41 protein-coding genes, 1 tRNA gene and 1 riboswitch are annotated in these 43,661 nt (G+C 66.3%); of the genes, 26 read left to right on the top strand and 16 right to left on the bottom strand.

Features of this window, described 5'->3' with window-relative positions; translation table 11 throughout:
- Positions 1-86: 86 nt before the first annotated feature.
- The 4 genes from pncA to ACJ7C5_RS15200 form a co-directional block, all read right to left on the bottom strand.
- Positions 87-713 carry a bifunctional nicotinamidase/pyrazinamidase gene (gene pncA, locus ACJ7C5_RS15215; protein WP_180845007.1) on the bottom strand — a complete coding sequence of 209 codons (627 nt, stop codon included), beginning with the start codon at positions 711-713 and terminating at the stop codon, positions 87-89.
- A gap of 55 nt (positions 714-768) precedes the next feature.
- A complete protein-coding gene (locus ACJ7C5_RS15210) occupies positions 769-1,440 on the bottom strand; it encodes an epoxyqueuosine reductase QueH (RefSeq protein ID WP_008264648.1) in 672 nt (223 codons plus the stop codon).
- Positions 1,441-1,616: 176 nt separating this feature from the next.
- Positions 1,617-1,846: riboswitch (cobalamin riboswitch) on the bottom strand.
- 134 nt (positions 1,847-1,980) lie between these two features.
- Positions 1,981-3,390, bottom strand: a complete 1,410-nt coding sequence (locus ACJ7C5_RS15205) for a nicotinate phosphoribosyltransferase (RefSeq protein WP_412704357.1) — start codon at positions 3,388-3,390, stop codon at positions 1,981-1,983.
- Between the two features lie 64 nt (positions 3,391-3,454).
- Positions 3,455-4,504 carry a bifunctional nicotinamide-nucleotide adenylyltransferase/Nudix hydroxylase gene (locus ACJ7C5_RS15200; RefSeq protein ID WP_412704356.1) on the bottom strand — a complete coding sequence of 350 codons (1,050 nt, stop codon included), beginning with the start codon at positions 4,502-4,504 and terminating at the stop codon, positions 3,455-3,457.
- Between the two features lie 239 nt (positions 4,505-4,743).
- Between ACJ7C5_RS15200 and ACJ7C5_RS15195 the strand changes: the two genes are divergently transcribed.
- Positions 4,744-6,591, top strand: a complete 1,848-nt coding sequence (locus ACJ7C5_RS15195; RefSeq protein WP_412704355.1) for a hypothetical protein — start codon at positions 4,744-4,746, stop codon at positions 6,589-6,591.
- A gap of 73 nt (positions 6,592-6,664) precedes the next feature.
- Here the strand turns inward: ACJ7C5_RS15195 and ACJ7C5_RS15190 are convergent, their stop codons facing one another.
- Together ACJ7C5_RS15190 and ACJ7C5_RS15185 are read right to left on the bottom strand one after the other, a co-directional pair.
- On the bottom strand, positions 6,665-7,618 hold the full coding sequence (locus ACJ7C5_RS15190; protein WP_412704354.1) for a DUF1028 domain-containing protein: 954 nt from the start codon (positions 7,616-7,618) through the stop codon (positions 6,665-6,667).
- 307 nt (positions 7,619-7,925) lie between these two features.
- On the bottom strand, positions 7,926-9,293 hold the full coding sequence (locus ACJ7C5_RS15185) for a helix-turn-helix domain-containing protein (RefSeq protein ID WP_097048204.1): 1,368 nt from the start codon (positions 9,291-9,293) through the stop codon (positions 7,926-7,928).
- A 115-nt stretch (positions 9,294-9,408) separates the two neighbouring features.
- Here ACJ7C5_RS15185 and ACJ7C5_RS15180 point away from each other — a divergent pair, with 115 nt between their 5' ends.
- The 5 genes from ACJ7C5_RS15180 to mmsB are packed head-to-tail and all read left to right on the top strand — an operon-like array spanning position 9,409 to position 14,948.
- Complete coding sequence (locus tag ACJ7C5_RS15180; protein ID WP_412704353.1) at positions 9,409-10,914, top strand: CoA-acylating methylmalonate-semialdehyde dehydrogenase; 1,506 nt, start codon at positions 9,409-9,411, stop codon at positions 10,912-10,914.
- 14 nt (positions 10,915-10,928) lie between these two features.
- Positions 10,929-12,095 (top strand): acyl-CoA dehydrogenase family protein, encoded by a 1,167-nt coding sequence (locus ACJ7C5_RS15175; RefSeq protein ID WP_412704352.1) that lies wholly within the window; start codon positions 10,929-10,931, stop codon positions 12,093-12,095.
- Complete coding sequence (locus ACJ7C5_RS15170) at positions 12,092-12,889, top strand: enoyl-CoA hydratase (protein WP_087921197.1); 798 nt, start codon at positions 12,092-12,094, stop codon at positions 12,887-12,889. Before ACJ7C5_RS15175 ends, ACJ7C5_RS15170 begins: the two co-directional genes overlap by 4 nt.
- Positions 12,886-14,061, top strand: coding sequence for an enoyl-CoA hydratase/isomerase family protein (locus ACJ7C5_RS15165; protein ID WP_412704351.1), 1,176 nt, complete (start codon positions 12,886-12,888; stop codon positions 14,059-14,061). The genes ACJ7C5_RS15170 and ACJ7C5_RS15165 overlap by 4 nt, the downstream gene beginning before the upstream one ends.
- Positions 14,058-14,948 (top strand): 3-hydroxyisobutyrate dehydrogenase, encoded by an 891-nt coding sequence (gene mmsB, locus ACJ7C5_RS15160; RefSeq protein WP_004136647.1) that lies wholly within the window; start codon positions 14,058-14,060, stop codon positions 14,946-14,948. Before ACJ7C5_RS15165 ends, mmsB begins: the two co-directional genes overlap by 4 nt.
- 217 nt (positions 14,949-15,165) lie before the next feature.
- Here the strand turns inward: mmsB and ACJ7C5_RS15155 are convergent, their stop codons facing one another.
- Together ACJ7C5_RS15155 and ACJ7C5_RS15150 are read right to left on the bottom strand one after the other, a co-directional pair.
- Positions 15,166-15,591: an organic hydroperoxide resistance protein gene (locus tag ACJ7C5_RS15155; protein WP_004153735.1), complete on the bottom strand. Its 426-nt coding sequence runs from the start codon at positions 15,589-15,591 to the stop codon at positions 15,166-15,168.
- A 111-nt stretch (positions 15,592-15,702) separates the two neighbouring features.
- Positions 15,703-16,659: a cation diffusion facilitator family transporter gene (locus ACJ7C5_RS15150; protein ID WP_097048208.1), complete on the bottom strand. Its 957-nt coding sequence runs from the start codon at positions 16,657-16,659 to the stop codon at positions 15,703-15,705.
- 232 nt (positions 16,660-16,891) lie between these two features.
- Here ACJ7C5_RS15150 and ACJ7C5_RS15145 point away from each other — a divergent pair, with 232 nt between their 5' ends.
- Entirely contained in the window at positions 16,892-18,346 is a 1,455-nt protein-coding gene (locus ACJ7C5_RS15145) for a SulP family inorganic anion transporter (RefSeq protein WP_412704350.1), read from the top strand.
- Between the two features lie 40 nt (positions 18,347-18,386).
- Here ACJ7C5_RS15145 and ACJ7C5_RS15140 read toward each other — a convergent pair whose 3' ends face one another.
- Positions 18,387-18,980: a DUF4304 domain-containing protein gene (locus tag ACJ7C5_RS15140; RefSeq protein ID WP_412704349.1), complete on the bottom strand. Its 594-nt coding sequence runs from the start codon at positions 18,978-18,980 to the stop codon at positions 18,387-18,389.
- A 285-nt stretch (positions 18,981-19,265) separates the two neighbouring features.
- Between ACJ7C5_RS15140 and ACJ7C5_RS15135 the strand changes: the two genes are divergently transcribed.
- A complete protein-coding gene (locus ACJ7C5_RS15135; protein ID WP_412704348.1) occupies positions 19,266-19,688 on the top strand; it encodes a hypothetical protein in 423 nt (140 codons plus the stop codon).
- 308 nt (positions 19,689-19,996) lie between these two features.
- On the opposite strand, the gene ACJ7C5_RS15130 is transcribed toward ACJ7C5_RS15135, so the two are convergent.
- The gene (locus tag ACJ7C5_RS15130) at positions 19,997-21,778 is read right to left on the bottom strand and encodes a peptidoglycan-binding protein (RefSeq protein ID WP_412704347.1); all 1,782 of its coding nucleotides are present in this window, start codon (positions 21,776-21,778) and stop codon (positions 19,997-19,999) included.
- Between the two features lie 42 nt (positions 21,779-21,820).
- Positions 21,821-22,225 (bottom strand): lysozyme inhibitor LprI family protein, encoded by a 405-nt coding sequence (locus ACJ7C5_RS15125; RefSeq protein ID WP_295553145.1) that lies wholly within the window; start codon positions 22,223-22,225, stop codon positions 21,821-21,823.
- A gap of 240 nt (positions 22,226-22,465) precedes the next feature.
- Between ACJ7C5_RS15125 and dusA the strand changes: the two genes are divergently transcribed.
- The 4 genes from dusA (at position 22,466) to ACJ7C5_RS15105 (ending at position 26,265) form a co-directional block, all read left to right on the top strand.
- Positions 22,466-23,470: a tRNA dihydrouridine(20/20a) synthase DusA gene (dusA, locus tag ACJ7C5_RS15120; RefSeq protein WP_412704346.1), complete on the top strand. Its 1,005-nt coding sequence runs from the start codon at positions 22,466-22,468 to the stop codon at positions 23,468-23,470.
- Between the two features lie 213 nt (positions 23,471-23,683).
- On the top strand, positions 23,684-24,058 hold the full coding sequence (locus tag ACJ7C5_RS15115) for a hypothetical protein (protein WP_088023429.1): 375 nt from the start codon (positions 23,684-23,686) through the stop codon (positions 24,056-24,058).
- 73 nt (positions 24,059-24,131) lie between these two features.
- Entirely contained in the window at positions 24,132-24,815 is a 684-nt protein-coding gene (locus ACJ7C5_RS15110; protein ID WP_004136763.1) for a response regulator transcription factor, read from the top strand.
- A 25-nt stretch (positions 24,816-24,840) separates the two neighbouring features.
- Complete coding sequence (locus ACJ7C5_RS15105; protein ID WP_088023432.1) at positions 24,841-26,265, top strand: ATP-binding protein; 1,425 nt, start codon at positions 24,841-24,843, stop codon at positions 26,263-26,265.
- Between the two features lie 192 nt (positions 26,266-26,457).
- Here the strand turns inward: ACJ7C5_RS15105 and ACJ7C5_RS15100 are convergent, their stop codons facing one another.
- Together ACJ7C5_RS15100 and ACJ7C5_RS15095 are read right to left on the bottom strand one after the other, a co-directional pair.
- Complete coding sequence (locus ACJ7C5_RS15100) at positions 26,458-27,249, bottom strand: M90 family metallopeptidase (protein WP_412704345.1); 792 nt, start codon at positions 27,247-27,249, stop codon at positions 26,458-26,460.
- Positions 27,216-27,500 (bottom strand): hypothetical protein, encoded by a 285-nt coding sequence (locus ACJ7C5_RS15095; RefSeq protein WP_088023438.1) that lies wholly within the window; start codon positions 27,498-27,500, stop codon positions 27,216-27,218. The genes ACJ7C5_RS15100 and ACJ7C5_RS15095 overlap by 34 nt, the downstream gene beginning before the upstream one ends.
- 144 nt (positions 27,501-27,644) lie before the next feature.
- Here ACJ7C5_RS15095 and birA point away from each other — a divergent pair, with 144 nt between their 5' ends.
- From birA to ACJ7C5_RS15065, 6 genes are all read left to right on the top strand, one after another.
- Positions 27,645-28,613, top strand: coding sequence for a bifunctional biotin--[acetyl-CoA-carboxylase] ligase/biotin operon repressor BirA (birA, locus tag ACJ7C5_RS15090; protein WP_412704344.1), 969 nt, complete (start codon positions 27,645-27,647; stop codon positions 28,611-28,613).
- A complete protein-coding gene (locus ACJ7C5_RS15085) occupies positions 28,610-29,341 on the top strand; it encodes a type III pantothenate kinase (protein WP_412704343.1) in 732 nt (243 codons plus the stop codon). The genes birA and ACJ7C5_RS15085 overlap by 4 nt, the downstream gene beginning before the upstream one ends.
- A 9-nt stretch (positions 29,342-29,350) precedes the next feature.
- On the top strand, positions 29,351-30,199 hold the full coding sequence (locus tag ACJ7C5_RS15080; protein WP_412704342.1) for an SPOR domain-containing protein: 849 nt from the start codon (positions 29,351-29,353) through the stop codon (positions 30,197-30,199).
- A 40-nt stretch (positions 30,200-30,239) separates the two neighbouring features.
- Positions 30,240-30,315, top strand: a tRNA-Thr gene (locus ACJ7C5_RS15075).
- Between the two features lie 236 nt (positions 30,316-30,551).
- On the top strand, positions 30,552-30,983 hold the full coding sequence (locus tag ACJ7C5_RS15070; RefSeq protein WP_412704341.1) for a hypothetical protein: 432 nt from the start codon (positions 30,552-30,554) through the stop codon (positions 30,981-30,983).
- A 631-nt stretch (positions 30,984-31,614) separates the two neighbouring features.
- Entirely contained in the window at positions 31,615-32,454 is an 840-nt protein-coding gene (locus ACJ7C5_RS15065; protein ID WP_412704340.1) for a hypothetical protein, read from the top strand.
- A 62-nt stretch (positions 32,455-32,516) separates the two neighbouring features.
- On the opposite strand, the gene ACJ7C5_RS15060 is transcribed toward ACJ7C5_RS15065, so the two are convergent.
- On the bottom strand, positions 32,517-32,921 hold the full coding sequence (locus ACJ7C5_RS15060; protein ID WP_412704339.1) for a hypothetical protein: 405 nt from the start codon (positions 32,919-32,921) through the stop codon (positions 32,517-32,519).
- A gap of 593 nt (positions 32,922-33,514) precedes the next feature.
- On the opposite strand from ACJ7C5_RS15060, the gene ACJ7C5_RS15055 reads away from it, so the two are divergent.
- Positions 33,515-34,279 (top strand): DUF3011 domain-containing protein, encoded by a 765-nt coding sequence (locus ACJ7C5_RS15055; protein ID WP_412704338.1) that lies wholly within the window; start codon positions 33,515-33,517, stop codon positions 34,277-34,279.
- 689 nt (positions 34,280-34,968) lie between these two features.
- Here ACJ7C5_RS15055 and ACJ7C5_RS15050 read toward each other — a convergent pair.
- Entirely contained in the window at positions 34,969-35,844 is an 876-nt protein-coding gene (locus tag ACJ7C5_RS15050; protein WP_412704337.1) for a hypothetical protein, read from the bottom strand.
- 396 nt (positions 35,845-36,240) lie between these two features.
- Here ACJ7C5_RS15050 and rocF point away from each other — a divergent pair, with 396 nt between their 5' ends.
- From rocF to ACJ7C5_RS15035, 3 genes are all read left to right on the top strand, one after another.
- Positions 36,241-37,161, top strand: coding sequence for an arginase (rocF, locus tag ACJ7C5_RS15045; protein WP_094001609.1), 921 nt, complete (start codon positions 36,241-36,243; stop codon positions 37,159-37,161).
- A gap of 162 nt (positions 37,162-37,323) precedes the next feature.
- The gene (locus tag ACJ7C5_RS15040; RefSeq protein ID WP_008266021.1) at positions 37,324-37,461 is read left to right on the top strand and encodes an entericidin A/B family lipoprotein; all 138 of its coding nucleotides are present in this window, start codon (positions 37,324-37,326) and stop codon (positions 37,459-37,461) included.
- A gap of 206 nt (positions 37,462-37,667) precedes the next feature.
- Positions 37,668-37,889 (top strand): CsbD family protein, encoded by a 222-nt coding sequence (locus ACJ7C5_RS15035; protein ID WP_004137109.1) that lies wholly within the window; start codon positions 37,668-37,670, stop codon positions 37,887-37,889.
- A gap of 74 nt (positions 37,890-37,963) precedes the next feature.
- Here the strand turns inward: ACJ7C5_RS15035 and ACJ7C5_RS15030 are convergent, their stop codons facing one another.
- Positions 37,964-38,764 carry a hypothetical protein gene (locus tag ACJ7C5_RS15030; RefSeq protein WP_412704336.1) on the bottom strand — a complete coding sequence of 267 codons (801 nt, stop codon included), beginning with the start codon at positions 38,762-38,764 and terminating at the stop codon, positions 37,964-37,966.
- A gap of 108 nt (positions 38,765-38,872) precedes the next feature.
- Here ACJ7C5_RS15030 and ACJ7C5_RS15025 point away from each other — a divergent pair, with 108 nt between their 5' ends.
- From ACJ7C5_RS15025 to ACJ7C5_RS15010, 4 genes are all read left to right on the top strand, one after another.
- Positions 38,873-40,165, top strand: coding sequence for a tryptophan--tRNA ligase (locus ACJ7C5_RS15025; RefSeq protein ID WP_412704335.1), 1,293 nt, complete (start codon positions 38,873-38,875; stop codon positions 40,163-40,165).
- A gap of 7 nt (positions 40,166-40,172) precedes the next feature.
- Positions 40,173-40,631 (top strand): hypothetical protein, encoded by a 459-nt coding sequence (locus ACJ7C5_RS15020; RefSeq protein ID WP_412704334.1) that lies wholly within the window; start codon positions 40,173-40,175, stop codon positions 40,629-40,631.
- A gap of 240 nt (positions 40,632-40,871) precedes the next feature.
- Positions 40,872-41,804, top strand: coding sequence for an MBL fold metallo-hydrolase (locus tag ACJ7C5_RS15015; protein ID WP_412704333.1), 933 nt, complete (start codon positions 40,872-40,874; stop codon positions 41,802-41,804).
- 105 nt (positions 41,805-41,909) lie between these two features.
- Positions 41,910-43,562, top strand: coding sequence for a M28 family metallopeptidase (locus ACJ7C5_RS15010; RefSeq protein WP_412704382.1), 1,653 nt, complete (start codon positions 41,910-41,912; stop codon positions 43,560-43,562).
- Positions 43,563-43,661 lie beyond the last annotated feature (99 nt).

Genomic DNA, 43,661 nt, shown 5'->3' with positions numbered 1-43,661 from the left:
GGGGTTTTGGGGTTGGGCGGGCGGGGGGGCCCCCACTTCTTCCCCCCGGGGGGGCCCCCCCCCCCCCCCGCCACTACCGCTCTGGGTCAGACGATCGCAATCCCCGCCTTGCCCAGCGCCTCACGCACCATCGCGTCGTTGGCGTCGGTCACCGGCTTGGTCAGCTCCCACAGGAACTTCACCCGGAAGCCAGATTTCACCGCATCCTGCGCGCTCCACAGCACGCAGTAGTCGCGGGCCAGGCCGCACACGTGCACTTCGCGGATGCGACGTTCGTGCAGCCAGCCGGCCAGGCCGGTGGCCGGGCGCTCGCCATCAGGGCCGTGGTTCTCGCGGAAGGCGCTGTACGAATCCACCTGTTGGCGCGTGCCCTTGCGCAGGATCAGGTCGGCCACCGTCCAGTCCACGCCCGGGTGCAGGGCGGCACCGGCGCTGCCCTGCACGCAATGGTCCGGCCACAGCGTCTGCGGCTGCGCGTGCAGCAGGATGGTCTCGAACGGGCGCTGGCCGGGGTGCTGGCTGGCAAACGAGGCATGGTCGGCCGGGTGCCAGTCCTGGGTCGCCACCACGGTGCGGTAGCGGCGCTGTGCCAGCAGATCGGCAATCGGTGCTACCAACGCATCGCCCTGGTCGCAGGCCAGCGCACCGCCGGGCATGAAGTCCGGCTGCAGGTCGATCACCAGCAGGGCGACGTCGGCGGGCAGGGCGGTCATGGCAGGTCCGGTACAACAGAAGGGGCGACCAGCGTGGCCGCCCCATGCCTGCACGTCAATCGCCCTGCGGCGTCTCAGCGTCCTGCCCGTAGTACAGCAGGCCGATCTTGATCCGTTCGCGGCCGTTCTCGCGGCGGTGACGGTTGGCGTCGCGCAGCGAGTACACGCAGCCGCAGTACTCCTGCTGGTAGAACTGCTCGCGCTTGCTGATCTCGATCATGCGGCTGGCGCCGCCGCCCTTGCGCCAGTTGTAGTCCCAGTACTGCAGGCCTTCATAGCGCGACGCGGCACGGATGCCGCAGTCGTTGATCTGCGCCATGTTCTTCCAGCGCGAGATGCCCAGCGACGAACTGATGGTGTCGTAGCCATGCTCGTGCGCATACAGCGCGGTGCGCTCGAAGCGCATGTCGAAGCACATCGTGCAGCGGATGCCGCGTTCGGGCTCGTTTTCCATGCCGCGCGCACGGCTGAACCAGTTGTCGGTGTCGTAGTCGCAGTCGATGAACGGGATGTCGTGCTGTTCGGCGAAGCGGATGTTCTCCTGCTTGCGCAGCTCGTATTCCTTCACCGGATGGATGTTGGGGTTGTAGAAGAAGATCGCGTAGTCGATCCCGGAGGCGGTGATCGCCTCCATCACTTCGCCGGAACAGGGCGCGCAGCACGAATGCAGCAGCAGGCGCTTGCCGTCGGCGGGCAGGGTCAGGGTGGGGCGTTGGAGCTCGGTCATCGTCAGGTACCGCATGGACCGCCGGCAACGGCGGTGGCCCATGCATCAGCGCGTGGGTGAACGGGTCTGGCCGGAAACCGTGAACAGGACGCGCGCGGCCACACCGCCTGCACGCGCAGGACGACGACGGCCCCGGCAACCTCCCCGCGGAGATTCCAGGTCGAGTCAGGGGACGGTCGTGTCCCCCGGCCGGGGCCGGTATTCGGGCTGATGGACACGGGCCGCAGCCCACCTACTACCCGCCGCTTCCCAGGCGTGAGCCCAGTGCTGTTGGCAGGATTCGTTTCCATTCACCGCTGCGGGGCAGCTCCGGAATGGGCGCGCGAGGCGCCTTCACCGGATTCCCGTTTAAATCCCTGCCCGCGCCGCAGCGATGAGAGGGATACCTTCGGCGTGTGCAAAGTGGACCTGTTGGTGGCGCGGGTCAAGGGGTACCGGGGTTGGAGCCCGGTGCGCTGCAACGGGATCCGACCCCAGCGGAAGGAAGGGGTCGGATCCCGCTGCCACGCAGCGGGCTCTGGCCCCGGTCGGGATGCAACTTCAACGCCCCGCCGCTGCCCGCGCGCGGATCTCATCCAGCCGCTGGTCGTGCAGCAGGCGGCCGTTCTCCCACACGGTCACCATCGCATCCTCGAAGCCGTCCGGCAGGGTGTCGTCGCCGTTGGCCGGCAGTGGCACCGTATGCAGGCTGCCGTCATCCAGGCGGCGCAGCAGGCGCATGCGGCCGCGCTTGCTGGCCTTGCCGGCGTCGGTGATCGGGTCCTTGTAGACATCGATCCACTCGCCGTCCACCCGTGCGGCCGAACACTTCAGCGCGAACTTCTGCGTATCGCGGTCCAGCCGCTGCAGCAGTGCACCACCCATGCCGAAGGCCACGTTGTCGGCGGCGTAGCCGTCGTCGGTAATGCGCTGCAGGATGGCCCGGATCGTGTCCGGGTTGATGCCATCGCCCTGGATCACCCGCACGTGGTTGAGCACGCGGTAGCCCTTTTTATTGAGGGTGTGGCCGAAGGCTTCATCCAGCCGGCGCAGGCTTTCGGCCACCACCTCCACCGGGTCGCCCGAGTCGGGACGGATGACCAGGGTGGCGCCCGAGGCGATCACTTCATCGCGCAGGGTGGTACCCCAGTGCTCGCTGATCGCGTGGTAGATGTCATAGCTGTCCGACACCACCGCTACGATCGCACCGGGCTTGCCGAACTGGCGCAGCATGTTGCGGTAGGCGTCCACCTCGCGCTCGCGGCCCCAGCTGGTGATGGTGCTGTGCTCGGCGGCGGGAATCGAATGGCCGGCCATCGGCGCGTGGTAGTGCGCGCGCGCCAGGCACAGCGCCGAGACCGTATCGGTGCCGAGGAAGTTGACCAGATGCGCGGCACCGCCCAGCGCGGCCGATTCCAGGCTCGATACACCGCGCGCGCCGAAGTCGTGCAGCTTGAACGGCAGCTGCCCCTGCGGGTCGTCACTGGTCTGCTGCAGGAACGCGGCAATGGTCTGCCGTGCATGCCAGCTGATGGTGGCCACGGTGACCGGGTACCACACGCGCAGCAACAGCGTTTCCAGGTACGAGGGCACCCAGAACGCGGCAGGATCGGTCGATTCAATGGTCATCAGCGCCTGGTGGGTGGGCACCACGCTGCCCTCGGGCACGGCGCGGATGCGCACCGGCAGGTGGCCGCCAAGCCGGTCGACGATATCGCGCCAGCCGGCTTCGTTGAACGGTTCGCCATGCGCGGCGAACAGCGCAGCGGCGTCGTCGATGTCGGCGTGGGTGACCGGCCGTGCCAGGGCGTCCTTGAGGATCGCCTGCAGGCCGAAGAACACCGTGCGATCGTGCAGGCCACCACGTGATTCCACGTAGAAGAAGGTGGCATCGGTACCCGGCGGGTACTGCAGCCAATGGCTGGCCTTGTAGCTGTCGGTGTTGAGGAGAAGATTATCGAGGTAGTGCATGACGGAAGCTCCTTCGCGTCGAGTAACACCGGCGGTCTATCCGCCAGTGGGGAGGCCGGGCAGGTCAGCCGCGGCCGAGGAAGTACTCCAGGATGTGCAGGTGGTCTTCGAACAGCTGCGGGCCCATGTCCAACGCTTCACTCACCGGTATCCAGCGCGCCTTGTCGGCATCGTCGCCACCGCGCACCGGCGGCAGGTCACCGGCCGGGAACTCGAAGTGGAAGCCGTGGGTGATGGTGCGGCCACGCTGGCTGCGGTCGGGGTGGTCGAACACCTGCTGGCCCTTCTGCGAGCCCTTCAGCACCGGCAGCGGAATCTTCAGCCGGGTTTCCTCGCGCAGTTCGCGCAGGCAGCTGTCGAGCAGGCTCTGTTCCTGGCCGACGAAGCCGCCGGGCAGCGCCCACAGCCCCTTGCCGGGTTCCGAACGGCGCCGCACCAGCAGCACGTGGCCCGAATGCACGACCACCGCATCGGTGGTGACGAAGGTGGGCGCGTAGGGCGCATCCTTCCACGCGGCTTTGTACTGTTCGATGAAGCGGTACTCGGCCACCAGCTGGCCATAGGCAGGCGCGCTTTTGCGGAACGCTTCGAGCATGTCGTACACCGGCGCCGGCACGTTGCCACGCAGCATCAACAGCGCGCCGTGGAAGTCGACGTCGCCGGCTTCGAACAGGTAGCGCCGCAGCTCGGTGGCCGACAGGGTGGCGGTGTGCTGCACGTCCACCAGCGGCCACTGCGGGAATTCCCGCAGGTAGTAGCTGGAGGCGTCCTTGTCCATGCCGATCAGGCCAACCTTCGCATCAGCGGCGGCGCCGTCGTTACGCAGCGCTTCGGCCACCTGTCGCTGCACGTTGGCGATCCACTGCGCTTCGTTGTACAGGTGGTCGCGCAGCGGGCGGATCAGCAGGCGGTCGGTGTGGCCATCGAGGGCGGCCTGGATCATCACGGCGCGTTCGGCCACGGTCCAGGGATTGCGCAGGCTGCGAGGGGTATCGGCAGAGCCGACCAGGAAGATCAGCTTGCGGGCCCGGCTCAGCGCCAGGCGGGCAACGGCGGCATGGCCGTTATGGAAGGGCTCGAATCGCCCGATGAAGACGAGATAATCGAATTCCATGAGAATCCCTCATGTCGTTGTGGCAGCCGCGGGTCTGTCCCTTGGCTTGCTGCAGATGCTACGCCGATGGCGGGGCGGGTCAAGCCTGCAGGCATGCCTTCCGCTGAACGCCGGAGATTCCTGCCCGGACTGCGCTGGTGTTCTCAGGCCCTGAGAAGCCTCTGCGCCATACTGGCACCCACGCGGCGGACGGCATGCTCGGGGGCAAGACAGTGGCGGACAAGTACTGCGATCTGGTCATGAAAGGCGGCATCACCAGCGGCATCGTGTACCCCAATGCGGTACTGGCGCTGGCGCGCGAGTATCGCTTCAAGAGCATCGGCGGCACCTCGGCGGGCGCCATCGCTGCGGCGGTGGCGGCCGCGGCTGCATGCGGTGATCGCCGCCAGCAGGCCGGCGAGCACCTGCCCGGCGATGCCGGCTACGGCGGGTTGTCGGCGGTATCGGCGCAGCTGTCGCGTCGCGGCTTCATCTACAGCCTGTTCCAGCCGGCACGGGGCGCGCGCGCCGCCTACCGGCTGCTGGTGGTGCTGACCGGCAATGCCGGCCTGCCGCACAAACTGCTGTGCCTGGCCATCGCGGTATTCGAGATCGCGCCGCTGGAAGTGCTGGTGTCGCTGGCGCTGCTGCTCGGCCTGGGCTGGTGGGGCGGCGGCTGGAGCGGCGTGGCCGCCACGCTGCTGCCATCACTGCTGTGCGCTTACGGCGCCGGCGTGGCCGGTGCCGCGCTGCGGGTGGCGCGGGTGGCGCGGCGCAATCTGCTGGGCCTGTGCAGTGGCCTTGGCCGCGACGCGCGCAAGCCAGCGTTGACCGAGTGGCTGCACGAGTGCCTGCAGCAGTTGTCAGGCAAACCGCTGGATGCACCGCTCACCTTCGCCGACCTGCACGATGCGCCGCGCTATGCCGGCGAGCCGGACAGCCCGCATGCGATCAGCCTGCAGATGATCACCACCTGCGTGTCGCACAACGAGCCACGCACACTGCCGCTGGGCGGCGCGCAGTTCTGGTTCCTGCGCGAGGAGTTCGAGCAGCTGTTCCCCGCCAGCGTGGTGCAGTGGCTGGTGACGCAGGCCGGCCTGCCGCTGGAGGTGGACGGGCGCCGGTACTACCACCTGCCGCAGGGCCCGAAGCTGCCGGTGCTGGTGGCCACGCGCATGAGCCTGAGCTTCCCGCTGCTGATCAGCGCGGTGCCGCTGCATGAGCCCTCGCGCCGCGAACGCCGCTGTGAACCGACCGCGCCAGCAGCCGACCAGGAGCACAACGTGGCCGACAGCATGGAAGGGCTGACCAGTGCCGGGCAGACCTGCGGCCCGGTGATCACCGCGTTCCGCATCTGCTGGTTCTCCGATGGTGGCATCAGCAGCAACTTCCCGATCCACCTGTTCGACGCCGCCCTGCCGCGCTGGCCAACCTTCGCCATCAATCTGGTCTACCCGCAGCATGCCGAAGACGTGAGCCACGGCAGCAGTGGCCGCCAAGCGCTGGAGCATGCCGTGTTCCTGCCCACCGAGAACCGCCACGGCTGGCAGCGCACCTACCAGTCGATCGCCACGCCGCTGGCCGCTGCGGAGCTGGGTCGTTTCCTGTTCGCGGTGGTGGCGACCATGCAGAACTGGCGCGACCTGCTGCAGGCGCGCGCGCCGGGCTACCGCGACCGCATCGTGCACGTCAGCCTGCAGGGCGACGAGGGCGGCATGAACCTGGACATGCCACAGGAGGTGCTGACCCGCATCGCCGACAAGGGCAGCCTTGCCGGTGCGCGCTTCTGTTCGTTCTCGTTCGAGAACCACTACTGGATCCGCTGGCGCAACCTGGCTTCGGCCTACCAGCGTTACACGCTGGAAGTGGCACGCACCGACGACCCGGCAGAGCAGGTGCTGGCCTACCGCGCGGCGTACTCGATGGTTGCCCGCGGTGAACCGGCACCGCCGTCATACAAGCTGGGCTCAGAAGACAAGCGGCTGGCCTCGCAGCAGCTGTGGGGGTTGATGGTCGAGCAGGGACGTACCTGGGAAGACCTCGGCCCGGACCTTACTGACGGCGCACCGCGTCCGTTGCCGCAGATGAAAGTGACGCCGATCTACTGATCTCCGCCGCAGCCGATTGAACTGTTCTGGTGGGTGCCGACCTTGGTCGGCACGATCTGACCCCTGCGGTGCCTCATCGCCACGACGCCACCACTGCATCACCCTGCAATGGCGCATACAAGGGCAATGCCAGCTCCTGTTTCACCCAGCCCGGATTGAGCGCACGCAGGCCTGCCAGGTACTCGCGGGCCAGCGCGATATCCCCTTGCCGCATCGCCAGGCGCGCAGCGCGCGCCCAGGTACGGTCCCAGCCATGGGCCAGCGACAACGAGGTCGCCAGTGCTGCACGCGCCCCTGCCACATCGCCTTTGTCCCAGCGCTGCTCGGCGCGGATGATCGCCTCGTTGGACAAGCGCATGTCGTACAGCTCGCGCAGCCTCGCGACCGCGCGTGGGTCAGCGTCCACGCGCAGATCGGTGTCCTGCCAGTCGCCTCCCGGCGTGCGCACCAGCAGCGCGGCCGACCACTGCCCACTGCGCTGGCCGCCTGCTGCCTGGCCGGCTTCCAGTGCCGCCAGCAGGCGCGCAGCCAATTCTCCGTGTGATGCGGTGAAGACGCGTTGCATCGTGGCCAGCACCTGCGGCCCAGCCAGACCATTGCCCTGCACGCTCAGCATGCCTTCGCCCTGCGCACCGGCCCAATCCGCCTGCTGCGCGGTAGCGCCGGTGTACTGCGCATTGCCGCCGCGCGCGCTGACCAGCCCCACCTGGCGCTCGGCAAGCGTGGTGCCATCGAAGTCGCCGTCTTCATCCAACAGCTGCTTCAGCACCTGCGCAGGCGTGCGACCCCTGGCCAGCAGTTCAAGGCCTTTGGAGCCATAGGTCGGGTTGGTCTCGAACTGGCTGGCGACCGCGCCCACCTTCGCCTGCGCCCACGGCACACCCACGCCGCCGACCGCCAGGTTATGCGTAGCCACCGCCACCCCGCAGTCGCCGGCCTCGTTGCAGGCCGCAATGGAAAAGGTCGCCCACGCCGGCGCGGCGACGGCAGCGAGCAGCAGGGCCAGGCAAGTGCGCAGCAGGAACATGGCCAACTCCGTGGGCAGGCATTGCAATGGGATGCAGCCTACGCACGAAAGGTTTAGTAGATCCACGCCATGCGTGGATGGAACCCCATCGAAATCGAATATTTCGAACATCGAAGAGCATCCACGCATGGCGCGGATCAAGCGTGTCGACCAAGGTCGACACCCACCAAGAGCAGCGTGCCGACCAACGGTCAGCACCCACCAACAGCAGCGGGAACCACCCCGCCATCCCACGGAATGCACGCTGTTGCTTTTGCTGTTGCCTTGGATTGAAGCAGGTGCAGGGCGCAGCCCTGCCGAACCACCCCTACCGCCCCGGCAACTGCGCGAACGCGCGCTGCATGCAGTCCTCGCGCGGACACACCCGGCACCCCGGCCCGATCGACACCGAGTTGCCCGGGCTCTGCACATCCAGCCCCAGTGAATACACCAGCCGCTCGGCATGCTGCAGATCGCAGCCCAGCGCCACCGCAAATGTCTTGCGCGGCTGGCCATGGCCCACCGGGCCACTGCTGACCTGCCGCGCCAGCCAGAAATGGCGCCGACCATCGGGCATGCGCGCTGTCTGGGTGAGGATGCGCCCGGGCTGGTTGAACGCCTCGTACACGATCCACAGCGGGCACGAACCGCCCACCTGCGAGAAATGGAAATCGGTGGCCGAATGGCGTTTGGACACATTGCCGGCGCGGTCCACGCGGATGAAGAAGAACGGCAGGCCGGGCGCACTGCGCCGCGCCAGCGTGCTCAGCCGATGGCAGACCGCTTCGAAGCCGACGCCGAACTGGTGCGCCAGCAGTTCGATGTCGTAGCTGCTGGCTTCGGCCGCACGCAGGAAGCGCATGTACGGCATCACCAGCGCGCCGGCAAAGTAATTCGACAGGCCGATGCGTGCCTGCGCGATGCGTGCCTCATCGGTGAAGCCGGCGCGCGCCACCACCGCATCGATCTGCGGCAGGTAGCCGTGAAGGGCCAGCTCGGCCGCCATCTGGAACGCCTGCTGGCCGGGCTCCAGGTAATCGGGCAGCCACAGCCGCCGCGCACCGGCATCGTATTGCCGCTTCTCGCGCCCGGCCTGCAGTGCGGCCACTTCCACCAGCACGCTATGGCGGTCGGCCAGCAGCTGGCGCAGCCGCGGTGCCACGTGCCCGGGCGACAGCCCCCACTCGGCGAACAGCTGCTCGGCCAGCTCGTCCAGCTCGGGAATGTGGTTGTGCATGCGGTTGAAGAATTCGCGGACCTGGTCGCCCGCCGGCAGTGTGCTGCCGGCGCCGGGCTCGCCCAGCTGGAATTCCAGCGCAGCGGCATGCTCGCGCAGCGCCAGGTGACGACGGTGCAGATCCAGCAGCGCGCGGCTGACCTGCGGCAGGTTGCCGGCCAGCGCGCGCAGCTCGGTCGCGCTGACTTCGGCCAGGCCGAGGTCGCGCAGAGTCTCGCCCAGCGCTTCCTGCAGCGCGGCGGGCTCATCGTCGTCGAACAGGGAAGAAACATCGCCCAACACCTCACCCAGCTTCTTCTGCACCGCTGGCGTGAGTGGGCGCTTGTTGCGCTCGATCTGGTTCAGGTAACTGGCCGACAGTCCCAGCGCCCGTGCCAGATCCGCCTGGCTGTAGCCGCGCTGCTCGCGCAGCCGCAGCAGGCGCAGGCCAAGTTGTCGCTGGGGGGCTGAATAATTCACAGAATTAACATGAATCGTCTGGCGTGTTGGCCAGATTAAGCGGATTCAGCCCGGAAATCGAGGTGGGTGCTGTGAATAATGCCAAGCATCTTTCGCACCCTGTGGGATTGTCGTCATGACTGTTGCAGCGCCCCGTATCCGCATGCTGATCGATGGCCAGTTCGTTGAATCGGCCACCTCCCACTGGCAGGACGTGATCAATCCGGCCACCCAGGACGTGCTGGCCAAGGTGCCGTTCGCCACCACCGGCGAAGTGGACGCCGCCGTCGCCGCCGCCAAGGAAGCCTTCAAGACCTGGCGCAAGACCCCGATCGGCACCCGTGCGCGCATCTTCCTGAAGTACCAGCAGCTGATCCGCGAAAACATGAGCGAGCTGGCCCACATCCTCACCGCCGAACAGGGCAAGACCCTGCCGGACGCCGAAGGCGATGTGTTCCGCGGCCTGGAAGTGGTCGAGCACGCCGCCGCCATCGGCAACCTGCAGCTGGGCGAGCTGGCCAACAACGTGGCCACCGGCGTCGACACCTACTCGATCATGCAGCCGCTGGGCGTGTGCGCCGGCATCACCCCGTTCAACTTCCCGGCGATGATCCCGCTGTGGATGTTCCCGATGGCCATTGCCACCGGCAACACCTTTATCCTCAAGCCGTCCGAGCAGGACCCGATGGTGACCATGCGCCTGGTCGAGCTTGCCCTGGAAGCCGGCATTCCGAAGGGCGTGCTGAACGTCGTCCATGGTGGCGAGGAAGTGGTCAACGCGATCTGCGACCACCCGGACATCAAGGCCGTTTCGTTCGTCGGTTCCACCCGCGTCGGCACCCACGTCTACAACCGTGCCTCGCTGGCCGGCAAGCGCGTGCAGTGCATGATGGGCGCCAAGAACCACGCCGTGGTGCTGCCGGACGCCAACAAGGAACAGACCCTCAACGCGATGGTCGGCGCCGCCTTCGGTGCCGCGGGCCAGCGCTGCATGGCCGCCTCCACCCTGGTGCTGGTGGGTGAAGCACGCAACTGGGTGCAGGATCTGGTCACCAAGGCCAAGACCCTGAAGGTCAGCGGCGGCACCGTCGCCGGCACCGACGTCGGTCCGGTCATTTCCTGCAGCGCCCGCGAGCGCGTGGAAGGCCTGATCGCCTCGGGTGTGGAGGAGGGCGCCAAGCTGGTGCTGGATGGCCGCAAGCCGCAGGTCGATGGTTTCGAGAAGGGCAACTTCGTCGGCCCGACCATCTTTGCCGGTGTCACCACCGACATGCGCATCTACCAGGAAGAAATCTTCGGGCCGGTGCTGGTCATCCTCGAAGCGGAGACGCTGGAAGAGGCCATCGCGATGGTCAACAGCAACCCGAACGGCAACGGCACCGCACTGTTCACCCAGTCCGGTGCGGCCGCGCGCAAGTTCCAGGAAGACATCGACGTCGGCCAGGTCGGCATCAACGTGCCGATCCCGGTGCCGGTGCCGCTGTTCTCGTTCACCGGTTCGCGCGCCTCCAAGCTGGGCGATCTGGGCCCGTACGGCAAGCAGGTGGTGCTGTTCTACACCCAGACCAAGACGGTCACCGCGCGCTGGTTCGATGACGAGACGCTCAGCCATGGCGTCAACACCACGATCAGCCTGAAGTAACGGCAGGAGCAGCCATGAGCCACTCGATGACGACGGAACTGGAAGAAGCGCAGCAAGCGTACCGCGAGGCGGCGCGCGACTTCGCACAGGCCGAACTGGCGCCACACGCCGCGCGATGGGATGCGGAGGGCATCTTTCCGCGCGAGGCGATCGCCAAGGCCGGTGAACTGGGCTTCTGCGGTCTGTACATGGACCCGGAAGTGGGCGGCAGCGGCCTGAGCCGACTGGACGCCGCCGTCGTCATCGAGGAGCTCGCCAACGTCGATCCGTCGACCGCGGCCTACATCAGCATCCACAACATGGCCTCTTGGATGGTGTCCAAGTGGGGTCAGCCGGCGCTGCGCGATGCGTGGGGAACCGATCTGTCCTCGGGCAGCAAGCTGGCCTCGTACTGCCTGACCGAACCGGGTGCAGGTTCCGATGCGGCTTCGCTGAAGACCACCGCCGTGCGCGACGGTGACGTCTATGTGCTGAACGGCTCGAAGGCCTTCATTTCCGGCGCCGGTGCCACCGAGCTGCTGGTGGTGATGGCGCGTACCGGTGGTGCCGGTGCCGGCGGCGTCAGCGCCATTGCGGTGCCGGCCGACCTGCCGGGCATCAGCTTCGGCCGCAAGGAAGAGAAGATGGGCTGGAACAGCCAGCCCACTCGTGGCATCACCTTCGAAAACGTCCGCGTGCCGGTCAGCCACCTTCTGGGAGAGGAAGGCGGCGGCTTCAAGCTGGCGATGAAGGGGCTGGACGGCGGCCGCATCAACATTGCCGCCTGCTCGCTGGGCGCTGCGCAGGGTGCGCTGGACGCTGCACGCCGCTACATGGGCGAGCGCCGCCAGTTCGGCAAGGCACTGGCCGAGTTCCAGGCACTGCAGTTCAAGCTGGCCGACATGGTCACCCAGCTGGTGGCCGCCCGGCAGATGGTGCACACCGCTGCGCGCAAGCTCGATGCCGGTGCCAGCGACGCCAACGTGTGGTGTGCGATGGCCAAGCGCTTCGCCACCGATGCCGGCTTCAACATCTGCAACGAAGCGCTGCAGATCCACGGGGGCTACGGCTACATCCGCGAATACCCGATCGAGCGCCTGCTGCGTGACTGCCGCGTGCACCAGATCCTGGAAGGCACCAACGAGATCATGCGGGTGATCGTTGCCCGTCACCTGCTCAACACCGAAGAGGAACTGCGATGAAGGATTGGCGTACCCAGGAGCACGTGGGCCTGAAGGTGGAGGTGGATGGCCACACCGCCGTGGTCACCCTGAACAACCCGCCGGCGCATACCTGGACCGTGCACAGCCTGTCGGCGCTGCGCGACCTGGTGGGCGCGCTCAACGCAGACCGCGACATCTACGCGCTGGTGATCACCGGCGACGGCGAGAAGTTCTTCTCCGCCGGTGCCGACCTCAACCAGTTCGCCTCGGGCGACAAGGCCGCTGCACGTGAAGCCGCGCGCCGCTTCGGTGAAGCCTTCGAGGCGCTGTCCGGGTTCCGTGGCGTGTCGATCGCCGCGATCAACGGCTACGCCATGGGCGGCGGCCTGGAATGCGCGCTGGCCTGCGACCTGCGCATCATCGAAGACCACGCCCAGGTCGCGCTGCCGGAGGCCACCGTCGGTCTGCTGCCGTGCGCCGGTGGCACCCAGAACCTGCCGCGCCTGGTGGGCGAGGGCTGGGCCAAGCGCATGATCCTGCTGGGTGAGCGCATCAACGCCGAGACCGCGCTGCGCATTGGCCTGGCCGAAGAAAAGGTCGGCAAGGGCGAAGCCAAGGCACTGGCGCTGGAATGGGCGAAGAAGGCCGGCAAGCAGAGCCCGACCAGCATCGCCGCCTGCAAGACCCTGGTGCAGGCCACCCGCACCGGCACCCACGCCTCGGCGCTGGTGGCCGAGCGCGAAGCCTTCGTCGACCTGTTCGACACCGCTGACCAGGTCGAGGGCGTGACCGCCTTCCTGGAAAAGCGCGCCGCGCAGTGGAAGAACGCATGAGCACCGACACCGCTGCCGACGACGCACCGGTGCTGTTCGAAGAGCGTGCGGCCGGCAACGGCACGCGCATCGGCATCGCCACGCTCAACGCGCCGCGCACGCTCAACGGCTTCTCGCTGCCGATGGCGCACCTGCTGCTGAAGCAGTTGAATGCCTGGGCCGACGACGACGGCATCGCCATGGTGGTGCTGCAGGGCGCCGGCGAAAAGGCGTTCTGCGCCGGCGGCGACCTGCACAGCCTGTACAAGAGCATGGTCGCCTTCCGCGAGGCCGGCCGCAGCGACATCCGCGAGAACGACTACGCGGCCGAGTTCTTCGACGTCGAATACCGCGTCGATTACCTCATCCACACCTATGCCAAGCCGATCCTGTGCTGGGGCCATGGCATCGTGATGGGCGGTGGCATCGGCCTGATGTCCGGTGCCAGCCACCGCGTGGTCAGCGAGCGCTCCAAGCTGGCCTTCCCGGAAATCACCGTCGGCCTGTTCCCGGATGTGGGCGGCAGCTGGCTGCTGCCGCGCGTACCCGGCAAGGGCGGCCTGTTCCTGGCCCTGACCGGCGCACTGCTCAATCCAGGCGATGCCATCTATGCAGGCCTGGCCGATGTGCACGTGGCTGAAGAACGCCGCAGCGCGGTGTTCGATGCGCTGCTGCAGGTGGCCTGGTCCAGTGACGCCGCACACAACCACGAACGCCTGACCCATCTGCTGCAGTCGCATGCCAGCGATGCCGCCACCGGCCCGCTGCTGGCCAATGCAGCGCAGGTCGAGGCGCTGTGCGAAGGCGATGACCTGCAGGCCATCGTGGCGCGCATTGCCGGTCTGCAGACCGACGATGCCTGGCTGCAGGCGGCACAGAAGACCCTCGCCGCCGGTGCACCCGGTTCGGCACGGCTGTCGTACGAACTGCAGTGCCGCAGTGCCGGCCAGGACCTCGCCGCGATCTACCGCCTGGAGTACATCGTCGCCCTGCATTGCGCCGCCCATGGTGATTTCGCCGAAGGCATCCGCGCGCTGCTGATCGACAAGGACCGCAATCCGCAGTGGAACCCGGCCACCCTGGCCGAGGCCACCGGCGCGTGGGCCGACACCTTCTTCGCTTCACCCTGGGCCGATGCCGCGCATCCGCTGGCCGACCTGGGCACTCCCCTTGTTGAAAGGAGCCTTGCATGAGCCGCATTGCATTCATCGGGTTGGGCAACATGGGTGGCCCGATGGCCGCCAACCTCGTCAAGAACGGTCACACCGTGCGTGTGTTCGACCTGGTCCCGGCCGCGGTGCAGGCCGCCGTCGATGCCGGCGCCAGCGCGGCCGCATCGGCGCGCGAAACCCTGGCCGATGCCGAGGTGGTGATCTCGATGCTGCCGGCCAGCCGCCACGTCGAAGGCGTGTACCTGGGCGACGACGGCATTCTTGCCGCGATTCCGGCCGGTGCACTGGTCATCGACTGCAGCACGATCGCACCGGCCAGCGCACGCAAGGTCTCTGAAGCCGCCGCCGCACGTGGCCTGCAGATGATCGACGCACCGGTGTCCGGCGGTACCGCCGGTGCCCAGGCCGGCACCCTGACCTTCATCGTCGGTGGCGAAGAGGACGCGCTGGAGCGCGCGCGCCCGGTGCTGCAGGCAATGGGCAAGAACATCTTCCACGTGGGCGCCAGTGGTGCCGGCCAGGTCGCCAAGCTGTGCAACAACATGGCGCTGGGCGTGATCATGGCCGTCACCGGCGAAGCCATCGCCCTCGGCGTGGCGCACGGGCTGGATCCGAAGGTGCTGTCGCAGATGATGGCGGTCAGCACCGGCCGCAGCTGGGCCACTGAAGTGTGCAACCCGTGGCCGGGCGTGCTGGAAAACGCCCCGGCCTCGCGCGGCTACAGCGGCGGTTTCGGCAGCGATCTGATGCTGAAGGACATGGGCCTGGCGGTGGAAGCGGCGATGAGTGTCGGCGCCTCGATCCCGCTGGGCGAAGTGGCCCGCAACCTGTACTCGATGAACCATCAGGCCGGCCGCGGCAAGCTGGATTTCTCCAGCGTCGTGCAGCTCATCACGAGCGAGAAGTGACCTGGTAGTGCCGGCCGCTGGCCGGCAACCTCATGCCCCCGTGCGGGACAACGAAGGTGGGATGGGCGGATGTTCGGTTTCGACCGGCATCCGCCCATTTTTTTGGGGTCGGATCCCTTTCGCGTAGCGAAAGGGCTCTGACCCCGAAGACGCCGTGATGGGCCGCGATGGGGTCAGAGCCCTTTGCCTTTGGCAAAGGGATCCGACCCCGACCGCATCAGGCAACGATCAGCGTCACGTCGATGTTGCCGCGCGTGGCATTCGAGTACGGGCACACGATGTGCGCCTTCTGCACCAGCTCTTCCACCTGCTCGCGCGGCACGCCCGGCACGTTGATGGTCAGCTCGGCCTCGATGCCGAAACCGGTCGGGATCTGGCCGATGCCGACCTTGCCGGTCACGGTGGTGTCGGCCGGCAGCGCGACCTTGGCCTGGCCGGCCACGAACTTCAGCGCGCCCAGGAAGCAGGCCGAGTAGCCGGCCGCGAACAGCTGCTCCGGGTTGGTGCCCGGGCCACCGGCGCCGCCCAGCTCGCGCGGGGTCGACAGCTGGATGTCCAGCACGTTGTCGGACGAGACGGAACGGCCTTCACGGCCGCCGGTGGAGGTGGCCTGGGCGGTGTACAGAACCTTTTCGATGGACATCGGGATGCTCCTGGTCGGTGGGTGGGTGTTGCGTTGGAGCCTACTTTGCCCGGTTTCCGCGTACGTTGGGTTGCAATGCGTACGAAAAACTTGATCGATCGTCCTGTCGGCCTAGATCGTCCACTCGCGGTCGGTGGTGAACATGATGGTCAGCCAGCGGTCCGGCGAGGCTTCGCCCAGTGCATCGCCGATCTCGTCGCGCAGCTGGTCCCATTCCACCAGCGGCCGCGGCGGGTCGTTTTCCGGCACCACGAAGAACAGCTCGATCTGCTCGCCACGCCCCACCTGGGCCACATAGCTGCGGTGCTCGACGAAGCCGTGCTTGGCCACGATCGCGCGTGCCACTGCATCCACATGGGCCTGCAGTTCCGGCGGGGTGACCAGCAGGATGCCGGCCAGCGCCCGGCGCACGGTGCCGAGCGGGGCGATCATCACCAGCACGCAGACGAAGGCGAGGATGGCCGGGTCGATGTACGGCCCGATCCAGGCCAGCGAGGTGCCCTGCACCAGTACACCGCCGAGGAAGGCCAGCAGGTAGCAGGCCGACATGCTGGCCGCGATCACCCAGTTCTTCGCGTCCAGCGCGATGAACTCCGACCCGATGCGGCGGTTGGCGCGCAGGATGAACCAGGCAAGCGCGCCTTCGCCCACGATCGACAGCCCGGCGAAGGCAATGGCCGGGCCGAGGGCGATGTGGCGGCCACCGGACATCAACGCGTCCACCGCATTGACCAGGGCATACAGCGCCGCGCCGATCATCAGTGTGCCGCTCACCCCCAGCACGATCGGCTCCAGGTGCCAGAAGCCCATGGTGAAGCGCTGGTTGAGCCGCGACTGCAGCGCGTCGGTCTGGGTGGACAGCGCGATCAGCCGCGCCACCAGCAGCGACAGCCAGGTCATCACCACGTCGATCAGGCCATAGATGCCGTCGAAGATGATCAGCGAGGAATTGGCCAGCAGGCCGAACACCACCGCCGCCGCGGCCAGCAGCAGCGAGGCGGCGATCGACAGGCGAAGCACGCCCTGTTCGGTGGCGGGGTCGAAGAACTGTGGGCGGTTGGCGGCCATGGTTCAATTGTAGAGCGGCGCCATGCTCCGCTGCCGTTGCGGCCTGCCGATGCTGTCCCTGGGCAGCTCTGTGCCGTAGACTGCGCCCCTCCCACGTACCGACGCCCGCCTGCAGTGATCACGCCACCCTGACCCTTGCCGCACATCGGCAGCCGGCCCGCCCGGCTCAGGAACCCGTGTCTTTCCACTGCAGCGCCATGCGGCCACGCCCGCCTGCGCGCGGAGTTTTCCCATGCAAACGTCCTACCCCCTGCGCCAGCAATGGCTCGGCAACATCCGTGGCGACCTGCTGTCCGGCATCGTCGTCGCCCTGGCCCTGATTCCCGAGGCCATCGCCTTCTCGCTCATCGCCGGCGTCGACCCCAAGGTCGGCCTGTATGCTGCGTTCTCCATTGCCGTCATCACCGCCATCGCTGGTGGCCGCCCCGGCATGATCTCTGCCGCTACCGGTGCAATGGCGCTGGTGATGGTCGACCTGGTCAAGGACCACGGCCTGCAGTACCTGTTCGCGGCCAGCATCCTGGCCGGCCTGCTGCAGGTGCTCGCGGGCGTGTTCAAGCTTGGCTCGTTGATGCGATTCGTCTCGCGCTCGGTCATCACCGGCTTCGTCAACGCGCTGGCGATCCTGATCTTCCTGGCACAGATGCCGGAACTGATCGGTCGCGGCCCGACGGTGTACGTGCTGTGCGCCGCCGCGCTGGCGATCATCTACCTGCTGCCGCGCCTCACCCGCGCGGTGCCGTCGCCGCTGGTGGCCATCGTCGTACTCACTGCCGTGGTGATCGGCTTTGATGTGGACGTGCGCAGCGTGGGTGACATGGGCCAGCTGCCTGACAGCCTTCCGCATTTCCTGTTGCCCGACGTGCCGCTCACCTGGGAAACGCTGCGCATCCTGCTGCCGGTGTCGGCCACGCTGGCCGTGGTCGGCCTGCTCGAATCGATGATGACCCTGCAGATCGTCGAGGACATTACCGAGACGCCCAGCGAGCGCAATCGCGAATGCGTCGGCCAGGGCGTGGCGAACACGGTCACCGGTTTCCTCGGCGGCATGGCCGGCTGCGCGATGATTGGCCAGTCGGTGATCAACGTGACCTCCGGTGGCCGCGGCCGCCTGTCCTGCCTGGTGGCCGGCGTGTTCCTGCTGGTACTGGTGGTGTACGGCAGCGACCTGGTGCGGCAGATCCCGATGGCCGCGCTGGTGGCGGTGATGATCATGGTCAGCATCGGCACCTTCAGCTGGCGCTCGCTGCGCGACCTGCGCACGCATCCGCGCAGCTCGTCTGCCGTCATGCTGCTGACCGTGGTGGTCACCGTGGCCACCCACGATCTGGCCAAGGGCGTGCTCAGCGGTGTGCTGCTGTCGGCCCTGTTCTTCGCGCGCAAGGTTGGCTGCATGCTGGATGTCCAGCGCGACGATGCCGGTGACACGCAGGTCTACCGCGTGCGTGGGCAGGTGTTCTTTGCCTCGGCGGGGCAGCTGGGAGCGGCGTTCGATTACCAGCGCGTGGCGCCGAAGGTGCAGATTGAACTGCGCGATGCCCACCTGTGGGACCTGACCGCCGTGGCCGCATTGGAACGCGCGCAGGAAAAGCTGGCCGCACATGGGGCGGAGGTGACGGTGGTGGGGCTCAACGCCGCCAGCCAGACGTTGATCGAGCAGGTGGGTGGCGCGCGCAGCGCGCACTGAAGTGGTAATGCTTCAATGCCCGCGTCGGTTCTGGGGGCGGCTAAGCCTCCAGAATTCTCCTGAATCGGCTTTTCAGTGCGGTAGCGCCATTACAGATGGAGAGTCCATATGCGGCCAGTGCCTTGGCAGACTCGGTATCATCCTTGGCCTGCCATGAAAGGGCAGACAACAGGGCCCTTCGGACGCGCGTGATCGAACTGAAATGTGCCGGTGTCGTGTCGGCTTGAATGGCTGCGACCGTCAAGGCTTCACAGATGGAATCGATATCCTGGAACTGTGAAAAGAAAAGAAGGGCATTCTCTGTCAAAAGAGCATCCACCTCGGTCTTGAGCAGATCAGCGTCCTGTTCAACGCTTATCCAATGATCGCTTTTCCCCGGAGGAGCTGCCCTGCATCTCACGTCGCAGTCGGTTTCGTTGAGATTCGTGGTCTGATCCATGCAACGCCCCGGGATGAAGCGGGCAAACACGCCGACATTGAACGCGAGTGCCTTGCCGTCGCTTCTGGTCTGCGGTGAGATAACATCGATGAAATTCTCGCGGAATCTTGTGAAGGTTGGTCCACTTCGGACAAATCCTGCGTCCTTTACGGATGCGTAGACGATGCTCAGGGCATGCTTTTCGATAGCGGTCATGAGGCGAACATGAGGTGGGAGGATGATTGCAGGCAAGGCATCTCAGACTGGACAAGCCGGTGCGAGATGCCGAGCGTATCGCCTCGGCTGGGAGTGGTAGCTGGCATTGACGTCAGAGGTCGTCGCTTTTAACGCCAATTGCTATTTGGCCGTCGTTCCCTGACGCGCAAAATCCCGAAAAGCATCGGATCGCATGATGCAGATTGCAGCTTTTCTCATTGCCAATATTCTGCGTATAGAAGCAGGCTGAAGACACGCGATTCTGCATTCAAGGAAGCGGCTTCCATGAAATCGAATTTTTCAGTGTCATTCAAATGTCTGTTGGCTTTTGCGCTTGCGCTTGGTTCGACGACATGGCCGGGATTGATGGCGTTGGACCGCCTTGCGGTTGTCGTGGATCGAACCACGCGCTACAGCGCTGGAACTGGCGAAGCGAGTGAAGTCATTCGATGGTTGGACGCGCGCAAGGATGCCCACCAGCGTACGCTTGCACTTGGAACACTGACCATTCGCCATCGCTGTAAGCGGGAGCGGGATTCATCTCGGACGCCAGCCATCCAAACCCTTTCCCATCACGGTGTGCCCGGAGATAAGATCACTATCACCAACGATCTTCCAGGATGCGCAAGCGAGACGTGGACGTTTGCATGGACCGGAGATGGCCAGCACGCATACTGGAAGCAGACCTCCTATGGATGGCGCGCATGAACCACTTAGGAAAAGCTGCGGACGGACGTATCGGTCGTCGAATCAGTTGCGCGACCCAGGCAGTTCCGCGCCATGCCAGGCGGGAGCGTCGAGCGCGATCAAACCGGACCGGCTGAGTGGCTGTTCGCCTGCACAATCGAATGCACCTCGAGGGCCGAAAGCACATTGAAGCGTGGGCACGCTCCGGGACGCAAGACTTGGCGTTTGCGACGATCCTCGACGTACCTCAGCCAACGCCCCCGTCGGCCTCAAGCCGACGAGGGGGCGAGTAAGGCAATGGCATTCGCAGGCCCGTGGGCCTGCATTCCTTACGCCATCATGGCCCGCGGGCCGTGCTGCTGGGTCTGCTGGTCGATCTTCTGCTGCTCGCGCTGCTGATCGCTCACCTGCAACGCCCGCTCGCTGTTCTCCTGCACACTCTGGCGCATCGCGTCAGCGGTCGATACCGGCGCGGTATTGCGGTTCAACGCGCTTTCGTCGTGCAGCGCATTGGCCTGCACCGCACGTGCCATCGAGCCATCCTGGTTCAGCTCAACGCGATCAATCCGGTACAGGCCGGCACGCGCAGCTTCCACGGTGAGGGCAGCGGCCAGCTTCTCGCTGTGCTCGCCGGAGGGCAGGCCACGCGCTTCTTCGGCGAACTTCACCTGCACCAGGGTCTCGGTGTACAGCCAGTTCTGCGGGCTGCGCGGGTCGGACATCGGGTACACCGTTTCGCGTGCTGGCTCGGCTGCCGCCTGCTGTTCCGGCGTGTTGCCCTGTGCCTGCGCACGCTGCTGCACTTCATTGGCCAGCGCCTGGCGGGTTTCCGCATCGGCAATGCCTGTGGCGGGCAGGTTGTGCTGCTGCTGGAAGGCGTTGATCGCGTGGCGGCTGCCACCGCCCAGATAGCCATCGCTGCCGATGGCCTGGCCCTTGGCGTCGGTCAGCCCCAGCGCGGCGAGGTTGCCCTGGAGTTCGCGCGCGTCGCGGTCGATGGCGGCCAGCGTGGCCGGCCCGGCCTTGCCGTCCACCGGGTCCAGATTGTGCGCGCGCTGGAAGTCTTCCACCGCCTTGCGGGTGGTGGCATCGAAGCGCCGGTCCGGATTCAGCGTCTGCTGGCCGTCAGCACTGGCATAGCCCAGCGTTACCAGATTGCTTTCCAGCTTCAGCACCTCGCGGCCACTGGAGCCTTCCTTCAAGGTCTGCGAACCGGCCTGCTGGCGCGGCGCGCCGATCTGGTCCAGCGCCACCTGGATGTCGGCATCGTTGTGTTCACCGGCGGGCGAGTAATCGCGGCTGCTGACCTTGGCGTGGGCGCGGTCCATCGCCTCCTTGTTGTTGGCGTACGCGTCTTCGTAGCGCACGGCGATGTCACCGGCCTTGGGTGCATCGAAGTACTGGTAGGTCTCGCGGATCTGCCCGGCCTTCTCGCGCAGCGCCTCGTAGTCACCGCCCTCTTCCAGCACCTTCTGCAGTTTGGGCAGCTGGCTGGGCAACTGGTTGGCGGTCTTGGCGATCAGGCTGATCGCTTCGAAGCGGTTTTCCTCGGCGATGTTGCTGCCATGCGCGTCCACCATCGTCATGCCGATCCGGGTGGCGTTGCGCACCTGCGGGTAGTCGATGTTGGCGTGGATCCACTGCTTGCCCTCGGCCGAACCGGCCCAGGCGTTGATGCTGTCGCGCGTGTTGGTGTCGATGAACTGGATCGAGCTGCGCCCGCTGAGGCCATTGCCGTGGCTGAGCAGGTCGCGGCGCAGGTTGGCGTGGTCCTGGGTGAAGGGCAGGTTATGCGCCTTGGCGTAGGTGCTGGCCTGTTCGACCACGGCGTCGACATAGGTCGTTTCGCCGGCCTTCAGTGCATGGCCGTCGATGGCGCCCAGCGCCCATTCGCCACGCTGGCCGAAGTCGACCTGGATCGCGCCCAGGCTGTAACCGCTGTTCTGCGCGACTTTGTTCACCGTGCCCCAGTGCGGTTCGGTCACACCCTGGGTGATGCCGGCGATGGCCAGATGGTAGGAGGCGGGGCCGCCTTCGGTGCCTCGGCCGACCGCGAAATACACCGCGCCGGAAGTGGCATCGAGATCATGGGTATCGATGTTGGTTGGCATGTCTTACATCCTTGTGCAGTCAGAGGGGCTGCCCCTCATGGGTCAGTCCAGCAGCTGGAGGTACTTCTGCAGCTGGTCGGCACGCGCGCTCAGGCGCATCACGTCGTTCAACTCGCCCTGCAGGTTGCCGGGCTGCGAATCGTCGTACAGCGCGGTATCCAGTTCGCCATCGCGGCTGCGCGACTGCAGCCACGCGCGCTGGGCGTTCACCAGCTTGGTCTTCTTCGCGCCACTCAGCTTTGCCTGCAGCTGACGGTAGGCCTGGTTCAGGCGCTGGTCCTGACGGGTGCTTTCCGAGGTCAGGCAGGCGGCCTGCTCGACCGCGCCCTGCGCCTTGTCCCGGCAGGTGGTGAAGGTCGGGCTCAGCCCGCTGGCAGCCGGTGCTGCGGTTGCCGTGCCGATGGCCAGGGCGGCCACCGCCAGCGCGGCGGCGAGGGTCCTGCTCATACGCTTGTGCTGCATCATCTGCTCCACTCGTCCAATCCATTGCGAGCGCTGGACTATAGCGGCGCCAATATTTCGTCGTCGTCAACGAATCGCGACAACTGTGACCGGTTGCTCGTCATTGCGGACGGGCGCCGGGCCGGTGCGCCGCAGGGGTCTCCGGGCGCCACCCGCCGCCATTCAGCCACCCGGTGTAAACTATTGATCTCACTGGCAATGCCAGTCTCCACGATCAACGCCCCGATGACGTCCGCCACCGCCCGTTACGCCGATTCCCTGCGCCTGTCCGTTGCCCCGATGATGGACTGGACGGACCGCCATTGCCGCGTGTTCCATCGCGTGCTGGCGCCGGGTGCACGCCTGTACACCGAGATGGTGCACGCCAATGCGGTCATCCATGGCGATCGCGAGCGCCTGCTCGGCTTCGACCGCAGCGAACAGCCGCTCGCCCTGCAGCTGGGCGGCAGTGATCCGGCGCTGCTGGCGCAGGCCGCACGCATCGCCGCTGAGTGGGGCTACGACGAGGTCAACCTCAACTGCGGCTGCCCGTCCGACCGCGTGCAGGCCGGCCGTTTCGGCGCCTGCCTGATGCGCGAGCCGGTGCTGGTGGCCGAGTGCGTGGCGGCCATGGTCGACGCTGTCGAGATCCCGGTGACGGTGAAGTGCCGCCTGGGCGTGGACGAGGACAACGACTACGACGTGTTTGCCAGCTTCGTCGACCGCCAGGTTGCCGCTGGTGCGGCGATGGTGGTGGTGCATGCACGCAACGCGTGGCTGAAGGGCCTGTCGCCGAAGGAAAACCGCGAGGTTCCGCCGCTGAAGTACGACTGGGCCTATCGCCTCAAGCAGGAGCGCCCGGCATTGCCGGTGGTGATCAACGGTGGCCTGGCCAGCATCGAAGCGGTCCAGGCGCAGGCCGCGCACGTCGATGGCGTGATGCTGGGCCGTGCGGCCTACCACGACCCCTATCTGCTGCATCAGCTGGAGGCGCTGCACACCGGCGCCCCGCTGCAGGCCCGTGGTGACCTGCTGCGCGCGCTGCGCCCCTACGTGGAGGCGCGCCTGGGCGAAGGTCTGGCGCTGAAGCACATCACCCGCCACCTGCTCGGCCTGTTCCATGGCCAGCCCGGTGGCCGCGCATTCCGTCAGGTGCTGAGCGAGGGTGCCCACCGCCCGGGCGCCGACTGGAGCCTGGTCGAACAGGCTCTGGCGGTCACCGAACGCGAAGCTGATCGCGCCGCAGCGTGACCTCGGGCACATTCCTGACTTGACAAGGGGCGGCGATTCGTCCCGAATGTTCACTTAGCTGAACAACCCGGACGCAGGGCCGGAAAAGTTCAGACCGGATTCACTGCCCCAAACCAAGAATTTGCAAAGGATTTGTAAAACGCCGGGTCCCGAACCCGGCACCCGGATTTACGACTTTTGAACGAATCGCCGTGCTCGGCTAGGATCGCATCGATGTCTTCCGCTCCCTTCCATTGCCGCATTGCCCTGGCCACCTGCGTGGTGCTGTCGGCTGTGCCGGTGTCTTCGGCGCTGGCGCAACAGCCGCCGCGTGGCGAGCAGGGGCGGGCGGAGATGATGGAGCGCGGCGAGCGTGGCAACCGTGGCGACGAGCGATCGCTGTCCGATGCCGTGCGCCGCGTGCAGCGCACCACCGGCGGCCACATCCTCGGCGCCGAGCGCGTGCCGTTCGATGGTCGTGACATCAACCGGGTGAAGTACATGGACGATCGGGGCCGGGTCCGCTACATGGACGACCCCGCCCCGTCGCGTTCACAGCCGCGCACGCCGCGGTCGGATATGTCATCACTACGCGGCGATAACCCCTGAACAGGGATAGTCGTCGTTATCAACCCGTACCCCACAGGCCTCCGGGCCACACCCAGGACACTAGGGAGAGTTCATGCGTATCCTTCTGGTCGAAGACGAAGCCCCGCTGCGTGAGACCCTGGCAGCCCGGCTCAAGCGCGAAGGCTTTGCCGTCGATGCTGCGCAGGACGGCGAGGAAGGCCTCTACATGGGGCGCGAAGTCCCGTTCGATGTCGGCATCATCGACCTCGGCCTGCCCAAGATGTCGGGCATGGAGCTGATCAAGGCCCTGCGTGACGAAGGCAAGAAGTTCCCGGTGCTGATCCTGACCGCGCGTTCGAGCTGGCAGGACAAGGTCGAGGGCCTGAAGCAGGGCGCCGACGACTACCTGGTCAAGCCGTTCCACGTCGAAGAGCTGCTGGCCCGCGTCAACGCGCTGCTGCGCCGTGCCGCTGGCTGGAGCAAGCCGACCCTGGAATGCGGCCCGGTCGCCCTGGATCTCGCCGCCCAGACCGTCAGCGTCGCCGGCAGCAATGTCGACCTGACCAGCTACGAGTACAAGGTGCTGGAGTACCTGATGATGCACGCCGGTGAACTGGTCTCCAAGGCCGACCTCACCGAGCACATCTACCAGCAGGACTTCGACCGCGACTCGAACGTGCTGGAGGTCTTCATCGGCCGCCTGCGCAAGAAGCTGGACCCGGATGGCGAGCTGAAGCCGATCGAGACCGTGCGCGGCCGCGGCTACCGTTTCGCGATCCCGCGCAACGAGGGCTGAGCCGGCTCACCCTGGCGATTACACGATGTCCGGCCGTCTGTGGTTCTTCCGACGCTGGCGGCCGCGCTCACTGCAGGCGCGCCAGATGTTCGCCGCGTCCGTGGGTCTGGTCGCGTTCCTGGCGCTGGCCGGTTATGCGCTCGATGCCGCCTTCGCCGACACGGCGAAGGCGAACCTGCGTGAGCGCCTGAAGAACTACGCCACCGCCTACGCGGCCGGCATCGACTTCACCCGCGACCGCTCGCTGTATATCCGCGAGCAGCCGCCGGATTCGCGCTTCGACGTGCCGGGCAGTGGCCTGTACCTGCAGGTGGTGATGCCGCACGGCAAGGGCAACTCGATGTCCGCCGAAGGCCCGATGCTGCCCACCGTGGGCGGCGGCCTGCTGGCACCGCGCCAGGAAGTGTTCGAAGGCCCGCTGCCGATGATCCAGATCGATGGCAGCCAGGGCTCGGTGTACCGCTATGGCCTGGGCCTGGTGTGGGATGCCGACGCCGATCCCGCCACCGAATTCCCGTACACCATCTACGTGATGGAAGACTCGCGCGCGCTGGGTGCGCAGCTGCGGGTGTTCCGCAGCCGGGTCTGGTTCTACCTGGGTGGCATCGGCCTGATCCTGCTGCTGCTGCAGACCGTCATCCTGCAGTGGAGTCTGCGCCCGCTGCGCCGCGTGATCACCGAGCTGACCAAGGTGCAGCGCGGGGAGACCGAGCGCATGAGCGAGCGCCACCCGCGCGAGCTGGAACCGCTGACCGACAGCATCAACGCCTTCATCGAAAGCGAGCGCGAGAACCTGGAGCGCCAGCGCAACACCCTGGCCGACCTGGCGCACAGCCTGAAGACGCCGATCGCGGTGCTGCGCACGCAGATGGACAGCGGCGCCGGCGACGGCGCGCTGCGCGAGGAACTGGACGTGCAGCTGCAGCGCATGAACAACCTGGTCTCCTACCAGCTGGCGCGTGCTGCGTCGTCGGGCCACAAGCTGTTCTCCGCGCCGCTGCCGATTGAATCCAACGCCGAGGAAATCGTGCGCGGCCTGGAAAAGGTCTATGCCTCCAAGGGCGTGCTGTGCGAATTCGACATCGACCCGGCCGCGCGCTTCCATGGCGAACCGGGTGACCTGCAGGAACTGCTTGGCAACCTGCTGGAAAACGCCTTCAAGTGGGCCAACCGCCGCGTGCTGCTGACCGCGCAGCCGCTGCCGGCACCGAACGCGCGTCGCGCCGGCCTGCTGCTGGCGGTGGACGACGATGGCCCGGGCATTGCCCCGGACGACATCGGCAAGGTGCTGCAGCGTGGCGTGCGTGGCGACGAGCGCGTGCAGGGCCACGGCATCGGCCTGTCGATCGTGCAGGACCTGATCAAGGATTACCGCGGCGAGCTGACCGTGGGCCGTTCGGCCGAACTGGGCGGCGCCCGCTTCGAAGTGCGCCTGCCGCCGGGGCCGTAGGCCACGCACTCCCGTTCGCCGGGCATCGCCTAGCGCAACAACGCATGGTGTTCCGGTAGTGGCGGGGGGGGGGGGGGGCCCCCCCCCCCCGGGGGGGGGGGGGGCGGGGGGGCGGCCCCCCCGCGCCCCCCGGTGGCCCTCAAACATCTTTTTTTGAGTGGGCTGTCCTGGGGGGGGGGCCGGGGGCCGCCACTACCGCAGTTCGATCTTCGGTGGCTCGCCATAGAACCGCCGCAGCTGCGCGGCCACTTCCGGCAACGCCTGCTGCAGCAGATCCGGCGCCGAGAAGTGGTACTCGCTGGCCACCGCGAAGAACTCTTCCGACGCCTCGGCCGCATACGGATCGATCAGCGTTTCCTCGCCCGCATCCACCTGCGCACAGAAGGCATCGTAGGCGCGCTGGAAAATGCCCGCCCATTCGCGCTGCCATTCGCGTGGCAGCGGCGGGGTGCCGTCCATCGCGCCATCCAGCGCATCCAGCTTGTGCACCATCTCGTGCACCGCCACGCAGTAACCCTCGTGGGGGGCGGCCAGGTCGGCCTGCACGTCGGCCCAGGACAGGATCAACGGACCGCTGTCCCACGACTCGCCGATCAGCTCGTCATCCCACTCGTGCAGCACGCCGGCCGCATCCATGTGGCTGCGGTGCACGCGGAACGCATCGGGGTAGACGATCAGCTGCGACCAGCCTTCCAGTCCTACCTCGCCGAACTCCAGCAGCGGCAGGCAGCACAGTGCGGCCAGCAGCACGCCGTCACCGGCCTGCAGCTGCAGCTCGCCGATCGGGGTAATGGTCTTCTCGTGCAGGAAGCGCGTAGCCAATACGCGCAGGCGCGCGCGGCGTTCGTCGTCCAGGCCGTGCAGCCAGGCCGCGCGGCGGCAGGCGTCTTCCCAAAGTACATCGTCGATCGGCCGCGGCGCTGGCCGCAGCCACTGCAGCAACGACTTGATCAGCGGAACATTCCCGGCAGGTAGCTGTGCCACTTCGGCGCGCGGATACGCTGCAGCACGTCGTCGTCGCTGCCACCGCCGCCGGTGCTGGTGGCACTGCTGGCGGCCGGGCGTACTGCCGCCGGCTTGGTGGTGGCGGCCGAGGCGGTTGCGGTCGGTGCGCGCTGTGAGGCGGCATCACCATTGGAGGACACGCAGGCGCCGCGGCTGTCGTCCAGCGCTGCTGTCGCAGACGCCGCGAAGGGCATCGTCAGCAGGATCAGGCAATGGGCATAGCGGCGCATTGACGACATCCACGTTAAGGGAAGGTGAGTTCCCGATTCTAGCCCGAACCCGGCGCCCTGTTGGAAGCCCCTGCGGAACCCAGCGTGGCGGGCGTCGCTGGCGGCTTTCCCGCATAATTCCTTTCTGACTTCGTGGAAGCTGCCGTGGACGATCGCCAATTGCTGGCCAAACTCGCTGCCGGTCGCCTGTCCGGCGACGCCCTGGCCCGTGAGCTGGGTCAGACCCGGGCGGCCATTTGGAAGCGCATTCAAGGACTTAGGGCCGCCGGTGTGGACATCGAGGGCCGCGCTGGCGAGGGCTATGGCCTGACCCGCCCGGTCGACCTGCTGGACCCGGACGCGATCCGCGCCGGCCTGCCCGCCGGGGTTCTGCCGCTGCTGCACGACCTGCAGGTGGCCTGGACGGTCGACTCGACCAACGCCGAATTGCTGCGTTGCAGCGCGCCCCTGCGCGGGGTGAGTGTCCTGCTGGCCGAACGCCAGACCGGCGGCCGTGGCCGTCGCGGCCGTACCTGGGCCTCGCCGCTGGCCGCGCATATCTACCTGTCGGTGCTGCGCCTGTACTCCGGCGGCCTCGGCCGCCTGGCCGGGCTGAGCCTGGTGGCCGGCATCGCCGTGGCCGAAGCGCTGCACGACCTGGGCTACACCCAGGCGCAGCTGAAGTGGCCGAACGACCTGATCGTCGATGGCAAGCGCAAGCTGGTCGGCCTGCTCGCAGAAGGTGGTGGCGAGTACGCCGGCCCGGCACGCGCGGTGATCGGCATCGGCATCAACACGCACATGCCACCGTCGTTCGCCGAACAGATCACCCAGCCGTGGGTGGACCTGGATACGCTGGCCGGCAAGCCGGTGGACCGCAACGTGGTGGTCGCCGCCGTGCTGACGCGCCTGCTGCCGGCGCTGGAAGAATTCGATCGCGAAGGTCTGGCGCCGTTCCTGCCGCGCTACGCCGCGTTCGACATGCTGGCCGGCCGCGAAGTGCGCGTGGAACTGGAAGGGCAGTGGCAGCACGGCACCGCACTCGGCCTGGCCGATGACGGCGCATTGCGCGTGCGCATCGATGGCCTGGAACGCCTGCTGCACGCCGGCGAAGTCAGCGTGAGGGCGGCATGAGCGATTGGTTGTTCGACCTGGGCAACTCGCGCTTCAAGTTCGCGCCGTTGCAGGGTGACCGAGCCGGTGATGTGCAGGCCTGGGCGCATGGCGCCGAAGGCATGGCCGGGCAGCCGCCACACAGCCTGCCCAGCGGCCGCACCGCGTTCGTGGCCAGCGTGGCCGCACCCTCGCTGACCAGCGCCATGCTGGATCAGCTGCAGCGCCGCTTCGAACACGTGCATGTGGTGCGCACCAGCGCCGAATGTGCCGGCGTGCGCATCGCCTATGCCAAGCCGGAAAAGTTCGGTGTTGATCGCTTCCTGGCCCTGCTGGCTGCCGCCAAGGCGCAGCGCCCGGTGCTGGTGGTCGGGGTGGGCACCGCGTTGACGATTGACCTGCTCGACGCCGACGGCCAGCACCACGGTGGTCGCATTTCCGCATCGCCCACCACCATGCGCGAAGCACTGCACGCGCGTGCGGTGCAGCTGCCGGCCACCGGCGGCGACTACAGCGAGTTCGCCAACGACACCGCCGACGCGCTTGCCTCCGGCTGCGATGGCGCCGCGGTGGCGCTGATCGAACGCAGCGCGCAGCAGGCGCACACGCTGCTGGGCGTTGCGCCGTCGCTGCTGGTGCATGGTGGCGGCGCACCGGCGCTGATGCCGCTGCTGTCTGGCGCCGATTACCACCCTTCGCTGGTGCTGGATGGCCTCGCCCGCTGGGCGGTGCACCAGCCCGCAGGCTAGTATCCGCGCATGCTGACCCGTGCCCTGATCGTCGTACTGGCAATCCTCAATCTTGGCGTCGCCTGCTGGTGGCTGCTGCGCGATGCACCGCAACCGCCTGCGCCGCCGCCGCAACCGGCCGGTGTGGCCGAGCTGCGCTGGGTGCCCGGTGGTGTGGATGCCCATGCCGCAGCCGAAGCCACTGCCGCCGCCCCGACCGCACCGCTGATGGAGCGCGAACCGGTGGAGAAGACGGCTGTGGCTGCGACGCCGGCGCCCGCCGCCCCGGCCCAGCCGGAGGTCGCCAAGCCGCAGGTGGCTGAGGCTACGCCGGTTGCCGCCGCTGCCAAGCCGGTAACACCGCCTGCACCGGCCCCGGCGCCGGAAAAACCCGTAACCCCGCCCGTGGCTGCCGAGCCGCCGCGCTGCATCGCGCTGGGCCCGTTCGCCGACCGCGCCGCCGCGAGCAGCGCGCAAGGCAAGGCCGGCAACGTCATCAGTCAGGTGCGCCTGCGCGAACAGCCTGCTGCCAGCGGCAGCGCCCGTTTCCGGGTGATGCTGCCGGCCGCCGCCAATCGCGAAGAAGCCCAGGCCACGGTGAAGCGCATCGTCGCCGCCGGCCTGAGCGACTACTACATCATCAGCCAGGGCCAGGACATCAACGCCGTGGCGCTGGGCCAGTACCGCAACCGCGAAGGCGCCGAGCGCCGCATGGCAGCGGTGCAGGCCGCGGGCTTCCAGCCGCGCCTCGTCGCCAGCGGCGACGCCGGCCAGTGGTGGCTGGAAGGGCAGCTGGCGGCGGGCACGCAGCCGGCCCAGGCCCAGCAGCGCAGCGGGGCGGCACAGAGCCGGTCGCTGGAATGCACACGGTTGCGCTAGAATCTCCGGACCGCGGCGCTGCCGCCGGTGATCCACCCTTGCCGCTTTAGCTCAGTTGGTAGAGCAACTGTCTTGTAAACAGTAGGTCATCCGTTCGATTCGGATAAGCGGCACCATCTCATGCAGGCGCATCCGTGCGCTGTACGTTCTGGAAGCAGCCAGCGCGCTGCCGGCCCAGAGAACTGCCAAATGTGGGCCCGGACCGGGTTTGACCATCTACCTGTATTGTGGGCCGCTCCGGCACTAACGCCCGTACCAGATGTTGAGATGCCGGGGAGTAGTAGAGTGTCTTCGGGATGCCGCCCATGCGGCGAGGCTTTACGGCCCCCGACCACATCATGGAGCAAGCTGGATGAGCAGGCTTCCCGTAGTCATCCTCCTGTGCGTCGCAACGACAGCCTGTGCTGGCGCGATCCGATGGGCTGAGCCACAGGATTTCAGTTTCTCCATGGTGGACAACCCGAAGGAGAAGCGATACGACATCGCCCTCACGTCTTCTGCCACCGCGCCGTTGTGCCTCATGAAGGAAAACTGGCCTGCTGAAGACGGCACATTTCCGACGGGGGACGAAGGGGCAGTCCTGACCATGACCACGGGCCTTCTGCAGCCCAAGGCGGTCATGACCGCGTACTGCCCGGGAGGATGTGGTGAGGTTCGCTTGGAGCCAGGCCAGACCATGCGGTCAACGATTGCCTATGCAGCATTTGGTGATGCAGAAATCGTCGCAGTTGACCCTGTCCGCTCGCTATCGTTCCGCGTTCAACCCTTCTACTGCAAACGTTAGTCCGTGCCCCTCCAGGCACTCCGATCATCGTTTCTGTATATCGCCAGCGCGATGTTCGCGTCGGTCTGCTTCTCTTCGATTCTCCACACAGGGGTGCGTCTGCTTCGATCGTAGGCCGTGCGTGGGTCGAAGACAGGTAGCAGCACTCCCTATTTGCTTCCTGCAAATGTGAAAAAGCCGCCTTTCGGCGGGATTTCTGTCCCAAGCCGTTGAGTCAACCTGGTGACGCAGCAAGGGAAGAGTAGTGCGCCGATTCGATCGGCGTACATCGAGCTTCGAATCATCGGAGTCGATCTGGGAAATGGATTCAATGAGGAATTTCGCGTTTCCCTGCGGCCCACCAATCGGCTCGACGAAAGCGACGGTAGCGGATGAGGAAAGTTGTAATTCGATCCATGACGTCTCTTTTATGTTGATCTTCCGAGCGAAGAAAACTAGCTTCACAGCGTTGTCGGCAGACGCGAGTGAGTTCTGCACAACATCGAGATTCCACGCCGCATAGGAGCGGCCTTTCGGCACTACGAAGGCCGCGGGTTGGAGCAATCAAAGAGGGCGCGTCATGGGATTGACTATCGAAGAGGGCAGGGTAGCGACCATGGGATGGTTGATGGTTGGTACGGTCCGCTGACCCATGCTCCAGCGCATCGCTAGATTCTGGCCTATAGGATTCTCTCTGGTGGCTCTGGCATTACTTGGAGCAAGGGTCACGCAAGTCATTGATGCGACCTCACACTACACGGCGATGGCAATCCTGTTGTTCACCGGCGTGGTGATTCGCAAGCAGGCGTCTGGGCTGTCCTTCGCCCGCTTTGCCGCACGTTGCTTGGCTGACATCCGTCGGCTGATGATTGCGTTGGCGCGGCTTGAATGGCGAGTGCATTGCTCGATCCTCGGAAAGTTTGCATGGATGAACTCGTCCGTTGATGACGATGACAAGGTGTTTGGTTTCACCAAGGCCGTGGATTATCAGGGGGCATTTGTGCTGATGCTTCTCCTGGCCCTGGTAGAGATCCCCATCGCTCACTTGTTGGTGTACTGCTTTATCGAGGATGGCAGCAGCCTGCTTCTTCATATCATCCTTGCTTATCTCACCATCTACGGATTGATTTGGATGGTCGCGGACCGGCGCGCTGTCGGACACTCTTCCCATCGACTATCGAGCAGGAGATTGCTGGTGCGGATGGGGTGGAGGTCCAGCATGGATGTTCGCGTGCAGGATATACGGGGTGTAACGCTGCTGCAGTCGAGTCTGGGTGCGTGGGCGGAATCAAAGGCGATTGATCGCCGGGACCTGACGGTGGTTTCTCCGTTGGACACACCTAACATCGTGCTGGAGATGGAGAGTCGCGATACCTACCTGAGCCTGCTTTCCGTCAAGCCGATTCCTCGCTATCTGGCCTTGTTTGTTGACGAGCCGAAGTTGATGAAGTCCGCAGTGGAGAACGTAATGAGCGGACAGCAACGTCAATAGCGGGTCACTTCAGGGTTGATGCGGGGAGCCGCAATGAGATGCGCGAGCGGCAATGCAGGGGCTCACTCCATTCGAACCTGCAACGCCACATACTCCGTCAGCCCGCGGCAAGCCAGCATCAGCCCCTCGCGCACACCGTCGCCGATATCGTCCTTCTCTTCCCCGTCCACGCGCACGCGCTCGGCGGCGTGGTACAGCTCCAGCAGCGACACCAGGCCAACCGCGGCGCGATCCCTGCGAGCGGCAGCCACCGCTTCACCAGGTGTGCCTGCCGGCCCCGGCCACGGCTGTCCATCGGCGGCGTCCCCGGCCTGGATGCGCTGCAGGCAGCCGGGCAGGTTGATGGGCGCGGGCGCCTCATTGGCGGCGGCGAAAGCGGCTTCCAACGGCTGCGCCAGTTCAGGTGGCAGGCGCAGCGCGGCCTCGCCCAGGGTGGCGGTCAGGTACGGGTGGTGGGTCTTGGGCATGCGGGCATCCTCGTCGGGAACAGAGGTGCCACCCGAAGAGGGTGGCGGGCGATGCGTGGCTTCCAAGACCGGGTCAACGAATCGGCGGGCACGAGGCCCCCACGCACCGCCCGCCGTCGATCGGCTAACGGATTGCCAGCCGGCGCCGTACTTGGGAGGACGACGCCGGCTGGCAAGCGTATACATCGTTGACAACACGGGCTTGGAAGTCCCGACCACCTTTGCAGGTGGCGATTCATCATGCGCACGTGAAATCACCGCCCGCCAGTCGTTTGTTTCGATGGCATCGGGAGATCTGAAAGTAAAAATGAATTATCGCGTTTGACCCGTTTCGGGCATCGCAATGCCAGAAGCGACATATCGCGCCTAGCTGCAACCAACGACGAATCCTGGTGCGTCTTGCTGTCGCACAACCCTTCATGGCCCAGAAAGTACAGCCGGCTTAACCGTCCCGGCAAAGCTCCAAGAACACCCTATCAGACATGAATCCCCACGCGCGCCACGCGGATCTTGATATTCCTCGCGGACAGCCCGCAGCGCCCTACCGCATACTGCCGCTACAAGCCCACCCTGGGCCCTTTCGGGATAAGCACATGCGTCGCCATGCCCTGCCGCTCACCGTCGCACTGTTGTCCACCGCCTTCGTGGCGCCGGCCATGGCGGCGGTACGGTTCTTCAACGCCAGCTGCCCGAGCGGCATCGATGTGCACGCCGACGATGGCGGGCCGGTCTACGTGCAGGGCCGCGAGGCCACGCTAAAGCGCTTCAACGACCGCTATTTCGAAGCACGCGATGCCAACAGCGGCATCACCCTGTCGATCAGCCCCAACGATGAAGGCACACCGCAGATCAGCTACACCGGCCGAGGCGGTGCCAATGGCATCTGCCAGGTCAGCACCACAGGCACGCCCGCGTCCGCCGCAGACAACGCAGGCCCTCGCGACGCTGCCGCCGGGGATGCCGCGCTGCCGCGCGAGATCACTTGTGAATCCACCGGCCAGCAACAGGTGTCATGCGACTTGAACACCCGCGGCAACGTGGAAATCGTGCGCCAGCTCAGCCACACCCGTTGCGAACAAGGTCAGAACTGGGGCCTGTCGCGGCATTCGGTGTGGGTCAATGGCGGGTGCCGCGCGGTGTTCCGCAATGTGTCCTCGGTGACTACCCCCGCGCCGGCAGGCGATACCGCATTGGGCGCCTGCAACATGCGCAAGGGCGCGCAGGGCGCACTGGTCACCCAGATGCCGGTGGGCAACGAATACCAGGAGCTGATCATCGATTATCCCGAGGGCCGCTTCCTGTGCATGACGCGCAACAACGGCCAGGTACAGAGCGTGACGCCGGTTCGCCGCCATTGACCGGCACGCCTCAGCAAACTGCTGAAACCAGAACCTTGCGCCCTTGGCGAGGGTTGCGCAGCAGTGAGCGATCGCCCGCTTGGGTGGATGAACCTTGTGTCTGGACCACTGCGTCGGTGTCGAGATTCAGTTCTTATGGGTCGGGTTCTTGCTCTTTGGGGGATTGAGTGGGCCAACAGTGACGTTGCCGCTGCCACCGCCGCAGTTTCCATGACAGCCGCCACTGACCGGTGCGCCACCACGACCGCCACCGCCTTGACCGGCACCTGATCCGCCACCTGACCCGGTACCACCCGCTGCCGGTGGTGGGCTAGTGATGGACTCACGCGAAGTTCCATTCCAGTCGCGACTGTCTGTCATCTGGTAGGTCACACAGTACGAACGGGTGCACACGATGATCTTGGAGCCAGGTTGAATTGAATGCTCAAAGGTCCCATGGTTTTTCTTGTTTGTTACTTGTGTATACCTCACCAGGAACGCCTTTGTAGCGACGTCCGGGATGGGAGTCTGTCCGCCACAGTCGGAGCAGGAAACCGGGCCGTATACGTTGGATGACCAGCCGAATGGCCAGTTCGCGAAGGCGAGTGGCAGCATTGCACCCAGTACCACGATGGTCGCAAGCATCACCAGCATGATCTTTACTTTGTTCACTTCGGTACCACCCGTTGATGGATTCTGAGCGCGACCAGTCATTCGCAGCATGACTGGTAGATCGCATTGGATAGGTTCTGCGAGCGGGCAAATTGGTCTGCGTCCATGCCCGTGGACAACCTGTTTACGGATTCCGTCGAGTATTCAGTAGGGTTTGCTCGATGCAGGGCCATCCAGTAGGCGAGGCTCTTCTCTGTGGATCTCCCGGCGATGATTCCTCTCGCGTAGATGTTCGCGAGGGCTTCAATGGAATCGACGTTGCCGCGCGACGCAGAGTCCTCCAGGTAGCTCACTGCGTTCTGGCGATACTCGACCAACCTTTCAGGGTCTGAGAGAACGTCACCCAAAGTGCCAATGACCGCGCGCGGGTTCTGTGCGTAAACGAGCCGCCCTTCGATCGATCCCTGCGCGGCTGCCAATGCGAGCCAGTTCACATCCAGGATGTCCTTTCTCGCGGTCAGGCCCCGGCAGTCCTCTATTTCCCGTTCAACTCGTCTGGAGAATCCCTCGCCGAGGCCGATTGACGCATACGCTCTGTACTCTTCGTCATCGCCAGGGTCGAGCGCTTGCTTGCAGCTGGAAACCCGCGAATGTATCTGATAGCTGGCGTGCCCATCTCCCGCTTTCGAGTTCGACAACTGTGCGTCGATGAAATCCACGGCATCGCCGTTGAAATCGGGTTGCGTCATCTCAATCCGGAACGCCTTGCGCCCCAATGGAATCTGTGACGCTGCAGTATTGTGGCCAGGGCCCTCGCTGCCGTTCCGCTGGAAGGGGAGAGCGGGTACCGGGGCTTCGTGTTCAACTTCGCCCTTCGATGAGACCTCGCTGTTCGGCGGGTAGGCAATTGCGAACGCGACGATTGCGATGGATGTGGCGGCTGCCACTGCGATGTAGAGGTGTTTGCTCGCCAATGGAGTGCTCTCCGGCCGGGGTCGATTGAATGTTCCGGCAGACCGTGTTCGTTTGATCGTTCCTGTTCCATGTCCCACGCAGACGTCATGACGCACAGATGGCGGAGTCAGTCACCCAGTGAGCGACGACGCGGCGGGTGCGTGTTCCATGCGGTTCAACGGAGAAGCCTTTGCCGCGTGTCATGGCGAGGGGAACGATCGCAGGCATTGCTGGATGTGTGTAGAGCCGAATCCGTCGCCACCGTGATGCTCATCACGCCTATGGTCTCTTCCTACGCATCAGGCCGGGCAAGCCCTACACGGCAGGGGCCGCCCCCATCCTGCTGCACCGCCGCGAGTGGTGTCACACAGCTCTGGCTAGACTGTGCTTCTTTTTCCCCACCGCAGGAGGCACCCATGGCCCATCCCATCTCCGTATCCCTGATTGGCGTTCCCACCGATGTGGGTGCGGGCCATCGCGGTGCACGGCTGGGGCCGGAAGCGCTGCGCGTGGCGGGCCTGCCGGAGGCGCTGGAGGCGCGCGGCGTGGACGTGCGCGACCTGGGCAACCTGGATGGCCCGCGCAACCCGTGGACCGCGCCGGTGGAAGGCTACCGTCACCTGGATGAAGTGGTGGCGTGGAACCATGCGCTGATGGAAGCCAGCTACGCCGAACTGCAGGCCGGCCGCATGCCGATCATGCTCGGCGGCGACCACTGCCTGGGCATCGGTTCGATCACTGCGGTGGCGCGCTGGTGCCGCGAGCAGGGCAAGACCCTGCGCGTGCTGTGGCTGGATGCGCATTCGGATTTCAACACCAGCGACGTGACCCCGTCGGGCAACATCCACGGCATGCCGGTGGCCTGCCTGTGCGGCCTCGGCCCGGACGCGCTGACCCGCCTCGGTGGCACCGTGCCGGCGATCACCCCGGCGCAGATGCACCAGATCGGCATCCGTTCGGTGGACCCGGACGAGAAGCGCCTGATCAAGACCCACAAGGTGGATGTCTATGACATGCGCTACATCGACGAGAACGGCATGAAGCGCACCGTGGAAGCAGCGCTGGCAGGCATCGACGAGAACACCCATCTGCATGTCAGCTTCGATGTGGATTTCCTCGACCCGAGCATCGCGCCGGGCGTGGGCACCACCGTGCCGGGCGGTGTGAACTACCGTGAGGCGCAGCTGGTGATGGAAATGATCGCCGACACCGGGCGCATGGGGTCGCTGGACATCGTCGAGCTCAACCCCTTGCTGGACAAGCAGAATGCCACCGCCGAACTGGCCGTGGACCTGGTCGAAAGCCTGTTTGGCAAGTCCACTCTGATGCGCGACTGAGCGCCTGGCCTGAACGGATCGGCGATCCGTTCACACCCGCTCCACGCCACTGCCGCCAGATTGCACTTCACGCGGCGGTAGTGGGCGTTGGCCTTCTCCCGCCGAGCGAAACAATCCCATCCGCGAATGAAGCGGTGTAGCGGCAAACCCAAGGAGAAGCCCATGAAGCGCGTAGTTGCCCTGATGCTGTTGTCGATGTTCTCGGTGGCCCTGCTGGCCGGTTGCAACACCATTGCCGGTGCCGGCAAGGACGTGCAGAAGGCGGGCGAAAAGGTCGAGGACACCGCGAAGGGCCGTTGAGCCCTGCACGGAACGGAAAGAGAAGAAGGGCCGGGGGTTTCCCCGGCCTTTTTTTGTGCGCGCGTTCTGCTGCAGGCCTGTGCAAGCGGAGTGAACCATTCAAGCAGGTGAGCAGCGCTTTCATGGGCGGTTGACTGCTGCTCAACGGCCGCTGCGCGAAGCTGGAGCCACGGTAAGAACGCCGTTGCAACCAAGGACTCCCAGCAATGAACAAAGACATCATTTCCGGCAAGTGGTCGCAGCTGAAGGGCAAGGCTCAGGCCAAGTGGGGCGATCTGACCAACGACGACTTCGATGTGGCCGAAGGCAATGCCGAGTATCTGGCCGGTCGCCTGCAGGAACGTTATGGCTGGGCCAAGGACCGCGCTGAGAAGGAAGTCCGTGAGTTCCAGGACAGCGTGAGCAAGGACTACCCGGACTACAAGTAAGCGCTACGGTTTTCCCCCACAGCACAACGCCCGCACCGAGAGGTTGCGGGCGTTGTGTTGTCTGGGTGGGAGGATCAGCGTACCGGCGGGTCCGGCACGTAACGGTTGGGGAAGGCCTGCGGTTCGCGCGGCAGGCGTGAGGGCGAATCCACCAGGATGCCGCGTGCGCGCAGATTGCGGGCGCTGTCGTAGCGCAGCTGCAGCACCTGCGCCGGGCTGCGGCTGGCGCGTTCGAAGTCGGTATCGCGTACAGAGGACTGTTCGCGTGCGCCGTGGCCGGTGCCCAGCGCTGGCGCCTGCGACTTGCTGGCGTAGCCCTCGATGCGGCTGTTGCTGGCGCTGGCATCGGCCGCCGCTTCTGCCGCCGGGGCTGGCAGCGGCAGGCCACGGCGCAGGATCGGTTCCGGACGCCAGCGACGCGCTTCCTCGAACACCGCCACGCCGACCACACCGATGTTGTCCGGGCGGCCGGTGCGGCTGGCATAGCTGCCGCTGGGGCTGCTGAACACGAACTGCGCCACTTCATCCTGGCTCTTGCGCCAGCCGGTGATGTCGGCGCGCTGGCCGGGGTTGAGCACGTAGCCGGTCTGTGAGGGATCGGCATCCTCGCCGGAGATGGCGTTGACGCCGTCCACCGACAGCACCACCAGCACCCGGCGCGGGCTGTCGTTGTACAGGCGCACCGCGTAGCGGTGGCCGCGCTCACCAGCCACCCAGCGCTGGCCCTCGGCGGGGTAGCTGCGCAGTTCGGTACCGCGGTCGCGGTCGACCAGGGCCATGCGCACGGGGCCGCCCTCGTACACCGGCGGTGGCATCGGGGCGGGGCGGAAGCCGGCCAGGGGCAGGATCAGCAGCAGGGGCAGCAGGCGTTTCATCGGGCGTCTCCAGCGGGGTTGCGTGAATGAACGCGCCGCAGGCCCTGACGGGGTTGGTGGCGTGCAAGGTAAACTGGCCCCGTTCATCGAAGGTTACCCCACGCAGTCATGACGACCCGAGTCCTTACCGGCATCACCCCCTCCGGCACGCCCCACCTGGGCAACTACGTTGGCGCCATCCGTCCGGCCATCGCGGCCAGCCGCGCGCCGGGGATCGAGAGCTTCTTCTTCCTGGCCGACCTGCACAGCCTGATCAAGTCCCAGGACCCGCAGCGCACCCAGCGCGCGACCCTGGAGATCGCGGCCAGCTGGCTGGCCTGCGGCTTGGACCCGGAACACGTGTGGTTCTACCGCCAGAGCGACATCCGCGAGACCACCGAGTTGATGTGGTTCCTGACCGCCATCGCCAGCAAGGGCATCCTCAACCGCGCGCACGCCTACAAGGCGGCGGTGGACAAGAACCGCGAGGAAGGCGTGGACGAGGACGCAGGCGTCAGCGCCGGCCTGTTCATGTACCCGGTGCTGATGGCCGCCGACATCCTCATCTTCAAGGCCAACCAGGTACCGGTGGGCCGCGACCAGATCCAGCACATCGAGATGGCGCGCGATTTCGCCCAGCGCTTCAACCACGTGTACGGCAAGGAGTACTTCCCGCTGCCGGACGTGGTGATCGACGAGCAGGTGGCGACGCTGGCGGGCCTGGATGGCCGCAAGATGAGCAAGAGCTACCACAACACCATTCCGCTGTTCGTGCCGCGCGAGGAGCTGAAGAAGCTGGTGTTCTCGATCCTGACCGACTCGCGCGCGCCGGGCGAGCCGAAGGATACCGAGGGCTCGGCGCTGTTCCAGATGTACCAGGCGTTCGCCACGCCGGAACAGACCGCGGAATTCGCCAAGGCGTTCGCTGCGGGCATCAGCTGGGGCGATGCCAAGCAGCAGCTGTTCGAGCGCATCGACAGCGAGCTGTCGCCGCTGCGCGAGCGCTACAACGCGCTGATGGCCGAGCCGGAGAAGATCGAAGCGCTGCTCAAGCGCCGTGGCCAGCAGCTGCGCGAGCAGCTGGCGGCACCGCTGCTGGACGAGCTGCGCCATGCGGTGGGTCTGCGTGACCTGTCCACTGCGGGCGACATCGCCAGCGAGGACGCCGGCGTGGCCCGCGTGGCACCGCCGCTGTTCAAGCAGTACCGTGAAAAGGATGGCCGCTTCTACTTCAAGCTGACCGCCGGTGACGGCACGCTGCTGATCCAGAGCGAAGGCTTCGATTCGCCGCGCGATGCGGGCCAGCTGATCGCGGTGATCAAGCAGGCCGAGCAGGGTGACCAGCTGCAGAGCGAGCTGTTCAAGCTGGACGCCGAAGTGGACGCGGTGCTGGCCGCCCTGGCCGTGCTGCGCGCCGACTGATCGGTAGATGCCGACCTTGGTCGGCGCCGTTGAAGGGTGGATGCCGGCCAGCGGCCGGCACTACCACGGCATTTGCATGGGAAATGCCGGCCAGCGGCCGGCACTACCCGAGAACGAAGGTCATGGCATGATGTCCGCGCGCCGCCGGCGCGATGACATGGAGTCTGCGATGGCCTGGTTGTCGCTGCTGCTGTTCCTGCCCTGGTTCCTGCTGCTGGGCAGCCTGTACTGGCTGTTCCCGCGCCAGCCGCGCACCGCGCGGCGGCGCCTGTTCGACAGCACCACCCTGGTGCTCGCATTTGCGCTGAGCATCGTGTCGATGCTGTGGGGCTACCGCATCGGCGTGGTGCAGCCCGGCGCTGGCCCGATCTGGCCGCAGGTGCTGGCGGTGCTGTACGCCTACGGCGCGTTCCTGGCGGTGCTGGTGTTGGCCCTGCTGCTGCGGCCGCGGTTCGCATTGCGCTGAACCTGGCGGTGATGATGGCCACCGCTGAACGTGCTCCTGGTAGAGTCGACTGTTAGTCGACTGCTTTCCCGTCAGACGTGGAGAAATACCCGCGCTGCGCCCGCAAGTCGACTAACAGTCGACTCTACCAGGCCACCATCCGGCCAAAGCCATGCGCCCTCCGACCAAAGCCGCATCGAACCCGGGCCGCCTGCGCGCCTACCATGGGGGTCTGTTCCCGATCCTGCCAGGTGCGTGCCGATGACCGCCGACCCCAGCATCCACACCATCGATACCGGCTTCCAGCGCCCGGATTTCGATGCGGCTTACCTGATCGTTGAAAACGGCCGCGCCGCGTTCGTCGACTGCGGCACCGGCCTGTCGGTGCCGGCCATGCTGCAGGCGCTGGCGGATGCCAGCCTGGGCGTGGAGGCAGTGGACTGGCTGCTGCTCACCCACGTGCACCTGGACCACGCCGGTGGCGCTGGCCTGCTGATGCAGCAGCTGCCGAATGCGAAGGCGGTGCTGCACCCGCGCGGTGCACCGCACATGATCGACCCGACCCGGCTGATCGCTGGCGCCACGGCGGTATACGGCGCCGAAGAGATCGCGCGCAGCTATGGCCGCATCGAGGCGATTCCGGAGCACCGTGTGGTGGTGGCCGAAGACGGCCACCGCATCGACCTGGCCGGCCGCGAGCTGGTGCTGCTGCATACCCCGGGCCACGCGCTGCACCACTACTGCGTGTGGGATGCGCGCAGCCGCAGCTGGTTCACCGGCGATACGTTCGGCATCTCCTACCGCGAGCTGGACAGTGCGCAGGGCGCTTTCATCTTCCCGACCTCCTCGCCGGTGCAGTTCGACCCGGAAGCGATGAAGGCCTCGATCCGGCGCATGCTGGGCTACGGCCCGCAGGCGATGTACCTGACCCACTACGGTCGTGTGGAACAGGTGGAGAAACTGGCCGACGACCTGTTCGAGCAGATCGATGCAATGGCTGCCATCGGCCGCCAGTGCGACGGGCGACCGGACCGCCACCGCTGCCTGCTGGCCGCACTGCAGGCGCTGTACCTGGAACGTGCACAACTGCATGGCTGTGCGCTGGACGATGCCGCGGTGACCGCTGTTCTGGCGATGGACATCGAACTCAACGCCCAAGGCCTGGCGTGCTGGCTGGATCGCATCAGCAAGTAGATCCACGCCATGCGTGGATGACGTTGGCCCAGGCTGCGCCGCGATGTCACGACCACGTTACACTCTGGTGACTTCCAAGCTAGCCGTGGTATTGCCGTGAATCCGATGCGCGTGTTGCTGCTGTCGTCCTGCCTGTTCGTCGGTGGCCTGGCCCATGCGGCCAACGACCTGCCGGGTGGCGGCATCGATCCGCAGGCACTGTCGCGCCATGTGCGCGTGCTGGCGTCGGATGAATTCGAGGGCCGCGCGCCGGCCACCGAAGGCGAAGAGCGCACGGTGCAGTACCTGATCGAGCAGTTCCGCAGCTATGGCCTGCAGCCGGGCGGCGTGGACGGCAGCTGGGTGCAGCCGGTGCCGCTGGTGCGCGCGCAGCTGGAGGGCGCGGCCAAGGCCAGCCTGTCGCTGAAGCAGGGCAAGCGTGCGCTGGCCAATGGCGTGGACGTGACCCTGCAGAGCCTGCAGCCGCGCAAGCGCGTGCAGATCAAGGATGCGCCGCTGGTGTTCGTCGGCTACGGCATCGACGCGCCGGAGCGCCAGTGGAACGACTACAAGGACGTGGACCTGCACGGCAAGATCGCCGTGGTGCTGATCAACGACGCCGATTTCGAAGCCGATGCGCCGGGCGCGTTCGACGGCAAGGCGGTGACCTACTACGGCCGCTGGACCTACAAGTTCGAGGAAGCCGCACGCCGTGGCGCCGAGGGCGTGCTGATCGTGCACGAGACCGCGCCGGCTGCATACGGCTGGGCCACGGTGAAGAGCTCGGGTACTTCGCCACTGTTCGACATCGAGCGCGGCCAGGCCGAGGCGATGGCCCAGCACACCCCGCTGCGTGGCTGGATGCAGCGCGAGCTGGCCGAGGCGATCTTCGCCGACGCCGGCCTCGACTTCGATGCCGAGAAGCGCAAGGCGATGCGCGCCGACTTCCGCCCGGTGGCGCTGGACAATGCAAAGCTGAGCGTGGATTTCGCGCTCAAGCGCGAGCAGGTGGTGACCCGCAACGTGGTGGCCAAGCTGCCCGGTGGCGAGCATGGCGACGAGGCGGTGATCTTCTCCGCGCACTGGGATGCCTTCGGTATCGGCCAGCCCGACGCCAAGGGTGACCGCATCCGCCGCGGCGCGATCGACAACGCCACCGGTGTGGCCACCGTGCTGGAACTGGGCCGCGTGTTCGCCGCCGGCCCGCAGCCGCAGCGCACGCTGTACTTCGTGGCGCTGACCGCCGAAGAGAAGGGCCTGCTGGGTGCCAGCTACTACGCCGCGCACCCGCTGGCGCCGCTGGACAAGACCGCTGCAGTGCTGAACATCGAAATGTTCAGCCCGGATGGCCCGACCCGTGACATCGCGTCGTGGGGCAAGGGCCGGGTGTCGCTGGAAGGTGACCTGGAACGCGTGGCCAAGGCCCGCGGCCGCAGCTACAGCCCGGACCCGAACCTGGAAGCCGGCTTCTTCTACCGTGCCGACCACTTCGCCTTCGCCCGCCTGGGCGTGCCGGCGATCACCATCGGCCCGGGGCTGGACAAGCTGGACGGCGGCGTTGAAGCCGGCCGCGCGCTGCGCGAGAAGTACTTCGCTGACTGCTACCACCAGGCCTGCGATGCCTGGACCCCGAGCTGGGACCCGAGCGGCCATGCCGCCGACACCCTGCTGGTCTACGACCTGGGCGCCGAGCTGGCCAACAGCCGCCGCTGGCCGACGTGGGAAAAGGAATCGGAGTTCCGCGGCGCGCGCGACAAGAGCGAAGCGGCCCGCCGCTGATGGGGTAGTGCCGGCCGCTGGCCGGCAACCTCATGAACCTTCGGAAAGAATAATGAGTTGCCCGCCAGCGGCCCGCCCGACCCGCGCGGTCGCCACAGC

It is taken from the genome of Nocardiopsis yanglingensis (assembly GCF_045809185.1).
In the GTDB taxonomy this organism is placed as follows: domain Bacteria; phylum Pseudomonadota; class Gammaproteobacteria; order Xanthomonadales; family Xanthomonadaceae; genus Stenotrophomonas; species Stenotrophomonas yanglingensis.
This window is presented reverse-complemented; position numbering and strand designations above follow the sequence as displayed.

Excerpts from the sequence above, each read along its gene's own strand:
- ACJ7C5_RS15115 (WP_088023429.1), top strand. The coding sequence starts at position 23,684 with ATGTCTTCCGCTCCCTTCCATTGCCGCATTGCCCTGGCCACCTGCGTG.
- ACJ7C5_RS15010 (WP_412704382.1), top strand. The coding sequence starts at position 41,910 with ATGCGCGTGTTGCTGCTGTCGTCCTGCCTGTTCGTCGGTGGCCTGGCC.
- ACJ7C5_RS15105 (WP_088023432.1), top strand. The coding sequence starts at position 24,841 with ATGTCCGGCCGTCTGTGGTTCTTCCGACGCTGGCGGCCGCGCTCACTG.
- ACJ7C5_RS15085 (WP_412704343.1), top strand. The coding sequence starts at position 28,610 with ATGAGCGATTGGTTGTTCGACCTGGGCAACTCGCGCTTCAAGTTCGCG.
- ACJ7C5_RS15040 (WP_008266021.1), top strand. The coding sequence starts at position 37,324 with ATGAAGCGCGTAGTTGCCCTGATGCTGTTGTCGATGTTCTCGGTGGCC.
- ACJ7C5_RS15145 (WP_412704350.1), top strand. The coding sequence starts at position 16,892 with ATGCAAACGTCCTACCCCCTGCGCCAGCAATGGCTCGGCAACATCCGT.
- ACJ7C5_RS15035 (WP_004137109.1), top strand. The coding sequence starts at position 37,668 with ATGAACAAAGACATCATTTCCGGCAAGTGGTCGCAGCTGAAGGGCAAG.
- ACJ7C5_RS15210 (WP_008264648.1), bottom strand. The coding sequence starts at position 1,440 with ATGACCGAGCTCCAACGCCCCACCCTGACCCTGCCCGCCGACGGCAAG.
- ACJ7C5_RS15180 (WP_412704353.1), top strand. The coding sequence starts at position 9,409 with ATGACTGTTGCAGCGCCCCGTATCCGCATGCTGATCGATGGCCAGTTC.
- ACJ7C5_RS15155 (WP_004153735.1), bottom strand. The coding sequence starts at position 15,591 with ATGTCCATCGAAAAGGTTCTGTACACCGCCCAGGCCACCTCCACCGGC.
- ACJ7C5_RS15165 (WP_412704351.1), top strand. The coding sequence starts at position 12,886 with ATGAGCACCGACACCGCTGCCGACGACGCACCGGTGCTGTTCGAAGAG.
- ACJ7C5_RS15025 (WP_412704335.1), top strand. The coding sequence starts at position 38,873 with ATGACGACCCGAGTCCTTACCGGCATCACCCCCTCCGGCACGCCCCAC.
- ACJ7C5_RS15150 (WP_097048208.1), bottom strand. The coding sequence starts at position 16,659 with ATGGCCGCCAACCGCCCACAGTTCTTCGACCCCGCCACCGAACAGGGC.
- ACJ7C5_RS15125 (WP_295553145.1), bottom strand. The coding sequence starts at position 22,225 with ATGAGCAGGACCCTCGCCGCCGCGCTGGCGGTGGCCGCCCTGGCCATC.
- ACJ7C5_RS15020 (WP_412704334.1), top strand. The coding sequence starts at position 40,173 with ATGCCGACCTTGGTCGGCGCCGTTGAAGGGTGGATGCCGGCCAGCGGC.
- ACJ7C5_RS15110 (WP_004136763.1), top strand. The coding sequence starts at position 24,132 with ATGCGTATCCTTCTGGTCGAAGACGAAGCCCCGCTGCGTGAGACCCTG.
- ACJ7C5_RS15055 (WP_412704338.1), top strand. The coding sequence starts at position 33,515 with ATGCGTCGCCATGCCCTGCCGCTCACCGTCGCACTGTTGTCCACCGCC.
- ACJ7C5_RS15130 (WP_412704347.1), bottom strand. The coding sequence starts at position 21,778 with ATGCCAACCAACATCGATACCCATGATCTCGATGCCACTTCCGGCGCG.
- ACJ7C5_RS15095 (WP_088023438.1), bottom strand. The coding sequence starts at position 27,500 with ATGCGCCGCTATGCCCATTGCCTGATCCTGCTGACGATGCCCTTCGCG.
- ACJ7C5_RS15190 (WP_412704354.1), bottom strand. The coding sequence starts at position 7,618 with ATGTTCCTGCTGCGCACTTGCCTGGCCCTGCTGCTCGCTGCCGTCGCC.
- pncA (WP_180845007.1), bottom strand. The coding sequence starts at position 713 with ATGACCGCCCTGCCCGCCGACGTCGCCCTGCTGGTGATCGACCTGCAG.
- mmsB (WP_004136647.1), top strand. The coding sequence starts at position 14,058 with ATGAGCCGCATTGCATTCATCGGGTTGGGCAACATGGGTGGCCCGATG.
- dusA (WP_412704346.1), top strand. The coding sequence starts at position 22,466 with ATGACGTCCGCCACCGCCCGTTACGCCGATTCCCTGCGCCTGTCCGTT.
- ACJ7C5_RS15140 (WP_412704349.1), bottom strand. The coding sequence starts at position 18,980 with ATGACCGCTATCGAAAAGCATGCCCTGAGCATCGTCTACGCATCCGTA.
- ACJ7C5_RS15135 (WP_412704348.1), top strand. The coding sequence starts at position 19,266 with ATGAAATCGAATTTTTCAGTGTCATTCAAATGTCTGTTGGCTTTTGCG.
- ACJ7C5_RS15030 (WP_412704336.1), bottom strand. The coding sequence starts at position 38,764 with ATGAAACGCCTGCTGCCCCTGCTGCTGATCCTGCCCCTGGCCGGCTTC.
- ACJ7C5_RS15195 (WP_412704355.1), top strand. The coding sequence starts at position 4,744 with ATGAAAGGCGGCATCACCAGCGGCATCGTGTACCCCAATGCGGTACTG.
- ACJ7C5_RS15205 (WP_412704357.1), bottom strand. The coding sequence starts at position 3,390 with ATGCACTACCTCGATAATCTTCTCCTCAACACCGACAGCTACAAGGCC.
- ACJ7C5_RS15080 (WP_412704342.1), top strand. The coding sequence starts at position 29,351 with ATGCTGACCCGTGCCCTGATCGTCGTACTGGCAATCCTCAATCTTGGC.
- ACJ7C5_RS15015 (WP_412704333.1), top strand. The coding sequence starts at position 40,872 with ATGACCGCCGACCCCAGCATCCACACCATCGATACCGGCTTCCAGCGC.
- rocF (WP_094001609.1), top strand. The coding sequence starts at position 36,241 with ATGGCCCATCCCATCTCCGTATCCCTGATTGGCGTTCCCACCGATGTG.
- ACJ7C5_RS15170 (WP_087921197.1), top strand. The coding sequence starts at position 12,092 with ATGAAGGATTGGCGTACCCAGGAGCACGTGGGCCTGAAGGTGGAGGTG.
- ACJ7C5_RS15175 (WP_412704352.1), top strand. The coding sequence starts at position 10,929 with ATGAGCCACTCGATGACGACGGAACTGGAAGAAGCGCAGCAAGCGTAC.
- ACJ7C5_RS15070 (WP_412704341.1), top strand. The coding sequence starts at position 30,552 with ATGAGCAGGCTTCCCGTAGTCATCCTCCTGTGCGTCGCAACGACAGCC.
- ACJ7C5_RS15060 (WP_412704339.1), bottom strand. The coding sequence starts at position 32,921 with ATGCCCAAGACCCACCACCCGTACCTGACCGCCACCCTGGGCGAGGCC.
- ACJ7C5_RS15065 (WP_412704340.1), top strand. The coding sequence starts at position 31,615 with ATGCTCCAGCGCATCGCTAGATTCTGGCCTATAGGATTCTCTCTGGTG.
- ACJ7C5_RS15200 (WP_412704356.1), bottom strand. The coding sequence starts at position 4,504 with ATGGAATTCGATTATCTCGTCTTCATCGGGCGATTCGAGCCCTTCCAT.